The organism is Massilia norwichensis (genome assembly GCF_024753245.1).
GTDB lineage: Bacteria > Pseudomonadota > Gammaproteobacteria > Burkholderiales > Burkholderiaceae_D > Telluria > Telluria norwichensis.
This window is the reverse complement of record NZ_JANUGX010000001.1, coordinates 285,130-341,630: the sequence shown is the minus strand read 5'-3', so window position 1 is coordinate 341,630 and position 56,501 is coordinate 285,130. Positions and strand designations below refer to the sequence as shown.

Below are 56,501 nucleotides of genomic sequence, written 5' to 3'. Positions count from 1 at the left end.
TCCGCGGCGCCGGGCCGCGCGGATTTTGCGCCGGCGCCGACATCAAGGAAAAGCGTGGTCCGGAAACCGCGATCGAAGTGCGCAGCCGGATGCAGCGTGCGCGCTGGATCGAGGCGATCGACGCGGTGCAGAAGCCGGTGATCGCCGCGGTGCATGGTTATTGCATGGGTGGCGGCCTGGAACTGGCGCTGGCCTGCGACATCCGCTACGCCGCGCCGGACGCGGTATTCAGCCTGCCGGAGACGGCGCTCGGCCTGATTCCCGGCGGCGGCGGCACCCAGCGCCTGGCGCGCGTGGTCGGCCCAGGGCGGGCGATGGACCTGCTGCTCACCGGCGAGCGCCTCGACGCGGCAGCAGCCAGGGACATCGGACTGGTCACGCGCGTTGCAAGCGAATCGGATGCGCTGATCGGCGAAGTCCGCAGCTTTGCCCAGCGCATCGCGGCGCGTGCGCCCGCCGCCACGCTGTCGGTCAAGCGCGCAGCACGCAGTGCCCTCGAGCTGGAACTGAAGCAGGGCCTGGACCTCGAACTGGACCTCTTCGCCATGCTCAAGCCGAGCGAAGATGCACGCGAAGCCGCGCTGGCGTTCAGCGAGAAGCGGCCGCCCAATTTTATCGGCCGCTGAACGCGGCCCCTGACGGAGACCGGAAATGGATGACGCAGTGAACAAAGGAAAGCTGGACGGGCGGGTCGCCATCCTGACAGGCGCCGGCGGCGGCCTGGGCGCCGAGGCGGCGCGCGTGCTTGCGGCGCATGGAGCTCGCGTGGCCGTCGTCGACATCGACGGTGAAGCCGCGCGCCGTGTGGCGGCCGGCATCGAGGCGCAGGGCGGGCAAGCCCTGGCGCTGCAATGCGACATCTCGAGCGAGCCCGAGGTCAGCGCGATGGTCGAGGCGGTAGTGGCGCGCTTCGGCCGCGTCGACGTCCTGCACAACAATGCGGCCATCCTGAGCGTGGAGCAGCGCCGGCGCGACCGCGACGTCGTCAACATGGACGTCGAAGCATGGGATCGCGCCATGGCGGTCAACCTGCGCGGCGCCATGCTGTGCAGTAAATACGCGATCCGCGAGATGCTCAAGCACGGGCGCGGCTCGGTGATCTTCGTCACCTCGGGCCTGGGCGTGCAGGGCGACCTGTCACTGACGGCCTATGCCGCTTCGAAAGCGGCGCTGATCATGCTGGCGCGCTCGGTGGCGGCGCAGTATGGCAAGCAGGGCATCCGCTCGAACGCGCTGCAGATCGGGCTGGCCCCGGCCGAGAACGCACACGAGAGCATGCCGGCGCCGCTGCTCGAGATCCTGCGCGAGAACCACCTGACGCCCGAACTGGGCACGCCGCGCCAGATCGCCGACGTGGTGGCCTTCCTGGCGTCCGACGAATCGGCTTTCGTCACCGGCACCACGCTGGTCGCCGACGGCGGCTTCGGCAGCCATACGCCTTCCCTGGTGGCGATGAAGGCCTTGTTTGCGCAAACCGGCGCGAAGGGAATGTGATGAAGGCTGCCATCATTCATGAACGCGGCGCGGCGCCGGTCATCGGCGATTTTCCCGAGCCGGCGGCGCGCGACGGCGCGGTGCTGATCGAGGTCGATACCGCCGGGCTGGGCGGCTGGGACGTGCTGGGCGCCTACCGCCTCGGCGTGGCCTATCCCTGCGTGATCCGCGGCGAAGGCGTGGGACGGACCCGGGACGGACGCCGCGTCTACTTCGGCGAACGCTCGGTGCTGCCCTACGGCGCCTGGGCCGAGCGCACCCTGGTGCCGGCCGAGGAAGTCTGGGACGTGCCGGACGACGTCGACGACCGTACCGCGATTGCGATGGGCATCGCCGCCACCGGCGCGCTGGTGCCGCTGGAACACGCGAAAATCCAGCCGGGCGAACAGGTGCTGGTGCTCGGTGCGACCGGAACGCTGGGCCAGATCGCGCTGCAGCTGGCGCGCTTCCTCGGCGCCGGGCGCGTGGTGGCGGCGGCGCGCTCGCGCGAAGCGCTGGCGCGGCTGAAGGAGCGCGGCATCGCCGACGAGGTCGTCGTGATGGGCGGCGAGGACGATGTCGCGGCCCTCAAGGCCGCCACGGACGGCGGCTTCGACGTGGTGCTCGACCTGGTCTGCGGCCAGCCGATGCTCAGCGCGCTCAAGGCCACGCGCTGGGGCGCACGCATCATGACCATCGGCACCGGCGCCGGACGCCAGGTCAACCTGGACATTGCCGACCTGCTGTTCCGCACACTGTCCTGCATCGGCACCGGCCAGCGTCCGCCGGCCGACCGCCGCGCGATCTGGGAGCGACTGCTGCGCATCGCGCGCGAACAGGACATCCGGATCGATTACACCGATTTTGCCTTCGACGACGCCGGCGCGGCGTGGGCGGCGCAGGTCGGCGGGCCGCATGCGAAGATCACCGCGCGCGTGCGCGCCTGAGGGTATGGCCTTGGAGAGGACCGTATGACATCAGGACAATGGTGGATCGTTGCGCTGTCGGAGCAGCTCGCGCCGGGCAAGACGTTGGCGGTGGTCTGCGACGGCATGCAGGTGGCGCTGTTTCGCAGTGCCGAAGGCGATGCCTTCGCCCTGGAAGACCGTTGCCCGCATCGCCGCGTGCTGCTGTCGCCGGGCCAGGTCAGGCCGGGCGGCCTGCAATGCCCCTACCACGGCTGGACCTTCGATGGGACGAGTGGGCGCTGCACCGACATTCCGAACCTGCGGCGCGAGGAAAAGATTCCGCCGGCGGCGGCGCGCGCCTATCCGGTGGCCGAACTGAACGGCTTCCTCCACGTGTACTCGGGAACCGACGAGGCCCAGGGGACGCCGCCCGGCGCCGGCTACCAGGCGGCCGGGCGCGAGTTCACCGGCAGCGCGGTGGCGGCCATCGCCTTCGAGGACTACCTCGACGTGATGCTCGACGGCCCCGAATGCCTGCTGGATTTCCCCGGCGTGACGATCACCGACTTCTTCCTCGGCGATCCGCGCCGCGACGGCGGCTATCTCGTGCTCGACCGCGGCGCGGTGTGGAAGGGCAGGGGGCCCGGCCCGGCCTTCGTGCGCGACCATCCGCTGCTGGTGCGCACCCGCGTGCCGCTGGCGGGCGGCCACATCTTGGTCGAGCTGCTGGATGCCGCCGAGCAGGCGCTGGCGACCCTGTTCATCGCCGCCACCCGCAACAGGCGCGGCACGACCAGCCTGGCCTGGCGCGGCTTCGCCCATGCGCGTGCGCACACGGGCCCGCTGGGCTGGCGCCTGCGCCGCCTGGCCGGCGTCGCACCGTTCACCGTGCGCGCAAAAGTCGACGGGGCCGCCATCGCGGCGCTGGAATCGGCGCCCTCGCGTGAAAGGAGGGACAGTGGGGCAGTATCAACGCGGCCCGTACAGGAGACTTCGCATGAATATGGATGACAAGGCGGCACGCTTCGCCGCGCCGGACGCGAAACGCGACTGGATACCCGGCAACCTGGACCTGCGCGACACCTGGTTCCCGGTGGCCTACAGCGCCGACGTCGGCAACCGCGCCTTGCGCCGGGTGATACACGCGCAGGACGTTTACCTGTGGCGCGAGCAGGGACGGGTACGCGCCGCCGAGTTCCGGCCCGAACTGCTGGAACGCCTGCGCGCCGGCGCCAGCGCCTTCACTGGTGGCTCCTGCTTATACCGCGCGCATGAGCGCTACGGCTACGTGTGGGTCTGGTACGGCAATCCCGACAACGCGCACGAAGACCTGATCCCCTTGATCCCGTTCCTGCCGGCGGATGGCGTGGGCATCCCGCGCTACACCCAGCGTTCGGTGCGCTTCGACGCCGCCTCGCCGCTGTCGGTCGAGAACCTGATCGACCTCACGCATGCCGACTTCCTGCATGCGAACACGATCGGCGACGGACAGTCGGAGAGCGACGTGGTCGAGTTCAGCTCCACTTCCGAGACGCTGACCCGCACCCGCATCGTCACACGCAAGTCGGTGGCGCCGGTGATGCGCTGGATCGGCGGCGTGCGCGCCCAATACCAGGACCTGCGCGCGGTGCTGCACGTCCACCTGCGCAACAACCTGTGCATTTCCTATCCCAGCTTCACGCCCGGCTATGCGATTCCCAACGTACAGCCCTTCGTGCCGGTCGGGAAGCACCGCTCGCGGGTCGACCAGACCAATTACACGGTGCATGCGCCGGCGCCGTTCCGCTGGCTGATGCCGCGCATCTCCTATGTCATCCAGCCGCAGGACAATTCGGTGCTGCGGCCGCAGAACGCGCGTTACTTCGATCCCGGCCAGCGGCGCGACCTGAGCTCCCGCTTCGACGCGCCGGGCAACCGCTACCGGGTCTTGATGACGCGCCTGGCCGAACGCCAGCGCGAGGGCGACTTCAGCTATGGCCCTGACGCCGATCCGAGCCTCGACATAGCAGGCATCCTCGGTATGCGGCGCTAGTGGAGACGGTCGGCGCCGCCCGCATGCCGGGCCAGCCGGGCATTACGCTGATCCTGGCCGGGCTGGCGATGCTCGGCCCGTTCTCGATCAACGCCTACCTGCCGTCCTTCCCTGAGATGGAACAGGCCTTGCACACTGACCGGGTGGCGCTGCAGCAGACGATATCGGTCTATTTCGCCGCCTTCGCGTTCATGTCGCTGTGGCACGGCGCGATTTCCGACGCCTGCGGGCGGCGCAAGGTGGTGCTGGCCGGGCTGGCCGCCTATGCGCTGGCCTCGCTGGGCTGCGCGTTCGCAACGCGCGTCGGCCATCTCCTGCCTTTGCGGGCCTTGCAAGGCCTGTCCGCCGGCGCCGGCATCGTGATCGGCCGCGCGGTGGTGCGCGATCTGCACGAGGGCCCGCTTGCGCGGCGCATGTTGTCGCAGGTCGTGATGATGTATGGGCTCGCGCCGGCGATCGCGCCGCTGGTTGGCGGCGCGTTGCAACGGAGCTTCGGATGGCGCGCCGTATTCTTGTTCCTGGCGCTGCTGGCGGCCAGCCTCTTCACGGCGGTGGCAATGCGCCTACCGGAGACGCTGCCCGCCGAGGCGCGCCAGCCTTTCCGGTTCGCGCCGCTTGCGCATGGCTATGCGCGCCTGCTCGGCAACCGCGCCTTCATGACATGGTCGCTATCCTACGCACTGATGTTCGGCGCCTTCTTCGTGTACGTACTGTCGGCGCCAGTGTTCCTGATGCGTCACCTCGGGCTGGGCGAAGCCGATTTCCTGTGGCTGTTCGGCCCGGCGACGCTTGGCCTGGTTGCCGGCTCGGCGCTGGCCGGAAAGGTCGCGGCGCGCTGGCCTGTGGCCCGGACCCTGCAGGCCGGGTTTGCGCTGATGGGTGCTGCGATCGTGTACGACCTTGCGGTATGCCTGGCGGCCCCGGAAGGCGCCGGGTGGTATGTCCTGCACCTGTTCGTGTTCAATGTGGGCATGTCGCTGGTGGTGCCGACTATCACTATCCGGGGGCTCGACTGCGTGCCCGAACGGCGCGGCATGGGCTCGTCGGTACAGCTGTTCGTCCAGACCGGCTTCAACGCCTTGATCGCCGCCGTGCTGGCACCTCTGTTGTGGGAATCCTTGATTTCGCTGGCGCTTGGCGCGGCCGTCCTGTTCCTGTGCGCCGGCGCCGGCGTGCTGCTTGCCTTGCGCCTGTCCAATAAAAAGCCGTCCACAGCCTGAAGCTGAGGACGGCTCTCGGGACTCCTGGGATTTACAGGAAAATACCCAGGTTTGGCGTGCCGAGCACCGCCTGGTCGATGATCACCTCGCGCCGCGCCAGCTGGTAGCCCGACTCGGTCTTGCGGATCACGTCGTGACGCTCGCAGGGGATCAGGTCGAAGCTGGCGCTGTCGAAGCGGTTGCGGGTCAGCAGCAGGTAGCTCTGCACTTTGAATTCGTCTTCCTTGTCGGTCCGGTAGACCCGGATGTTCGAGACCAGGTGCTTGGTGCGCGATGGAGGATCCTCGCCCCAGGCGCTGCGTGTGTCCATCACGCGCATCACGCGCAGCATGATCGAGCGGTAATCGTCGTACATGTGCTGGACGGTGCGCACCACCGACTTGTCCTGGTCGCGCGTGGCGCGGGTATGGCGCAGCGGCACGGTGTATTCAATGTCCTTGGCAACCATCGCGATCCAGTCGCGCAGGCGCAGCGTGTCGAACATCTCCGCTTCGTCGTACATGAACTCGACCATATCGTTGTATAGCGGGCTGCCGACCGGCACCCGGTTGGCGCGCAGCGAAGGCGGCAGCGGCGTCGGCTCGAGCGGATTCTTTTCCATAGGTGTCTCCTGAGGGCGTTGTAGGGTTTCCGACGGCTGGTTCATTTTTCGCTCGTCATCAGCTCGTGCCAGTACTTCCACCATGCCCACTGGGTGTCGTCCTTGGTGAAGCCGTCGCCCACATGGCCCGGACCCGGCCAGCCTTCCGGCGCGCCCTGGTCGAACATCGCCTGGTACTTCATGGTGATGGTCTTGCTCATCGCGCCTTTGGCGACTTCGGTCTGGTGCGGCCAGGTGTCGGAGTCTTCCATCTCGACCATGCCTGAGGTGCCCAGCATCTGGACTGACTGGCGCAGCATGCGCGCCTTGAGCTCGGGCGGCGTGTCTTTCTCGGCAAAGATCCAGTTCATGAACTCGAGCTTGTCCGGGCCTTTCGGAATGTAGGCGTGCAGGGCGCAGGCGCCGACGATGGTGCCGTCCGGTTGCGGCAGGTAGATGAATTCGAACAGGCCGTTCGGGAAGAAGCCGCCGACCTGGGGCGGGCGCCAGGACATCAGCTTGAGCTGGCCATCGTCGAAGCGCTCCAGCAGCTCCGGCACCATCTCGGGCGTGATGCCGGGCGGCGGCAGGGCGGTCAGCTTTTCGACCGGGCTGAGTTCGGCCGGATTCTTGCCAGTCAGGCGCAGGATCTTGCGATCGAGTTCGATGCAGCGCAGCGCGTGACCGTGGTCGGTCCAGACTTCGCTGCCATACATTTCAGGAGACAGGTCGGCGCCTTTGCCTTCGGCATCCGGCTTTTTCGCATAAGGGCCGACTTCGGCCAGCCAGCGGTGCAAGGTCAGGGTATGGAATCCGTCCGCGGCCGACTGTTCGCAGGCGGTCTTCCAGTTCGCATTGATGCGGAAACGCTGCGGCGGACCGAGGACTTCCAGGCCGCCCTTGGTGCGCAGGAACAGGGTGTCGAAATAGTATTTGGCGTCGCCGAAGAATTCTTCCAGGCTGGGGCCATCGATGTTCCAGGTGGCGAAGATCAGGCCGCCGTACAGCGCCACGCGCGCCTTCTTCAGGCCGAGCTGGTCCTTCGGCGTCATCTTTCCGTGCATGCACTCCTTCTCGACCGGAGCGCCGATGAAGTCGCCGTTCGGCTTGAAGGCCCAGCCGTGGTAGATGCACATGTGGACGTTGGTATTGCCGGCATCGTGGGTCTGCACCCGCATTGCGCGGTGCGGGCAGACGTTCAATGAGACGTGAATCTCGTTGTCGCGGTCGCGGGCGACGATGACCGCGTCGGAACCCATGTCGCGGGTGACGAAGTCGCCCTTGTTCGGGATTTCGGTTTCGTGACCCAGGAAGATCCAGGTCTTGGCGAAGATCCTTTCCATCTCGAGCTCATACAGCTCGGGATCGGACAGGGCGCGGACCTTGACTTCACGCGTCTCGAGGTTGATCAGGTCCGAGACCGTGGTTCCGTCCCGCAGTGTTGTTCCGGCATTATGGTGCATCGTTGTCTCCTTTGTTTGCCTGCTTCTGAATTGTACACAACTCAGAAATTTGTTCAACAAAGGATGTTCGGATACCCGAATTATTTCTCTGCCGGGTGCGCGCTGCCGCGGCGGACCACGACAGGAATGCCGCCAAGCCGGCGCTTCGCCATCCACTGAGCGAGCGCGGCATCCATATAGTCGGCGTGGCGCGGGAACCAGCGCGCCAGCTCGCGCGCCAAGGCGCGGCAGGTATCCGCATGTCCGCCGCCGGCGAGCATGGCGCGTACCTCATGCACCGACTTCAGCACCGCCTCGTGTTCGTCGATGTGGCATTGCGCTGCAGGGAAGGCAGTGGCGAGCATCCAGTCGCGTTCCTCACCGAAGTGGCTCTCGGCATGCTCGGCAAACGCGTCGAGATGGTGGATGAGTTCGGCTTCGGGCGCCGCCAGCAACGTCCCGACCAGATCGACGAATTCGCGGTGGGTGGCGTCTATCGGACCGTAACCGAGCAGAAATTGGTCGGTCCAGGTAAAGTCTTGTTCGGGGGGGGCTGACATGAAGCAGGCTTTCAAACAAAAGATGTCTAATCCTGAATGTACACAGTTTATTTGAAAGTGTCTCTAAAAAAATTTCGGTTACGCGAAAGGCGCCCTCGATCATCAGGACTGCTTTTTGCCCTAGAGTTTTCCAACTCAATAGGCCCGAAGCGGACTCTGAACTCGCTCTTTTTGAAGTCTGCAAGTATGGCCGAAAGCTGTTGATATCGGCTGGTTTGGCAAGGTGGGTCCAATAGCGACCCACCCATGTTGCCAAGTGCTCGCAGGAAACTTTTCGAGTGCACTGATACCGACCCGGGCAGCGTACGCATCGTTATAGATCTGCAGGTACTCAGGTCCCCACCATACGACCATGGGCTCGGCCGAATCCAACATGAGGTCAACGACGACGCACAGTCTGGCAGGCCGTGCCGTCAATGGCCCGAGAACGGTGGCGCGCCAGTCATATTCGCGAATCGCCCGGCGCATGGTTGACCCGCGATCAGTTAAGACTACCGCCCTTGTACGTTCAATCGCGCAGCTTGCGCTGGGAAAGCCGTTTGCATTGCGGAAATTTTCTCGATCTGCGGTAACGATATTGTACCGGTCGATGAGTTAGCTTACGTGCACGAAGGGATGCAAGAGTCACCCGGAATCCCAACGGAGTACACGAAAGGTCTGCTCTTGGGGCGAACTTGGACGAACAAGGGCAGGGCTAGCCAGAGCCTTAAGTGGTCGCAATCCTGACGTCCGACTTTAAGCGATCTCATGCGGTGCTAACTGCGGTTCTCGCCTAACTCATTGATTCGTAAGACTGAAAACGGCCTGCAAAGCCGCCAAGACAGGTTCGATTCCTGTCCTCGCCTGAACGAATTTCCTGAACAGCCCACCCGTGCGTGGGCTGTTTCTTTTCCGTTTCCGTTTTGGTTTCTACCTCTGCTATAGTGCTCGACACTAATTTGGCAACGTTTCCAATTTACTGGAGGCGTGATAACGAAGGAGACGAGACCGATGTCGAACATCAGCACCAAGGCGCGCCTGCGGGGCGTGCTGCCCATCCTGCTGGCCTGCGCATTCCCGATCGCAGCCGCCGGCGCCGCAGCCCCGAAAGCCGACGGCACCGCAGTCCAGGCCTGGATCACGACCGGCGACCAGAGCAAACTGCTGGCGCGCGAAGCCGACGCCCGCTTCGGCAGGGCGAGCGCGAAGACGTCCGCCGGCACGCCGGTGATCGAGGTCGACCCGGCGCGCGCCTACCAGCAGATCGCCGGCTTCGGCGCGGCCATCACCGATGCCTCGGCTTACCTGATCCAACAGCGCATGACGCCGGCCCAGCGCGAGGCGCTGATGCGCGAGCTGTTCGGCCGCGCCGAAGTCAAGGGCGCGGGGCAGGGCATCGGTTTGTCCTTTACGCGCCTGACCATCGGCGCCTCCGACTTCTCGCGCAGCCACTACAGCTTCGACGACATGCCGCCGGGCCAGACCGATCCGGAACTGCGCCACTTCTCGCTCGAGCCGCAGCGCGACACCGTGCTGCCGGCGGTGCAAGCGGCGCTGGCCGTGAATCCGCAATTGAAAGTGATGGCTTCGCCCTGGAGCGCGCCGGGCTGGATGAAAAGCACGGACAGCCTGGTCAAGGGCACGCTCAAGCCCGAGGCCTTCGATGCCTTTGCCCGCTACCTGAAGCGTTACCTCGATGCGATGCAGGCGGAAGGGGTGACGATTTCGGCGCTGACGCTGCAGAACGAACCGCACTTCGAGCCGGAAGACTATCCCGGCATGCGCGTCGATCCGGCCAGGCGTGCCGCCTTCATTGGCGGGCATCTGGGTCCGCTGCTGGCGCGCACCAACCCCGGCACCGCGATCTTCGACTAGGACCACAACTGGGACGAGCCGGATTCGCCGGCCACGGTGCTGGCCGATCCGCAGGCGAACCGCTACGTGAGCGGCATCGCCTGGCACTGCTACGCCGGCAAGTCGTCGGTGCAGGCAGTCCTGCACGACAAATTCCCGGACAAGGACACCTGGTTCACCGAGTGCTCGGGCGGGCGCTGGTCGCCGGACTGGGCCAAGAATTTGCAGTACTTCACCAGGACCCTGGTGATCGACACCACGCGCGGCTGGGCGCGCGGCGTGCTGTTCTGGAACCTGGCGCTGGACCAGAACGACGGCCCGCACCTGGGCGGCTGCAAGGACTGCCGCGGCGTCGTCACCATCGATTCGAACACCGGCGCCGTCACCCGCAACGTCGAGTACTACGCACTGGCCCACGCCAGCCGCTTCGTGCTGCCGGGCGCGCGCCGCATCGCTTCCAGCGAGGCGGGCGGACTGGCGAATGTCGCCTTCCGCAACCCGGACGGCTCGATGGCGCTGCTGGTCGCGAACGGCGAGCCGGCGGCGCGCAGTTTCGCGGTCAAGGTCGGCAAGCAGGCCTTCACTTACACGCTGCCGGCGTCCAGCGTAGCCAGCTTCACCTGGAAAGCGCCGCAGTAAGATGTAACTGTTGCGCACACGCAGCGTTTTCTATTGACATTGAAATTCGAGCAAGCCGATAATGTGCTGCCTGGTTTGGCAACGTTTCCAATCCGCTTGGTGAGGAAACGTGGCCAGCACCGCAGGCATCGCTGATCGATCGCGCAGGCCTCGACCCTGGAAACGTCCGCCAAGCTACGCTGGTTTGGCAACGTTTCCATTTTTCGGCTGAGGTTTGGCAACGTTTCCAATCTCATCTATTATAAGAATCACAGGAGACAGAACCATGACGAATTCCCATACCGGCAGGCCCGCCCGCCACCCCTTGTCCATCACCCCGATCGCTGCCGCCTGCGCGGCGCTGCTGTGGAGCGGCGCCGCGACGGCGCAGGACGGCGCCCAGGCGACCCCGCAGGGCGGCGAGCCGTCGCAGGTGGTGGTCACCGGCATTCGCGGCAGTATCGAAAGCTCGATCGCGATCAAGAAGGACTCGGACAACATCGTCGAGGCGATCACCGCCGAAGACATCGGCAAGCTGCCGGACACCTCGATCGCGGAATCGATCGCGCGCCTGCCGGGCCTGACCGCCCAGCGCGTGGCCGGGCGCGCCCAGGTGATCTCGCTGCGCGGCCTGGCGCCGGACTTCGGCGTGACCCTGCTGAACGGCCGCGAACAGACCTCGACCAGCAACGACCGCAGCGCCGAATTCGACCAGTACCCGTCCGAGCTGCTGGGCGGCGTGACCGTGTATAAAACCCCGGACGCTTCGATGACCGCGGCCGGCCTGTCCGGCACCATCGATCTGCGCACCGTGCGTCCGCTGGACCGCCGCGGCCGCACCATCGCCGTCAACCTGCGCGGCGAGCATAACAGCAACGGCAAGCTGAACAACGGCTGGTCGGACAATGGCGGCCGGGTCTCGATCTCCTACATCGACCAGTTTCTGAACAACACCCTGGGCGTGGCGATCGGCTATGCCCACCTCGATTCGCCGGGTCAGCAGAAGGAATACAAGTCCTGGTGGTGGGGCGACAACAACAAGCTCCCGGCGGGTAACGAAGACGTGACCGCGCTGAAGGGCGCCGAAGTCACGGCCACCTCGCGCCAGCAGAAGCGCGACGGCCTGATGGCGGTGATCGACTACAAGCCGAACCGCGAACTGCGCTCCATCGTCGACCTGTACTACTCGCAGTTCGACCAGAAGGAAGTCATGCGCGGCATGATGTGGAACTCGGCGGACACGGTCAGCTACCTGAATCCGCAGATCCAGACCATCGGCGGCAGCCGCCTGCTGACCGGCGGCAGCATCGTCAACCTGGAGCCGATCGTCCGCAACGACTACAACACGCGCAAGGACAACCTGTTCGCGGGCGGCTGGAACCTCGACCTCAAGCTGGCCGACCGCTGGTCCGCCAACGGCGACCTGTCGTATTCGTCGGCCAAGCGCAAGGAGATGACTTCCGAGACCTATGCGGGCCTGGGCCGCGCCGGTTCCGGCGCCGCCGACAACAACTTCGGCTTCCAGATCCCGGTCGGCGCCGGCCTGCCGACCTTCACGCCGAGCCGCGACTTCACCGACCCCGGCATCATCAAGCTGGTCGACGTCGGCGGCTGGGGCCACGACGCCACCCAGCACCACCCGATCGTCGAGGACACGCTGGGCAACGTCAAGCTGAACGTGCGCCGCGAGTTGGATGCGAATTCCTTTGGTCCTGTGCGCGACTTCCAGGCCGGCCTGAGCTACTCGAAGCGCGAGAAGTCGCACGAGGAGGTGTCGCAGCGTTTCGCCCTGAAGAACGAGCGCGCGCTGACCACCGTGCCGGCCAACCTGATCCAGCCGACCACCTCGCTGGCCTGGGCCGGCATTCCCGGCGTGCTGACCTTCGATTCGCTGTCGGCGCTGAACCAGTTCTACGACAAGATGCCGCTCGATACCGACGTCGCCCAGCAGGACTGGGCGGTGCGCGAGAAGCAGACCGTGGGCTTCGTGCGCGTCGGCCTCGACACTGAACTCGGCAAGGTGCCGGTACGCGGCAACGCCGGCGTGCAGTACGTGCACGTGAATCAGGAAGCGGACGGCAAGACCAACAACGGCGGCGTCATCACCGACCTGCACGGCGGCGCGTCCTATCACGACATCCTGCCCAGCCTGAACCTGAACTTCGACCTCGGCAACTACGTCGGCGACACCTACCTGCGCTTCGGCGCCGCCAAGACGGTGGCGCGGCCGCGCATGTCGGACATGCGCGCCGGTATCGGCGCCGGCGTCGACGCCACCACCCGCATGTGGAACGGCGGCGGCGGCAATCCGAAGCTGGAACCGTGGCGCGCGAATTCCTACGACCTCTCGCTGGAGCACTACATCGGCAAGGGCAGCTACGTGTCGGCGGCTTACTTCTTCAAGGACCTGAAGAACTACATCTACAACCGCCAGCAGGAATTCGATTACACCGGCTTCCCGAATTCGAGCACGGTGATCCCGATCCAGAACATCGGCACCATCAACCAGCCGGCCAACGGCCAGGGCGGCTTCGTACGCGGCATCGAACTGACCGCGTCGATGCAGCTGAACGTGCTGTGGCAGCGCCTGGACGGCTTCGGCGTCCAGGCCAGCGCCTCGGGCACCGAAAGCTCGATCCACCCGAACGGCCCGGGCACCACGGAAAAGCTGCCCGGCCTGTCCGGCGTGGTGGCCAACCTGACCGCGTTCTACGAGAAGAACGGCTTCTCGGCGCGTATCAGCGAGCGCTATCGCTCGGCCTTCCGCGGCGAAGTCACCGGCCTGTTCGCGCAGCGCTCGTTCAGCGAGATCCGCGCCGAGCGCCAGATCGACGTGCAGATCGGCTACGAGTTCCAGGACGGGCCTTTCAAGAACCTGGGTCTGCTGGTCCAGGCCAACAACCTGCATAATCAGCCTTACCAGACCACCCAGGGCAGCCCCTTCGCCAGCGGCGCGTACGCACCGGAGCGTTACACGACCTATGGCCGCCAGATCCTGTTCGGTCTGAACTACAAGCTTTAATCGGGAATAAGGAGACGAGATGACGACGAGACGAACCGCGATGACGCTGATGTGCGCCGCCCTGATGAGTGCAGCCGGCGGTGCCGCCCTGGCTGCGGACAGCCAGCAATGGCAGCTCTACACCACGGCCCAGGGCGCGAACGAACGCTTCGTGCCGCAGACGCTGGGGGCGCCGCGCGCCGCCACCCAGCCGATGGAGACCGAGATCGCGGTGTTCGTCGACACCCGCCGCCGCTTCCAGGAAGTGTTCGGCTTCGGCGGCGCCATCACCGACGCCGCCGCCGAGACCTACGCCAAACTGAAGCCGGACCAGCAGCAGGCCTTCCTGAACGCCTACTTCGATCCGAAGCAGGGCCTGGGCTACAGCATCCTGCGCACCACCATCCACAGCTCGGACTTCAGCAGCGCCAGCTACACCTATGTGAAGGAGGGCGACCGCTCGCTGAACTCCTTCAACATCGAGCACGACATGCAGTACCGCATCCCGCTGCTGCGCCAGGCACTGGCGGCGGGGACCCGCAAGGGCACGCACATGCGGGTGTTCGCCTCGCCCTGGAGCGCGCCGGCCTGGATGAAGTCGAACAAGGACATGCTGCACGGCGGCACCCTGCTGCCCGAATACCGCGACACCTGGGCCCAGTACATGGTTCGCTTCGTCAAGGCATACGAGAAGGCCGGGATCCCGATCTGGGGCCTGACGATCCAGAACGAGCCGATGGCCAAGCAGACCTGGGAATCGATGCTGTTCACCGCCGAGGACGAAACGCGCTTCCTCGGCGACCACCTCGGTCCGGCGCTGAAGTCGGCCGGCCTGGGTGGCAAGAAGGTCATCGTCTGGGACCACAACCGCGACCTGCTGCCGCAGCGCGCCGCCCACATCCTGGACGACAAGAAGGCCCGCCCTTACATCTGGGGCGTGGGCTACCACTGGTACGAGACCTGGGCCAAGGGTGAGCCGATGCACCGCAACCTGGCCGCCGTGCACGAGGCTTATCCGGACGTGCCGCTGCTGCTGACCGAGTCCTCGATCGAGAAGTTCGACCCTACGCAGCTGCAGTCCTGGGCCAACGGCGAGCGTTACGGCAGCGAGATCCTGGCCGACCTGAATGCCGGTTCGAGCGGCTGGGTCGACTGGAACATGCTGCTCGACAGCCGCGGCGGTCCGAACCACGTCGGCAATTACTGCTTCGCGCTGCTGCATGCGAGCGACGACGGCCAGCTGGTCTACACCCCGAGCTACGCCTACATGGGCCACTTCACCCGTTACATCAAGCCGAAGGCGCGCCGCGTGAGCGCCGCCACCAGCCGCAGCACGCTGGACGCGACCGCCTTCCGCAATGCCGACGGCTCGCTGGCCGTGGTGGTGATGAACAAGACCGCGCAGGCGCAGCGCTACCGGCTGGTGGTCGATGGCCAGGAAGTGACGGTCGACATTCCGGCGCACGCGATCCAGACCGCCGTCCGTTGAACCGGCGGCAGCGCCGGCATAAAAGCGGGTGCGCCCGGCGCGGGCTTGCAGTATGCTTGCGCCGGGGAGGGGAATCGCAGTGTCGACTATCAAGGACGTAGCGCGCCTGGCCGGGGTCGGCCTGGGCACCGCATCGCGCGTGGTGCGCGGCAAAGGCTCGGTGTCGCCGGCGAAGCTGGAGCGGGTGCGCAAGGCCATCGACGCGCTGGGCTACCGGCCCTCGCACGCGGCGCGTTCGCTGCTGTACGGCCGCAGCCGCATGATCGGGGTCTACATCCCGCTCATGTCCGGCACCTTTTATACCGCGATGCTGCAGATCGTCGACACCGAACTGCGCGGCGCTGGCCTGCACATGATGGTCGTGTTCGGCATCGGGCGCGAAGGCGAGCGGCAGCAGGCGATCGACGGCGTCGGCTTCCTGCTCGAGCGCGGCTGCGATGGCGTGATCGTGCTGACCAGCCCCCTGCTGGAAGAAGACCTCGCAGCGCTTGGATCGAAGCGCGACAAGGTGGTGCTGCTCAACCACAGCTTCGACAGCATGCCGGACCAGTGCTTCACGGTCGACCACCACCTCGGCGGCCGGCTGGCGGCGCGCGCGCTGCTCGACCACGCGCACCGCGAGATCGCCGTGATTGCCGGCCCGGCCGGCGTGGCCGACAACATCGCCCGTATCGCCGGCTTCATGCAGGAGCTGGCGGAAGCCGGCATCGATACCGGCAGCCTGTGGATGGTCGAGCGCGACTTTTCCTCGAGCGGCGGCTGGTCGGCGGCCGAGGAACTGCTGGCCTCCGGACGCCCGTTCTCGGCGGTGTTCTGCGCCAACGACGAGATGGCGCTGGGCGCGCTGTCCTGCTTCCACGAAGCCGGCCTGCGCGTACCCCAGGACGTGTCGGTGATCGGCTACGACGACGTCCCCAGCGCCGCCTACTCGGCGCCGCGCCTGACCTCGGTCCACATTCCCTGGCGCGAGATGACCCGCAGCGGCATCGCCGCGCTGCTGAACCTGTGTTATGGCGCCGAGCGGCCGCTGACGCGCACCTTCCCGGTCAGCGTCAGTCTGCGGGCGTCGCTGGCGCCGCCCCGTCGTTCCCGCGCGGGCGGGGTCCCAGGCTGAGGTCCGCAGCGGCGCGCCGGGGCCGGCGCCGCCCGATTTGTGACTGGCGCGCACAAATGAGCCAGCGCAAACGCTTGACGCTCCCGGCCTCTAAGCTGCATGCATGACGGGTGAACGAGGAGGTCGCAAACATGCCGGCAGCGCCCCGCGTCAGCGTGCTGATGCCCAGCTTCGAGCAGTCGCATTTCCTGCCGCGCGCGCTCGCCAGCCTGCAGGCCCAGAGCCTGGACGACTGGCAGGCCCTGATCGTCGACGACGGCTCGCGCGACGCCACCTGGCAGGCGGCCGCGCCCTTCCTGGACGACCGCCGCATCCGCTACCTGCGCCTGCCGCACAACGAGGGGCTGGGGCGGGCGCTCAACGTGGCGCTCGCGCAGGCCGAGGCCGGCCTGGTCGCCTATCTGCCCAGCGACGATGTGTTCTACCCGCAGCACCTGGCGCACCTGGCGGCCGCGCTCGATGAAGCGCCGCAGGCGGTACTGGCGTATGCCGGCCTGCGCCACCACTACAACCGCAGCGCGCCGGGCGCGATTCCCGGCCTGCCGCTGCAGCTGGTCCAGTGCATGCACCGGCGCGTCGACATGCGCTGGATCGAACGCGCCGAGCTCGAATCCGACGATCTCGAACGCCTGTACTGGTCGCGCCTGCGCCTGCTCGGGGCCTTCGTCGGCACCGGAGAACTCAGCTGCGAATGGGTCGACCATCCGGACCAGCGCCACAAGGCGATGCAGGAGCCGGTCGGCGGCATCAACCTGTTCCGCCAGCGCTACCGGGTGCGCACGCCGCTGCGCTACCACGCCAGCACCGGCAATGCGATCGACGAGCCGCGCCTGTACCGGCGTTTTCGCGAGCGCGCGCCCACGCCGCGGGCGGCGGACGGCCTGCGCATCCTGCTGGTGGGCGAACTGGCCTACAACGCCGAGCGCGTGCTGGCGCTGGAAGAGCAGGGCCACGCGCTGTACGGCCTGTGGATGCGCGATCCCTACTGGTTCAACACGGTCGGCCCGCTGCCTTTCGGCCACGTGCAGGACCTGCCGCGCGAGGGCTGGCAGGCGGCCGTGCGCGAACTGCAGCCCGACCTGATCTACGCCCAGCTCAACTGGCAGACCGTGCCCTTCGCGCACGAGGTCATGCAGGCCACGGCCGGTATTCCTTTCGTCTGGCATTTCAAGGAAGGGCCCTTCATCTGCCTGGAAAAGGGCATCTTTCCGCAGCTGCTGGACTTGTACCGCCATGCGGACGGCCAGATCTACAGCAGCCCCGAGATGCGCGACTGGTTCGAGACCGTCTGCCCGGGCCTGAGCGTTTCAAAGCCGAGCATGGTGCTCGATGGCGACCTGCCCAAGCGCGACTGGTTCGAGGGCCAGCGTGCGCCGCTCTTGTCGGCGGTGGACGGCGAGCTGCACACGGTGGTGCCTGGACGGCCGATCGGCCTGCACCCGCACACGGTGGACGCGCTGGCGCGGCAGGGCGTGCACCTGCATTTTTACGGCGACTTCACCCAGGGCCAGTGGCGCGAGTGGATAGAGAAAGCCGGTGCGCTGGCGCCGCGCCACCTGCACCTGCATGCCAACGTGGCGCAGGACCGCTGGGTCGAGGAGTTCTCGCGCTACGACGCCGGCTGGCTGCATTGCTTCGCCAGCCGTAACGCCGGCGAACTGGCGCGCGCCGACTGGGACGATCTGAACTACCCGGCGCGCATCGCCACCCTGGCCATGGCCGGACTGCCGATGATCCAGCGCGACAACGCGGGCGCCATCGTGGCCGCGCAGACGCTGGCGCGGCGGCTCGACATCGGTCTGTTCTACGAGACCATCGAGGATCTGGCCGCGCAACTGCGCGACAGCGGCCGCATGGAAGACCTGCGCGCCAGGGTGTGGCGCCAGCGCGGGCTGTTCGCCTTCGATACCCACGTGCCGGCGCTGGTGGGCTTTTTTCGCGAGGTGATCAACAAGGTCTCGTCATGCCGAGCGAATAGCGCGGGCTAGTGCCCGGACAACAAGTCGGCGCGTGGATAGCCCCATCCCGGCACCGGATGCGGGCAGGGCCGGTCCGCCCCCTGGCCATAGGACAGGGTCGAGAAATTGCGGCTGCCCGGCTCGCCCCAGCGCACGTCGGTCGCCACGCCCTCCGCAAGCGAGGGCGCGCGCGCGAAGCGCATCCAGGCATTGACGCGGCAATCGCGTGCCGCCACGGTGCGCAGGGTGGCCAGCGGCTGGCGGTCTTCGAGCTGCCAGGCGATTTGCGGCGGCGCGTCTTCGAGCGCCGGGCCGGCGATGCGCGGCGGGCAGTGCGAAACCGGTGTCAGGCCGGGCAGGACGCTCAGCATGCCGCGCCGCAGGTGGACGGTGGCGGCCTCACCTTCACCGGCTCTTGCCACGGTCACGAAGGACCAGCACAGCGGATTCGCAGGGTAGGCCGACAGCGCGGTGTCCAGCAGGCGTTCGCCGGCGTCGATGCGTTCGATCTCGTGTGCAACGAGGACGCGCGCCTGGTGCAGGGCCAGCGCCTGCAGGCCGACGAAGGCGAGCGAGGCGGCCAGACCGGCCGTGAGCGCCCGGCGTCCGCGCGCGGCACGCGATTCGCCATGGTGTTCGTCGTTGCTGCGCTGTATCCAGGCCAGCAGCAGGCCAAGCGCCAGCAGGCCGACAAAGGATCCCCATTGCAGGAAGCCCATCAGCGTGGCCGCCAGCGGCACCAGCAGGATCACCGCCAGCCACAGCCGCCGCAGGAAGGGACTGCGCACCAGGGCCGCGAGCGGCACGCCGAAACCGATCCAGAACACCGGTTCGACGATGAAGACCAGGTCGCCGTAATACCAGTTCGGATCGAAGGGCCAGAACGGATGCACGCCATAGACGTTGAGGCTGTCCATGCCGATGTGGAGCACCAGCCCGGCACAGGCCGCCAGCAGGGCGCCGCGCCACGCCATGGGACTGGTCTTCAGCAGGCGCCGCGCTGCCGGCCACAGCAGCCAGGTGAGGGCCAGCAGCAGCGCGACCTCGCCGATCGCGGCAAGCAGCGTGTGCGTGTGGCCGCGGTGGTGCAGCAGATAGCCCAGCGGCGCATCGAGCAGGGGCGTGAGCACCAGGTCGAGGTCGGGGAAATTGCTGGCCAGGCAGCCGATCAGGAGCAGCATGCGCGAGCGCACACGCTGGTTGTCCTGGCTGGGTTCGGCGGGCAGGCTGCGGTCGATCAGGGCGCCGACACCGAGGCCGACGACGGAGTGGGTGAGATTGTCCATCCTGCAATCTTACCTGCATTGCAAGCTGGACGGCATTCAGCTCCGCATGGAGTCCGGATCTGGCGGCAAGGCGAGGACGCCTGCATAGCCTTCCGGCAGGGCCAGCGGCAGGCAGCGGCAGGCGGCCAGCGGGCGGTCACCGTCTTCGCTCCATTCCACCAGTTCACGGCCGAAGTATTTCAGGCGTGCTTCGCGTTCGCTCCAGGCGCGGGCGAAGGCGTCGGCGCGGGCGGCGGCGGGCAGGGCAGCCAGTGCCGCCGTCTGCGCCGGGCCCAGGTAATCGCGCGCGACCGCTTCCCAGTCCGGGATGTCCATCACCAGCGTGACGTCGATGCCGACCGGTCCGCGCCGGGACAGCGCCGCCAGCGACAGCGCGCCGTCGTGGCTGATCGCGAGGTGGACGCGGCGCTGGCCATCCGGCGTATCGAGCAGGGCGTAGGGCACCTGGCCCTCGGGTGTGTGCAGTGCGATGCGCTGGCGCGGCAAGCTCGAGAGCAGCGCAAGTTCGGCCACGATGGCGGCACGGATCGCCCGCCGCGCCGCTTCGCGTTCCTGCTGGCCCTGGATGCCGATCACGCGCACATCCTCGGAATCTGCAACTAACCGACAGATGCCGGTAGGAGAACCGGAACCCCAGCCCGCAGCGGCAGGCGCGGGCAACGCCACGCCCGCATCCCGCCACTGGACCGGCACCGGCGTCGGCACCGGTGTCGGCACGTCTTCATGGTCGCACGGTCCGCTCACCGCAGTCCCCTCAAGCCCGCTCAGTTTCTCTCAGTTTCTCTCAGTTTCGCTGCGGCGCCGCCGGCAAACCATTCCAGGCGGTCGCCGCCGGAATATGCTCGCCCTTCATCACCAGCGTCAGCGGCCCGATGCGCGCATTGTCGCCGACCTTCGCGCTGTACAGCACCGCGCTGCGTGGTCCGACATACACCTTGCTGCCGATGTCGACGCGGTCGATCTTCATCACGCGGTCCTCGAACAAGTGGGTCTGCGGGCAGGATAGCGCATTCAGTTCGCTGTGGTCGCCGATGTGGACGCAGTCGAATTCCGTGATGTCGGTGGTGTCCATATAGACGCCCTTGCCGATGCGGCAGCCGAGCAAATTGAAGGCCAGCGGCAACCAGGGCGTGCCGCGCAGGTAGCGCATGAAGTTGGGCACCGCGATGCCCTCGTACATATTGGTCACGCCTTCGGACAGCCAGACGAAGGGCGTCCACATCGGTTCCGCGCGCTTCTGGTAACGGCCCAGCAGCAGCCATTTGAAGGCCAGCACGAACAGGTAGTTGCCGATGCCGTAGGCCAGGCCGACCAGGGCCAGGTCCCGGATCACCTCGCCCCAGCGGCCCTGGCCGGCCAGCGGCATCAGGTCCAGCACCACCGTATAGCCGACCGCGATCACCACCGCGTGCGGCGCGACGATGCGGAAGGCTTCGACCAGCGTACGGCCCAGGCGCCGCGCCATCGACGGCCGGTAGGTCAGGTGTTCGGGATAGCCGCTGACCTGCTCGCGCGCCGGCAGGTGGATCGGCGGCGAGCCGAGCCAGGTGTCGCCGCCCGTCATCCGTTCGTTGGCTGGCGCATGCGTGTGCACGCCCACCAGCACGCCTTCCGGCAGCACGGTGCCGTCCGGGATGTAGCTGCCGTTGCCGACGAAGGAGCGGTTCGAGACCACGGTCGCTTCCATCGTCATCCAGCCGCCGTCGATCTGCTCGTCGCCTAGCATCACGGCATCGGCGATGAAAGTCTCGTCGCCGAGCGTCAGCATGTCCGGCACCACGCCCAGCGCGGTCGAGATCTCGGCGTCGCGGCCGACCTTGGCGCCCAGCAGGCGGTACCAGAAGGGCGCGAACACGGTCGCGTAGATGCCGTGCAGGACCTGCAGGCTCGATTCCTGGATGTGGCTGACCAGCCACTTCTTGCAATAGGTGTTCGAGTGCACGGCCGAGCGGCCCGGCTGCATGCGCGGCAGGAAGCCCCAGCGGATCGCCGCCGACACCAGCATGGTCAGCGCGATCAGCACCGCGCTGGCGGGCAGGGCCAGCACGAAGTAGCGGACCAACTGGCCCTGGATGGTGCTGGCCTGCAGCCAGGCCAGCGTGCCGCGCTCGTCGAACCAGTCGATCAGCACGAAGCTGGGGAAGACCGGCATGAAGAACAGGGTCGCCACCAGCAGGATGCCGAACACGAAGAACAGGCCTTCGCCGGCCAGCCGCGCGCGGCTCGGAATCGGACGCGGCGGCAGCGTGGACGGATCGAAGGCACCTAGATCGCGTGCCGGCGAACCCGACCACACGCGGCCGTCCGGCACCGCGGCGCCGTCGCCGAGCGCCGACTGGCCCTCGAGGTGGCCGCGGCGGCCGACCCGGGTATTCCCTTCGAGGACCGCATACGAGGACACGCAGGCATCGTCGTCGAGGGCGATGGGCCCGAGCAGCAGGCGGCCGCGTTCGACGCGCGCGTTCTCGAAATTGACGCCGTTGCCGATGCTGACGTTGTCGCCCAGCGCCAGCAGGTCCGGCGAGCGCAGCGTCATCGATCCGATCACCACGTCCTTGCCGACTTTCGCGCCCAGCAGGCGCAGCCACCAGCCGTACAGCGAGGAGCCGGCCAGCAGATAGGTCGGCGCCGCTTCGAGCAGGCGGTCGGACAGCCACCAGCGATAGTAGGTCAGGCCCCACAGCGGATAGCTGCCGGCGCGCAGCCGGCCGGCCACCAGCCATTTGCCGGCGGCGGCCAGCACGAATTCCATCACGGTGGCGAGCAGGAACACGCCGATCGAAGCCGCGATCGCGCGCGGGATCGAGTCGCCCGGCTCGCCGGTCATGAAGTGGTAGGTGAAGAAGGGCGCCAGCCATTGCGCCATGCGCAGCGTGACCAGCACCGGCACCGCGGCCAGCTGGGCCAGGCCGCAAATCCAGCGCCGCGCGCTGGCGACCGGGGTCCAGTCCTGTTCGACGTGGGCGGTGCCGGCGGCCTGGTCGAGGCTGGAGGCGATCGCGCCGATTCTCCGGTGCTGGTAGATGTCGCGCACCGTCATGTGGGCGAAGGCCGGGTTCGCGCGCAGGGCCGTGGCCAGGCGCGCGGCAAAGAAGGAGTGGCCGCCGAGGTCGGAGAAAAAGTCCAGTTCGCGGCGGATCGGCTGGCCCGGGAACAGCTGGGCCAGCGCGGCGAACAGCGCTTCCTCGGCCGGGGTCTCCGGGGTGTCCGATTCGGCGGCGTCGCTGGGCAGCGGGCTGCTCAAGGCCATCGCCTTCAGCGCCTTGCGGTCGATCTTGCCCGAGGTCAGGCGCGGCATCACGCTCAAGACTTCGAAGCGGCTCGGCACCATGTAGGGCGGCAACCGTCCGGCCAGGGCCTTGCGCAGGGTGGGCGGAGCCAGCTGTTCGGCGGTGGCGCCGGCGGCGGGCACCAGGTAGGCGACCAGGCGGTCGATGCCGTCATCCTTGCGCAGCAGCACCGCGGTGGTGCCGATGCCGTCCTGCTGCGCCAGCACGGCTTCGATCTCGCCCAGCTCGACGCGGAAGCCGCGGATCTTGACCTGGTCGTCGGTGCGGCCCAGGCACACCACCTGGCCGTCCGGCTCGATGCGCGCGAGGTCGCCGGTGCGGTACAGGCGCAGGTCGTCCGGGCCCGAGGTCCAGGGATTCGGCTGGAATTTTTCGGCGGTCAGGTCGGGCCGGCCGAGGTAGCCGCTGGACAGGCCCGGTCCGATGATGCACAGCTCGCCGGTATCGCCGCGCGGCAGGATCTGCAAGCCCTTGTCAAGATCGGTCGAGATCACCAGCAGGCCATAGTTGGGCAGCGGATTGCCGATCGTGATCAGCTTGCCCGGTTCCAGACGCGCCAGGCTGGCGGACACCGTGGCCTCGGTCGGGCCGTAGGTGTTGAACATCTGGCGGCCGGGTTTCGAGAAGCGCTCGACTACGGTCTCCGGGCACATCTCGCCACCCAGGTTGATGATGCGCAGGCTGGGCACGTCCTCGGCAAACAGCGCCAGCAGGGTCGGCACCGCGTGCAGCACCGTGACGCCGTTGTCGTTCAGCAGGCGCGGCAGCGCTTCCGGATCGCCGGCGCTTTCCTTGGGCCCGAGCCAGAGCGTGGCGCCGACCAGGTAAGAGATCCAGATCTCCTCGAAGGACATGTCGAAGGCGACCGAGAAACCCTGGTACACGGTGTCGTCGGCACGCACGCCCAGCACCTCGTTTTCGCTGCGCAGGAAGTGGCAGATGCTGCGCTGGTCGATCAGGATGCCTTTCGGCTTGCCGGTCGAGCCCGAGGTGTAGATGACGTAGGCCGGGGCACTGCCGCCCACCTTGCCGCGTCGTTTGATTTCGTAGCCGGCGGGGGCGGGCGCCAGCAGGCTTTCCGCCGTGTGGATGGGGCGGTCCACCGATGCCAGGCGCTCGCCCATGCGCTCGCCCATGCGCTCGCTGCTGACCAGCGCCGGCGACCTGGCATCTTCCATGCACACCAGCAGGCGCTCGACCGGGGTGTCTTCGTCGACCGGCAGCCAGGCCGCACCGGCCTTGGCGATCGCTGCCTGCATCACCAGTAGCTCGATCCCGCGTGGCATCCACAGCCCGACGATGTCGCCGGGCTGGATGCCGGCCTCGATCAGGCGCGAGCCGGCCAGGCTGGCCAGTTGGTCAAGTTCGCGGTAGCTGAGCCGGCGCTCGCCGGCGATCAGCGCGGTCTGGTCCGGGGCGCGGCGCGCGCTGGCCTCCAGCAGGTCGGCGAGGATTTCGTCGCGCAACAGTTCGGGCTGGTGCGGGCCGTACAGGACATCGGGATGCCGTGTCAGAGTGGAGATATCGTTCATCGACGGCAGATGAGGGCAAACAGGTGGGCAAACAAGAGCGGACACATGGGCGCAGCGTACAACATTTTAAGAAAGCTCATCGGAGCGTTGCTAAATTTTATGTGGAACAGGTAAATCTGAAAAATCTTTGATCTAGATCAAAAAATTTGCTTTTCGCACGTCTATACAATCGGCATAATGTGCGTTGCCGTATGGAAATAAAAGGAGCACCCTCGTGCGCACCAACCTGCCGGTTACCGGCATCGAATACATCCTCCAGGATGGCCAGTCCATCGTCTCCAAAACCGATACCAAGGGCCGTATCACTTACGTCAACCCGGCCTTCATCGAGGTCAGCGGTTTCGAAGCGGAAGAGCTGATCGGCAAGGCGCATAACGTCGTGCGCCATCCGGACATGCCGCCTGAAGCCTTTGCCGACCTCTGGCAAACGCTTCAGGCCGGCCTGCCGTGGACAGGCATGGTGAAAAATCGTCGCAAAAACGGCGATTTCTACTGGGTGGTCGCGAATGTCGTGCCGATCAAGGAGCGCGGCAGCATCGTCGGCTACATGTCGGTACGTACCCGGCCCGACCGCGAGCAGGTGAAGGCGGCCGAGGCACTGTACCGCCGCCTGCGCACCGGCGAGGCCAAGGGCATCGCGATCCGGCGCGGACAGCCGGCCAGGACCGGTTGGCGCGGGCACATCGCCGCCATGCGCCACCTGCCGCTGGGCCGGCGCCTGGCGCTGCTGCTGGGCACCCAGTCGGCGCTGCTGGCGGTGCTGGCGGCAGCCGTCGACGGCACCCCGTGGCGCGTGCTGGCCGGCGCCGGCGCGCTGCTCACCCTGCTGGCCTGGCGCGAGCTGCAGTTCGCCGTCGTGCGTCCGCTGCGCCAGGCCGAGGACGCGGTCTACGCGCTGGCCGGCGGCGACCTCAGCTACAACCCGCCAGCGGGCCGCGACGACGAAGTCGGCCGCCTGCTGCTGGCGCTGCGCCAGTTGAAGGTCAACCTGACCGCGATCGTCGGCGACGTGCGCGCCAACGTCGCCTCGATCGAGGCGGCCTCGCAAGGCATCGCGGCCGGCAACCAGGACCTGGCGCGCCGCACCGAATCGCAGGCGGCCAGCCTCGAACAGACCGCCGCCAGCCTGGCCCAGGTCGCGGCGGCGGCCGGCAGCAACACCGACAGCGCGGTGCGCGCCGATGGCCTGGTCGGCGCCGCCTCCAGCGTGGCCGACCGCGGCGGCGCAGCGGTGCAGGAGGTGGGCGCGACGATGAGCCAGATCAGCGGTTCGGCGACGCGCATCGTCGACATCATCGGCCTGATCGACGGCATCGCCTTCCAGACGAATATCCTGGCGCTGAACGCGGCCGTCGAGGCGGCGCGCGCGGGCGAGCAGGGCAGGGGCTTCGCGGTCGTCGCCGGCGAAGTGCGCTCGCTGGCCCAGCGTTCGGCCAGCGCGGCCCGCGAAATCAAGCTGCTGATCGAGGATTCGGTCGACAAGGTCGGGCAGGGCAACGCGCTGGTCGGCACCGCCGGCCAGACCATGCGCGAAGTGGTCGCTTCGGTGCAGGACGCCTCGCGCATCATGCACGGCATCACGCTCGCATCGCGCGAGCAGCACGAGGGCATCGCCCAGGTCGACGCCGCGATGCGCGCGCTGGACGGCATCACGCGCGAGAATGCGGCGCTGGTGGAAGAAGCGGCGGCCGCGTCGAGCAACGTGGCCGAGCAGGCGCGTCATCTGTCGCAGGCGCTGGCGGTGTTCAAGACGGCCGGCCGGACCGTCTGAGCCTGGTCCCGGTCAGGGCTGGTCCGGGGCCGGCGTCGCCGGCTGCTTCCGATGGCGACGACGCGCACGCAGGCGCCGCCAGGCGGCGTAGCCGATAGCGCCAGCCACGGCAAACGGAATCGTCGAGGCGACGAAGGTGATCAGCATGGCCACGCCATGCAGCAGGTCGTCGCCGAAGTCTTCGAGCGCCTGCTTCACCTTGCCGGCCTGGCCTGCGCTCGCGCGTTCGTGCATGGCGACCGTCAGCAACTCGGTGTCCACCCGCCGGCGCAGCTGCGCCTGGGAAGTCGCGGCCTTTTCGATCTCGCTCTGCACTTCGGCGAGCTCGCGATGCAGCTTGATCATGGCCTCCGGCGCCAGCGCGCGCTGCCCGGCCAGCGTTTGCAGCTGCTCGCGGTAAGCGTTCAGCATGGCCATCTTGCGTTCGCCGTCCTGGATCGGTTCGAACAGATCCTCTCCCTTGCTGGACTGCGACACGAGCTTGCCGCGGCCGTCGAGCGCATGCAACACCTGGTTGACGCCGTCGGGCGTGATGCGCATTCGGACGCTGGCGCTGGCCGTGAGCCCGCCGCGGATGCTCGACTCCAGCAGCGTGCAGCCATGCGCCGGCAGCGCCGCGCAGGCCTGCTGGACCGCCGTCGCGGTCTGCCGCATCCGAGCACCCGGCACTTCCAGTTCGACCGCATGTTCGTAGGCGATTCCTGCTGCGCGCTGGTGGCCGACACGCGTCTGTCCCGTTTCTGCCAGGGCGCTTTGCGGCGCTTGCTGTCTGGCGGAGCAGGCAGCAAGCAGGCTTGCCAGGGCTAACATCGATATAGGACGACGCATGTGTTTCCTTCAACGGCAGGGAGAATTGCCGTTCAGTCTACATGTCACGCTGCAATATCAGCAAGGGCCTCAAATCGCTCGGCAAATTTTGATGCAAGTCAAAGATTTTCCTGATTCAAATCAATAGACTCCTCGCATACAGTACGCTTCCCCTCGGCGGCGTCCGCAAGGAGTTTCTTCATGACGCAGCTACAAGACCTGCCGGGCGAAGTCCTGGCCTTCCAGCCCAAGGTCGACTTCGACGCCGGCCTGATCGCCCGCCTCAGCAAATCCGGCCCACGCTACACCTCTTACCCGACCGCAGACCGCTTCTCCGACAGCTTCGGCTACCGCGACTACCTGCACGCCGTGGCCGACCGCCGCGTGCGCGGCAATGCGCGCCCGCTCTCGCTCTACCTGCACATCCCGTTCTGCGACACGGTCTGCTACTACTGCGCCTGCAACAAGATCGTCACCAGGAACCGCGAGAAGGCGGCGACCTACCTGTCCTACCTGAAGCGGGAGGCGGCGATGCAGGGCGCCTTGTTCGCCGGCACGGGCGGGAAAGATGCGGAGGTCGAACAGCTGCACTTCGGCGGCGGCACCCCGACCTATCTCAGCGACGCCCAGATGGGCGAACTGATGGACCATCTGCGCCGCTGCTTCCGCTTCGCGCCGGACGAGATCGGCGAGTATTCGATCGAAGTCGATCCGCGCACCGTCTCCGTCGAGCGCGTGCACAGCCTGCGCGCCCAGGGCTTCAACCGCATCAGCCTCGGCGTGCAGGATTTCGATGCCGAGGTGCAGAAGGCCGTCAACCGCATCCAGCCGGAAGCGGAGACGCGCGCCATCATCGAGGCCAGCCGCGCCGCCGGCTTCCGCTCGGTCAGCATCGACCTGATCTATGGCCTGCCCAAGCAGACTCCAGACACCATGGCGGCGACGCTGGAGAAGGTGGTGGCGGCCGACCCGGACCGCATCGCCGTCTACCATTACGCCCACCTGCCGCACCTGTTCAAGCCGCAGCGGCGCATCCTCGACGCCGATATGCCGGACAGCGATACCAAGCTGCAGATGCTCCAGCTGTGCATCGAGCGGCTGACGGCGGCCGGCTATGTCTATATCGGCATGGACCATTTCGCCAAGCCGAACGACGACCTTGCCATCGCCCAGCGCCAGGGCCGCCTGCACCGCAACTTCCAGGGCTATTCGACCCATGCCGACAGCGACCTGGTGTCCTGCGGCGTGTCCGCCATCGGCGCGGTGGGCGCGACCTATAGCCAGAACGTCAAGACCCTGGACGCCTATTACGATGCGCTCGACCGCAACGAGCTGCCGGTGGTGCGCGGCATCCGCCTGAACATGGACGACGTCCTGCGCCGCACCGTCATCCAGCGCCTGATGTGCCAGTTCGAGCTGTCGATTTCCGCCATCGAGCAGGCCTTCCCGGTCGTGTTCCGCCAGTACTTTGCCGCCGAACTGGCGCAGCTGGCGGCGATGGCCGAGGATGGCCTGGTCAGCGTGAACGGCGACTGGATCTGCGTCTCCGACCGCGGACGCCTCCTGATCCGCAACGTGTGCATGGTGTTCGACCGCTACCTGGCCGCGCGCACGACCGAAGCGCGCTATTCGAAGACCGTCTGAAATGCCCCTTGCCCTGGTTCCCGTATTTGTGGTCGGCCTGCTCGGCAGCGTGCATTGCGCCGGCATGTGCGGCGGGATCGTGGGCGCGCTGTCGGTGGTGCCTGGCGCCGCCCGACCGATACCGCTGCGCGTCGTGCCTCAGGCAGCGCCCGCACTGGCCAACGTGCTGGCGTATAATGCCGGCCGCATCGCCAGCTACATGGCGGCAGGCGCGCTGGCGGGCGGCATCGGTGAGGGCGCCGGTGCGCTGGCGCGGCTGCCGGCGCTGCAAGCCGGCGGCTACTGGATGGCCAACCTGATGCTGGCCATGCTCGGTCTGTATCTGATGGACGCCTGGCGCGGCCTGGCACGCCTCGAGCAGGCCGGCCAGCTGGTATGGCGCCGCGTCCAGCCTTTGCTGCGCCACGTGCGGCCGCTGCCGGGCGCCAGCCTCGGTCCCGCGAAAATGCTGGCCGCCGGTGCCTTGTGGGGCTGGCTGCCCTGCGGGATGGTCTACAGCGTGCTGGTGACGGCGATGTTGTCCGGTTCCGCGGCCGGCGGTGCGCTGGTGATGCTGGCCTTCGGCCTGGGCACGCTGCCGATGCTGCTCGGCCTCGGACTGCTGGGCGCGCGCCTGCGCGCCGGCCTGCGCCTGCGCGGCGTGCGTCTGGCCTGCGGCGCGCTGGTGCTGGGTTTCGGCCTGCTCGGCCTGGTGCGCGCAGCCGGTGGCCTGCCGCACAGCTGGGTCGAAAGCCTGTGCGTCACGGCAGGGGTGGCGGCATGAATGCGATGACGGAACTGGTAGCCTGTTACCACTGCGGTCAGGCGGCCGCCGAGGGTGGACGCTGGCAGGCGCAGGTCAAGGGAGAGATGCGCAGCATGTGCTGTCCCGGCTGCGCCGCGGCGGCGCAAGCGATCGCCGACGCCGGCCTGGACGACTATTACGACAGCCGCAGCGGCTACGCGGCACCGGCCGATGCCGCCGATGCGCCGGCCCTGCAGATGTACGACGAACTGGGTCTGGACGGTGATGCCGTGTTCACGGTCGAGGGCCTGCGCTGCGCTGCCTGCGTGTGGCTGATCGAACGCCGGGTGGCGGCGCTGCCGGGCGTCGCCTCGGCGGTGCTGAACGTCGCCACCGAACGCCTGCACGTGCGCTGGGACAGCGCCGTCTGCCGCCCGAGCCGGATCATCGCCGCCCTGCGCGGCATCGGCTACACCGCCTATCCCTACGATGCCACCCGCCACGGCGCCCAGCTCGAGCGCGCCCGCAAGGCGCTGATGCGGCGCCTGTTCGTGGCCGGCCTGTCGATGATGCAGGTGATGATGTACGCGGTCCCGGTCTACCTGGCGAACGACGGCACCATGGATGCCGACATGACCGCCCTGATGGGCTGGGCCTCCTTCCTGCTCACGCTGCCGGCCGTCAGCTACTGCGCCTGGCCGTTCCTGCGCGGCGCCTGGATGGATCTGCGGCGCGGCCTGCCCGGCATGGACGTGCCGGTGGCGCTGGGCATCCTGGCCGCCTTCATCGGCAGCGCCGTCTCCCTTGTGCGCGGGGAAGGCGAGGTCTGGTTCGACTCGATCACCATGTTCGTGTTCCTGCTGCTGGGCAGCCGCTGGCTCGAACTCGACGCCCGCCGCAAGGCCGCGCGCGCGCTGGAAGGCTTGCAGCACGCGGTGCCGGCCACCGCGCAGCGCCTGTCCGGCTGGCCCGCGCCCTGCGAACCGGAGACGATCGCCGCCGCGCGCCTGCAGCCCGGCGACGTGATCCTGGTCGCGCCGGGCCAGACGGTGGCGGCGGATGGCGTGATCCTCGCCGGCCAAACCGAGGTCGACCTGGCCCTGCTCACCGGCGAGAGCCGCACCCGCGCGGTCGGTCCGGGCGAGCAGCTGCCGGGCGGCGCGGTCAACGTCGCGCAGGCGGTGACGGTCCGCGTCGAGAGCTGCGCCGCCGACAGCACGCTGGCGATGCTGGTGCGCCTGAGCGAACGCGCGGGCCAGGACAAGCCGCGGCTGGCCCAGTGGGCGGATCGCGTCGGCGCCTGGTTCGTCGTGGTGCTGCTGGTTCTGACCGGCGCCGTGTTCGCGTTCTGGCATGCGGTCTATCCAGCGCGGGCCTGGCCGGCGGCGATCGCGGTGCTGGTGGTGTCCTGCCCCTGCGCGCTGTCGCTGGCGACGCCGACCGCGCTGGCGGCGGCGCTGGAGCGCCTGCTGCGCCATGGCGTGCTGGCGGTGAAGCCGCACGTGCTGGAGACGCTCGAGCGTTCGACCCATGTGGTGTTCGACAAGACCGGTACCCTCACGCGCGGCCGGCCCGCGCTGCAGGATACGGTGGCGCTCGAGCTGCTGGACGACGTCGCCTGCCTGCGCATCGCGGTGGCGCTCGAAGCCGGGAACGCGCATCCGCTGGCGCAGGCCTTGCGCGAAGCCCTCGACGGGTCCGCTGCGGCGCCGCTGGCGGCGCAGGAGGTCGAGAACGTGGTCGGGCAGGGTATCGCCGGCGAGGTGGCGGGCCTGCGCTACCGGCTCGGCAGCGCGGCCTTCGTGGCGGCGCTGGCCGGGTCGCCGCCGCCGCTGGGCAGCGTGCCCGGCGCGACCACGATCTGGCTCGGCAGTGCCGGGCGCTGGCTGGCGCGCTTCGACCTGGTCGACGCCCTGCGTCCCGAGGCGGCGGACCTGGTGCGCGAACTGCAGGCGCGCGGCAAGACGGTGCTGCTGCTGTCCGGCGACGACGAGGAGGCGGTACGCGCGGTGGCGGACGAACTCGGCATCCGCGATGCGCGCGGACGCCAGCTGCCGCAGGACAAGCTCGACGCGGTGCGGACGCTGCAGGCGCAGGGCGCGGTGGTGGCGATGGTCGGCGACGGCATCAACGATGCCGCGGTGCTGAGCGGCGCCGACGTCTCGTTCGCGATGGGACAGGGCGCCCAGCTGGCGCAACTGCATGCCGACTGCGTGCTGCTGGGGGCCGGCGCAGCGTTGGGCGATCGCGGCCTGGCGCCGCTGGCCGAAGCGCTGCGCACGGCCGGCGCCTGCGTGCGCGTGATCCGCCAGAACCTGGGCTGGGCGATGCTCTACAACCTGGTGGCGATTCCGGCGGCGGCCAGCGGCCTGCTGAATCCCTGGTTGTCCGGCCTGGGCATGGCGGGCAGCTCGGCGCTGGTGGTGTTGAATGCCTTGCGGCTGAGGAGGGAAGGCTGATGGAAGCTTTGTATCTATTGATTCCGCTGAGCCTGATCCTGGTGGCGTACGCGGTGTGGATTTTCTTTGGGGCGGCGGACAGCGGGCAGTTCGAGGATCTGGATGGGCCGGCTTTGCGGATTTTGCATGATGACGACTAGCCAGGGGTCAGAGCCCGGTGTTGGTTTCAAAGGGCTCTGACCCCTAAGCCGGGTTACATCGTCGGGCCGCGCCCGGTCCCCTGTTCCTTCTCGATCTGCTCCTGGCACTGGATGCAGGTCTGCACCGTCGGCGTGGCCAGCAGGCGGGCTTCGGGGATGTCGCGGCCGCAGGAGGTGCAGACGCCGTAGCCGCCCGATTCCAGGCGCCCGATCGCGGCGTCGATGTCGTGCAGCAGATTGGTCTCGTGCTCGGCCAGGTGTTCTTCGTTATGGCTGAGCATTTCGCCAGTCGGGGCGTCGTCGTTCGAGCCCATGTGGGCCATCGGCGAGATCGCCGGACGGTCGTCGGTGTCGCCGGCGGTGCGGGCGCGGACGGTGGCCAGCATGGCTTCGCGGTCCTGGCGCAGGCGCTGGCCGATCTGGTCGTGCAGTTCAGGTGAAATGGGCGGCATACAAAGTCCTATCGGTCGTTGAATATTCGGTCGTCCTCTTTCAGCAACACGTCATTCCCTACCTTAGCCCGTTCTGAACATTTTGATTCACATCAAGGATTTTCAACGTTCAAAAACCTACTCTCCTGATGCAAGTCTTTCTTCTTATCTAGGGAGTGCATCTTGAGCACAAGTCTAAACTACAACTATAAGATCGTGCGCCAGTTTGCGATCGCCACCGTGGTCTGGGGCGTGATCGGCATGCTGGCCGGCGTGTGGATCGCGGCCCAGCTGGCGTGGCCGGCGCTGAACTTCGATATCCCCTGGCTGAGCTACGGCCGTCTGCGCCCGCTGCACACCAACGCGGTCATCTTCGCCTTCGGCATCTGCGGCCTGTTCGCCACCTCCTACTATGTGGTGCAGCGCACCTGCCAGGTCCGCCTGTTCTCCGACAAACTGGCCGCCTTCACCTTCTGGGGCTGGCAGGCGGTGCTGGTGTCGGCCGCGATCACGCTGCCGATGGGCTTCACGCGCGGCAAGGAATACGCCGAGCTGGAATGGCCGATCGCGATCCTGATCACCATCGTCTGGGTGGCCTACGCCGTGGTGTTCTTCGGCACCATCGTCAAGCGCCGCGTCCAGCACATCTATGTCGCCAACTGGTTCTTCGGCGCCTACATCATCGCGGTGGCGGTGCTGCATGTGGTGAACGGCATGTCGATGCCGGCCTCCTTCATGAAGTCCTACTCGATGTATTCGGGCGTGCAGGACGCGATGATCCAGTGGTGGTACGGCCATAACGCGGTCGGCTTCATCCTGACCGCCGGCTACCTCGGCATGGTCTACTACTTCATCCCCAAGCAGGCCGAGCGCCCGGTGTACTCGTATCGCCTGTCGATCGTGCACTTCTGGGCCCTGATCTTCACCTACATGTGGGCCGGCCCGCACCACCTGCACTACACCGCGCTGCCCGACTGGACCCAGTCGATCGGCATGGTGTTCTCGCTGATCCTGCTGGCGCCGTCCTGGGGCGGCATGATCAACGGCATGATGACCCTGTCGGGCGCCTGGCACAAGCTGCGCTCGGACCCGATCCTGAAATTCATGATCGTCTCGCTGTCCTTCTACGGCATGGCCACCTTCGAGGGCCCGATGATGTCGATTAAGACCATCAACTCGCTGTCGCACTACACCGACTGGAGCATCGCCCACGTCCATGGCGGCGCGCTGGGTTGGGTCGGCTTCATCACCATGGGTTCGCTGTACTACCTGATCCCGCGCCTGGCCGGTAAAAAACAGATGGCCAGCGTGGCGCTGATCGAATCGCACTTCTGGCTCGGCACCATCGGCATCGTGCTGTACATCGCCGCGATGTGGATCGCCGGCGTGATGCAGGGCCTGATGTGGCGCGCCGTGAACCCGGACGGCACCCTGACCTATACCTTCGTCGAAGGCGTCAAGGCGACCTATCCCTACTACGTGATCCGCTTCGGCGGCGGCCTGATGTACCTGACCGGCATGTGCCTGATGGCTTACAACACCTGGCTGACCATGCGCGGCACCACGTCCGTCGATGCGCGCATCCCGGCGCTGGCGCCGCACAAGCCGGCACCGGTTGCCAAGCCCGCGATCCCCGAACACGCATAAAGAAAGCAGGATACCCATCATGAAATTCACCCACGAGTGGATCGAGAAGAACCCCTGGCTGCTGATCGGCCTGGTGCTGACCGTGATCTCCTTCGGCGGCCTGGTCGAGATCGTGCCGCTGTTCTTCCAGAAGTCGACCACCGAACCGGTCGCCGGCCTCAAACCCTATTCGGCGCTGCGCCTGGCCGGCCGCGACATCTACATCCGCGAGGGCTGCTACAACTGCCACTCGCAGATGATCCGTCCTTTCCGCGCCGAGACCGAACGCTATGGCCACTACTCGGTGGCCGGCGAATTCGTCTACGACCACCCGTTCCAGTGGGGCTCCAAGCGCACCGGCCCGGACCTGGCGCGCGTCGGCGGACGCTATTCGGACGACTGGCACCGCACCCACCTCGACAACCCGCGCGACGTGGTCCCGGAATCGAACATGCCGGGCTATCCGTGGCTGGCGAAGACCAAACTCGATCCGCAATCGATCGTGCCGAAGATGCGCGCGATGCAGCGCCTGGCGGTGCCTTACTCCGAGCAGGACGTGAAGGACGCACCGGCCGAGCTGGATGGCAAGACCGAGCAGGATGCCTTGATCGCCTATCTGCAGGGCCTGGGCACGCAAATCAAATCCAGAAACTGAGGACGACATGGCACTCCAATATCTTTTCGACGACGCGAGCCGCATCATGACCGTGATCAGCTTCGCCACCTTCAGCGGCATCCTGGCCTGGACCTTCCTGCGCAAGGAGAAGGACTTCGCCCAGGCCGCGGCCCTGCCGTTCGCGGATGCGGACGCGGACATCAAGCTGGAGGAACATCATGTCTGACTTCACCAGCGGTTTCTGGAACTGGTACGTGGCGCTGATCACGGTCCTGTCCATCCTCGGCTGCGGCCTGCTGCTGTGGTCCCAATCCAAGCACAAGGTCAGGATCGGCCAGGACGGCCAGCCGGAGAAAACCACCGGCCACGTCTGGGACGAGGACCTGACCGAACTGAATACGCCGATGCCGCGCTGGTGGATGGGCCTGTTCTGGCTGACCATCGTGTTCGCGATCGGCTACCTGATCCTGTACCCGGGTCTGGGCAGCTATGCCGGCAAGCTCGGATGGCAGTCGAGCGGCGCCTACAAGGCCGAGGTCAGGCAGGCCAGCCTGGATTACGGCCCGCTGTTCGACAAATACCTGAGCCAGGACATCCCGACGGTGGCGCGCGACCCGCAGGCCCACGAGATCGGCCAGCGCCTGTTCCTGAACTACTGCGCGCAGTGCCACGGCTCGGATGCGCGCGGCAACAAGGGCTATCCGAACCTGACCGACAATGACTGGCTGTACGGCGGCGACCCGTCGGTGATCAAGGAAACCATCATGAAGGGCCGCCACGGCCAGATGCCGCCGATGGGTGCGGCGCTCGGCTCCGACAAGGACATCGAAAGCGTCGCCCATTACGTGCGCAGCCTGTCGGGCCTGACCGCCGATCCGGTGAAGGTCGCCTTCGGCAAGCCGAAATTCGGCGCCTGCGCCGCCTGCCATGGCGCCGATGGGCGCGGCAACCCGGCGCTGGGCGCGCCCAACCTGAGCGACAAGGTCTGGCTCTACGGCGGCAGCGCCGAGACCATCATGGAAACCATCCGCAAGGGCCGCGACAACACCATGCCGGCCTGGGGCGAGTTCCTCGGCGAGGGCAAGACCCACGTGCTGGCCGCCTATGTGTGGAGCCTGTCGAACGGCGCCGGCGCACCGGTGGTGACCGCGGCCGCGGCAACGGAGGAGGCGGCAAAATGAACGCCCCGGAGCCAGTGGTGAAAGAGGCCGTCATCAAGATGTACGCCAAGCGCGAGGACATCCACCCGCGCGAGGTATCGGGCCGCTACGCCACCTGGCGCTGGGTGTGCGTGTGGCTGACCCAGGCCCTGTTCTACGGCCTGCCGTGGTTGAACATGAATGGCCGCCAGGCGGTGCTGTTCGACCTCGGTGCGCGCAAGTTCCACCTGTTCGGCCTGGTGCTGTGGCCGCAGGACTTCATCTACCTGGCGGGCCTGCTGATCATCTGCGCCTACGGCCTGTTCCTGGTCACCACGGTGGCCGGGCGGGTCTGGTGCGGCTATGCCTGCCCGCAGACCGTCTACACCGAGATCTTCCTGTGGATCGAGCGCCGCATCGAAGGCAACCGCAGCGCGCGCATCCGCCTCGACCGCCAGCCCTGGACCGCGGAGAAGATCGGCAAACGCGGCGCCAAGCATCTGGCCTGGGGCCTGGTCGCGCTGTGGACCGGTTTTACTTTCGTCGGCTACTTCTCGCCGGTGCGCCAGCTGGGGCACGAGGTGCTCGGTTTCTCGCTCGGCGCCTGGGAAGCCTTCTGGGTGCTGTTCTATGCCTTCGCCACCTACGGCAACGCCGGCTGGATGCGCGAGCAGGTGTGCAAGTACATGTGCCCCTACGCGCGCTTCCAGAGCGCGATGTTCGACCGCGACACGCTGATCGTCAGCTACGACACGGCGCGCGGCGAACCGCGCGGGGCCGCAAAATCCCAGGGGAAGGGCGACTGCATCGACTGCAGCATGTGCGTGCAGGTCTGCCCGACCGGCATCGACATCCGCAAGGGCCTGCAGTACGAATGCATCGGCTGCGCCGCCTGCATCGACGCCTGCGACAGCGTGATGGACAAGGTCGGCAAGCCGCAGGGCCTGATCCGCTACGCCACCGAGAACGCCCTGGCCGGCGGCTGGAGCGCGGCGCAGATCAAGCGCCGTCTGCTGCGTCCGCGCGTGATCGGCTACGGCCTGGCCTTCTTCGCTATCGCCGCCGCGTTTTCCGGCGCGCTGGCGCTGCGCGCCCCGCTCAAGCTCGACGTGATCCGCGACCGCGGCGCCATGGGACGGGAAGTCGAAGACGGCATGATCGAGAACGTCTACCGTCTGCAGATCATGAATACCGCGGAGCGCGAGCACCTGTACCGCATCGAAGTGGACGGCATCGCCTCGGCCGGCATCGCCGATGAAGACCTGGTCGAACTGGCCGGCGCCACGACGCGCGCGGTGCCGGTGCGCGTGCGCATCGCCCCCGGCAAGGCCGGCAGCGGCTCGCATCCGATCCGCTTCACGGTCAGCGCGCTGGACGAGCCCGCGCTGCGGGTGACCGAGAAAGCTGTCTTCATCGTTCCCAAATAAGCGTTATCAGACAAGGAAGCATCATGCCCCTCAATCCTGCCCTAAGCCAGGCTGCGCCCTGGTACACCCACCGCTGGCCCTGGCTGCTGATGCTGGGCCCCGCCAGTGTTCTGATAGGCGGCGCCATCGCCACCTGGCTGGCGCTCGACCACCCGGATGCGATGGTGGTCGACGACTACTACAAGCAGGGCAAGGCGATCAACCAGGACCTGCGCCGCGACCGCATGGCCACGGCCATGCAACTGGCCCTGTACCTGCGATACGAGGGCGGCCGCCTGCAGGGCCGCATCGAGAGCTTCGGCCGGCCGCTGGCGGTCCCGTTCACCGTCAAACTGGCGCATCCGACCCTGCCGCAGCGCGACCTGAGCCTGCTGATCAAGCCCGATGCGCAAGGCGCCTTTTCGATCGCGCTGCCGGTGCTCGAACAGACCCACTGGCAGCTGGTCGCGGAAGGGAACATGCGCGACTGGCGCCTGGCCCGCAGCTGGGACTGGCCGCGCCAATCCACGCTCGAGATCCTGGCGGACAAGTCTTAGGTCCTTCCTCAGTTGCCGCGATAGGTCGAAAAACCGTAGGGGCTGAGCAGCAGCGGAATGTGGTAGTGCGGCAGCTTGCCGTCGGCCTTGAAGATCACCGGGATCTCCGGGAAGAAGCTGTCGGCCTTGTGCGCGGCGAACCAGGCGCCGGTCTTGAAGGTGACCTTGTAGGTGCCGGCGCTCCAGGCGCGGCCGTCCGGGTAGAGCGCGGGGATGCGTCCCTGCGCGTCGGTCACGCCCTTGCTCAGGACGGTCCAGTTGCCTTGCTCCTGCTTTTCGAGCACCACCTCCACGCCGGGCGAGGGCAGGCCGTCCTGCAGGTTCAGCACGTGCACGCTGAGCGGATTGGCCGGCGCGGCGTGGGCACAGGCGCCGGCCAGGGCGGTGGCGGCCAGCAGGTAGCGCAGTTGGTTCATTGTGTCGGTCCTCATGATTGTCGATGGCGTCCATGCTAGCGGCTCTTCTGAAGCGCGCGGATGACGCTTCGATTACAGATTTGTAATCGTCACGGCCGCGCGACGCGGTAAGCTATGCGCCATGACGATCCTGATAGTGGAAGACGAAGAGAAGACCGCCGACTACCTGCGCAAGGGACTGCAGGAAGCCGGCTATCCGGTGCAGGTGGCAAGGACCGGGCATGCGGGGCGCCAGCTGATCGAGAAGGAACACTACGAACTGGTGGTGCTCGACGTGATGCTGCCCGGCGTCGACGGCTGGGAGCTGCTGCGCCTGTTGCGCGGGCGTTCCGGTACGCCGGTGATGTTCCTGACGGCGCGCGACGCCATCGAAGACCGGGTCAAGGGCCTGGAACTCGGCGCCGACGACTACCTGGTCAAGCCCTTCTCGTATGCGGAGTTCCTGGCGCGCGTGCGCACCCTGCTGCGGCGCGGCGGCGTGCGCGAGAGCGAGCGCCTGCACGCCGCCGACCTCGAACTCGACCTGCTGCGCCGCCGCGTCACCCGGGCCGGCGAACGCATCGAACTCACCAACAAGGAATTCGCGCTGCTGCATCTGCTGCTCGGGCGCGAAGGGGATGTGCTGTCGCGCACGACCATCGCGTCCCAGGTCTGGCAGATGAACTTCGACAGCGACACCAACGTCGTCGACGTTGCTATCCGCCGCCTGCGCGCCAAGATCGACGACCCGCATCCGGTCAAGCTGATCCACACCGTGCGCGGCGTCGGCTACGTGCTCGAGGCGCGCGCGTGAGCCGCTGGCCGCGCGCGCTCAGCCAGCGCCTGGCCCTGATGTTCGCCCTCGCCAGCGCGGTGCTGCTGGGCGCCATCTGCATCTATTTGTACGGATCGCTGGCGCGCGAAATCGCTTGGCGCGACGACCAGGCCCTGGCGGGACGAATCGAACGCATGCGCGCCCTGATCGACGAGAGCGCCGATCTCGAGACCCTGCGCCGGCGCCCGCGCCTGTACGACAACATGCTCGGCAACCGCGACAGCCTGCTGTGGATCCTCGACGATGCCGGCCGGGTGCGCATCGCGGTCGGCCCGTCCGGCATCGCGGTCCCGCAGCTGCCGCCCGCCGACGGCCGGATCGCGCTGCGCACGATCGAGGGCGCGCCGCCGCTGCGGCTGGCCTGGACCCGCGTCGCCGGCGGCGACGGCCGCCTGACCCTGATCGCCGGCAGGCTGCTGGCCGAGCGCGAACAGATGCTGGCCGCGTATCGCCTGCGTCTTGGCCTGGCGTTGGCGGCCGGCGCCATCCTGGCCTACCTGCTCGGGCTGGCGATCGCGGTGCGCGGCCTGCGCCCGGTGCGCGAGCTGGCGGCGCGGGCGGCGGCGATCGACGTGCGCCATTTGTCGCAGCGGCTCGACGATGCCGGCGGCGTGCGCGAGCTGGAGGCCCTGCGGGCCGCCCTGAACGGCATGCTGGCGCGCCTGGAGGCGGGATTCGCCAGGCTGGCGCGCTTTTCCGAAGACCTGGCCCATGAGATGCGCACGCCGCTGGGCAACCTGATGGGCCAGACCCAGCAGGCGCTGAGCCGGGCACGCACGGCCGAGGACTACCAGAACCTGCTGGTGTCGAACCAGGAAGAGTACGAACGCCTGGCGCGCATGATAGACAGCATGCTGTTCCTGGCGCGCACCGAGCAGGCCGCGGCGGCGCTGGCGCACGTGCCGGTGCCGCTGCGGGAACTCGGCGACCAGCTGTGCGAGTACTTCGAAGGCCTGGCCGAAGAGCGCGGCATGCGCCTGCTGAATACGGCGCGCGGCACGATCGTGGCCGACCGCGAACTGCTGAGAAGGGCGCTGGCCAACCTGCTGGCCAATGCGCTGCGCTACGGCGCGCCGGGCACGCCGATCACCGTGTCGAGCAGCGTGTCCGCGGATGGCATCGAGATCGCCGTCCACAACCTCGGCCCGGCCATCGGTCCCGAGCACCTGCCGCACCTGTTCGAGCGTTTCTATCGCTGCGATCCGGCGCGGCAGGGCGCCGGCGAATCGAGTGGACTGGGCCTGGCCATCGTCCGTTCCATCATGCAGCTGCATGGCGGCAAAGTGCGGGCCGAGAGCGGGGCCGAGGGCACGCGCTTCGTCTTGATGTTTCCGTCAGACACGAAGTTCATGGTAGATTCCTGCTGAGTAAAACACCGATAAGAGAGACCCATGCCCCAGACCCGTTCGCGCGCCCTGCACACCCTGCGGCGCACCGCCATCGCTTCGCTGTTCCTGCCGCTGACCCTGATCGCCGTCATGCCGCAGGCCGTCGCTGCCGACGCCAAACCTGCCGTCAAGGCCGCCGAGCCCGAGGCGAAAGCTGCCGCCGACAAGCCCAACAAAGCCTTCGACACCTGGGCCGATCGCTTTGCCGAAGACTGGGTACGCGCCAACCCGCAGCTGGCCACCTCGACCCAGTATTTCGCGGGCGCGCAGCAGGACGCGCTGGACCGGCAGTTGACGCCGATGACGCGCGAGCAGCGCCGCAAGATGATCGAGCTGGCGAAGAGCGGGGTCGCGCGCCTGGACGCCTTCCTGGCCGGTCCGCTCGGCGAAGAGCAGCGCACCTCGGCCTCGGTGATGCGCTGGAGCCTGGCCAACACGGTCGCCAGCGAACCGTTCGAGGATTACAGCTTCGTGTTCAACCAGTTCAGCGGCGTGCAGGTCGGCCTGGTGAACTTCATGACCAACACCCACCCGCTGCGCCGCGCGTCCGACCTCACCGGCTACATGGCGCGGCTGGAGCAGGTCGGCCCGCGCATCGACGAAGCGCTGGTGCGGGCCAGGGAAGCCGCCGCCAAGGGCTTGATCCCGCCGCGCTTCATCCTCGAGCGCGCCCAGTACCAGGTCGACCTGTTCCTGAAGCCCGAAGCCGGCCAGAACGTGCTGGTGACCACGCTCGACCAGCGCCTGGCCAAGCTGGCCGACGTGCCGGAACCGGTGCGCGCCAAGGCGGTGTCGGGCGCTGCCCGCATCGTCGAGGAGAAGATCCGCCCGGCCTACCAGCGCGTGCAAGCCTTCATGGCCGAGATCCACCCGCGCACCACCGACCGCGCCGGCATCGACCGCCTGCCGGGCGGCCTGGCGGCCTACCAGCAGGCCCTCAAGACCTACACCAGCACCAGCCTGACGGCGGAGCAGATCCACGAGATCGGCCTGCGCGAAGTCGCACGCATCGAGGGCGAGATGGACCGCCACCTGCGTTCCCTCGGCTACACCGAAGGCTCGATCGAGGAGCGCATGAAGAAGCTCGACGCCAGCTTCCAGCCGAAGGTCGCCGCCGGCGAAGACCCGCGTCCGGCGATCCTCGAGAAGTACGTGGCGATGGTGGCCGACGCCGAACGGCGCAGCAAGGCGATCTTCAACCTGACGCCGCGTGCGCCGGTCGAGGTGCGCCGCGAACCGCCGCTGACCGAGCCGTCGGCCGCCGCCCACTACAGCCTGCCGGCGCCGGACGGCAGCCGTCCCGGCATCTTCTGGGTGCCGATGCGCGGCCCGAGCTTCGACATGGTCCGCATGCGCAGCCTGTCCTACCACGAAGCGGTGCCGGGCCACCACTTCCAACTGGCGATCCAGCAGGAGCGCAGCGATCTGCCGAAGTTCCGCGCCCAGCGCATCTTCGGCGGCGGCAGCGCCCACAGCGAAGGCTGGGCCTTGTACGCCGAGCGCCTGGCGGTGGAGCAGGGCTGGTACGAGGGCGATGTGCCGGGCCTGCTGGGGGCACTGGGTTCGGAACTGTTCCGCGCGCGCCGCCTGGTGGTCGATACCGGCCTGCACACCAAGGGCTGGACCCGCCAGCAGGCGATCGACTACGGCATCGGCGCCCAGGAGGTGGAGCGCTACGTGGCCTGGCCGGGCCAGGCCTGCGCCTACATGGTCGGCATGCTGCGCATCCTCGAACTGCGCGACCAGGCCAGGAAGGAACTCGGCGACAAGTTCTCGCTGCCGGCCTTCCACGACGTGGTGCTGAAGAACGGTTCGGTGCCGCTGGACGTGCTGGGCGAGATCGTGCAGCGCTGGGTGGCGCAGCAGAAGAAGGCTTGAAGACAGCGTAACGGATAGGTGATAGCGGTTGCTTTCGCCAGCTTGTTATTTTTAGAGAGACTTGCGGACGAATTGCTGGGGCAGAATGCGCTCGTGCGCTTGTAGAGACGCACGAGATACCGCCAACAACTTTACCTGAAAGAACTAGCCGCCATGAGCAACCCAACAACCCATACTTTGTACGTCTCGCGCGCTACCGATGCCGAGGTTCAACAATTTCTTACCGCGTCCCAGCACGTTCTCTCTGATTGCGACTGGGTTCGCCAAGCGCCATCCACGGCGCCGCAGACCCATAACGTTTATTGCAACTTGCGTGACATGAGTCTCAAGGATGCGCGCGCGGCACTCGAAAAAGTCGCCGCGCAAATGTCACCTACTTCTGAATGGCAACTGATGCCTGATAGGATCTGAACGACAGGAACAGCAGCCGGGCCGCTTCGAAAGAACCGGCCCGGCTGCGTTTACCCAACCACCACTTCGCTCATCTGAATCACCGGCTTCTGGTTAGTGTAATTCGGAATATCCCCCATGATCTCCGCCGTATGCGGCCCGAACCCGGCCTGGAAAGCCTCGACCGAGTCGCAGAACAGATGCCCCATGGCGATATACGGCGCGTTCGCATCGGCGCTGCCTTTGGCGAGCGCCTTGTCGACCGTATAGAACTTGCAGTAATCCCCCATCAAGCGCTTCACCATGGGCATGTGCCGGTCGCGGTAATAGGCGTCGTCGAACTGGGCGTCGGGGCTGTTGGGATACATCACGCTTACCTTGATCATCGTCGTCTCCTTCGGGTGGTGGTTGGCTGAGGAATACGGCGCCATCCTGCGCCGTTTTTTTCACACGGTCAAACCACGTTTCATAATGTGGATTTTTCGGTCGTTGCGGTGCACAAAAAAATCTCGCTGCGCAAAACAGCTTTCCATATTGCGAAATAATAAACGTAAGGCGTTGAAATGAAAGGATAAAAAAATCGTTCTAAGTCTTATATAAGACAGAAGAGAAACACCTGTGCTGGCCCTATGATGAATGCATCCGATTTCGATTCATCTTTAATGGAGTGTCACCATGTCCCAGTACCAGAACGATATCCAGGCCATCACCAGTCTCAAGCAACAGCAGGGCGAGGGCTGGCATGCGATCAACCCCGAGTCCGCGGCCCGCATGCGTGCCCAGAACCGCTTCCAGACCGGCCTCGACATCGCCCGCTATACGGCCGGCATCATGCGCCGCGACATGGCCGCCTACGATGCCGATCCTTCGCAATACACCCAATCGCTGGGTTGCTGGCACGGCTTCATCGGCCAGCAGAAGATGATCTCCATCAAGAAGCACTTCAATAGCACCGAGCGCCGCTACCTCTACCTGTCGGGCTGGATGATCGCCGCGCTGCGCTCGGAGTTCGGCCCGCTGCCGGACCAGTCGATGCACGAGAAAACCGCGGTGCCGGCACTGATCAAGGAGCTGTACACCTTCCTGCGCCAGGCCGATGCGCGCGAACTCGGCGGCCTGTTCCGCCAGCTCGACGCCGCCGACGCAGTTGATACCTCGGCGCGCGCCGCCATCCAGGACAAGATCGACAACTTCGTCACCCACGTGGTGCCGATCATCGCCGACATCGATGCCGGTTTCGGCAATGCCGAGGCGACCTACCTGCTGGCCAAGCAGATGATCGAAGCCGGCGCCTGCTGCATCCAGATCGAAAACCAGGTCTCGGACGAGAAGCAGTGCGGCCACCAGGACGGCAAGGTCACCGTGCCGCACGAAGACTTCCTGGCCAAGATCCGCGCCGTGCGTTACGCCTTCCTCGAGCTGGGCGTGGACGAGGGCCTGATCGTGGCGCGTACCGACTCGCTGGGCGCCGGCCTGACCAAGCAGATCGCCTACACCGCCGAGCCGGGCGACCTGGGCGACCAGTACAACAGCTTCCTCGACGTCGAAGAAGTCTCGCTGGACGCGATGGGCAACGGCGACGTGGTCATCAAGCGCGACGGCAAGCTGCTGCGTCCGAAGCGCCTGCCGAGCAACCTGTTCCAGTTCCGCGAAGGCACCGGCGAGGCGCGCTGCGTCCTCGACTGCATCACCTCGCTGCAGAACGGCGCCGACCTGCTGTGGATCGAGACCGAAAAACCGCACATCGCCCAGATCGGCGGCATGGTGAAGGAAATCCGCAAGGTGATCCCGAACGCGAAGCTGGTCTACAACAACAGCCCTTCGTTCAACTGGACCCTGAACTTCCGCCAGCAGGTGTTCGACAGCATGAAGGCCGAGGGTGCCGACATGTCGCGCTACGAGCGTTCGCAGCTGATGAGCGCCGAATACGACGATTCGGAACTGGCGCGCATCGCCGACGAGCGCATCCGCACCTTCCAGGCCGACGCCTCGCGCGAAGCCGGCATCTTCCATCACCTGATCACGCTGCCGACCTACCACACCGCCGCGCTGTCGACCGACAACCTGGCCAAGGAATACTTCGGCGAGCAGGGCATGCTGGGCTATGTGGCCGGCGTGCAGCGCAAGGAAATCCGCCAGGGCATCGCCTGCGTCAAGCACCAGAACATGTCCGGCTCGGACCTGGGCGACGACCACAAGGAATACTTCAGCGGCGAAGCGGCGCTGAAGGCATCCGGCAAGCTCAATACCATGAACCAGTTCTGAGAAAGCGCAGTGCGGCAGGCTCGCCAAGGCGGGCCTGTCCACGCTGCATGAATCACGGAGGCCACATGAATCACATGCAAATCGGACGGGTGGGCATCGTCGGCGCCAATGCCACGAGCAGCGCCATCGCCCTGGGTCTGGCCGAGGCCGGGATCCCGGTCACGCTGTTCGACGCCGAGCGCGCATCACTCGACAAGGTACTGGCGGAGGTACGCTCGGGTGGACGCGAGCGCTGCATGGCGCTGCTGGCGGCGACGGTCAACTTCCACCATCTGAAGGACTGCGACCTGCTCATCGATACCGGGGAAGGCGACCGGGCCGGCAAGGAGGCGGTGTTCCGGCGGCTCGACCAGGTGGCGCGCCTGGGCGCGATACTGGCGACCTGCAGGCCGGAGCTCGGTCTCGATGCCATCGCCGGGTGCACCAGGCGTTCCGGCGAGGTGATCGGCCTGCTTGTCGGCCAGTCGGCGCCGACGGTGTGGGGCGTGGTGCCAACCAGGCACACGTCCGCCGACACGCTGGGCGCGCTGAATGCGCTCTTGCAGCACCTGCAGGACGCCGTGCGTCCGGCGCTCGCTGCCTAGGAAGTCCAGCGGCGCATGACCTGCGTCGCTGGATGACGACGTTCAATCAGGGCAATCACGCCCTTGGCGGCCGTCAGCACGATCAGGATGCCGACGGTGTCGCCGACGATCATCACCGCGAGCGCGGTCCAGTCCACGGTCCCGCTCAGTACCCACACGAGCGCGTGGTGAAACACCGGGCTCATGACCCCGCACAGCGCCCCGGTGAACAGCAGGCGGCGCGGGGTCAATCCCTTGAGGCGCGGCCGCAGGTCGAACCAGTGCCTGGCGAACAGCGAGGCCAGATAGGGCGCCAGCGCACCGGCGACGGCGCCGCTCCAGGCGCGGAAGTCGCTGCCGAACGAGAAATGGTGGAAATTCAGGTAGAGGCCGGCCAGCAGCAGGCCTTCGAAGCCGGCCAGTCCGAACAGCAGCGTCGACAGCAGGCGGATGCCGGCCGGGATGAAGACCCAGTTGACGCCTGCGCTTTGCTCCAGGCGGATGAAGGCCAGTTCGTTCAGCCAGTTGAGAAACAAAAAACTGACCAGCGTGATCCCGACATGGGCGAGATGCCTTGCTGCCGCCTTCATTGCCGGGTCAGGCCATCGGGCTGCACTGCTCGGTCCCGGCCGCCAGCGCTTTCAGGCGGGCCGGATCGAGCAGGGTGACCTCGCGTTTATCGATGCTCAGCAGACCCATCTTCTTGAAGCGCGACAGCAGGCGGCTGATGCTTTCGATCGTCAGACCCAGGTAATTGCCGATGTCTTCGCGCGACATGCGCAGGGCGAACTGGGTCGGCGAATAGCCGCGCGCGGCATAGCGCGCCGACTTGTTCACCAAAAAGACCGCGAAGCGCTGCTCGGCCCGCATATTGCCCAGCAAGAGCATGGCGTTCTGCTCGCGCGTGATCTCGGTGCTCATCATGCGGTGGAAGTGGCGCAGCAGGGTGGGCACCTGACCGAACAATTCTTCCAGGTTGGCGAAGGGGATCTCGCAGACTTCGCTGTCTTCCAGCGCCACCGCGTCGCACTGGTGGCGTTCGGTGCTGATCGCGTCCATGCCCAGCAACTCGCCGGCCATCTGGAAACCGGTGATCTGCGTTTCGCCGGCGGCGTTCACCTGGTAAGTCTTGAAGTGGCCGAAGCGCACCGCGTACAGGTTGCGGAAGGGATCGCCCTTGCGGTACAGCGGCTCGTCGCGCGCGACGCGGCGGCGCCGGCCGATGATCTTGTCGAGGCGGTCGATGTCGGCGTCTTCCAGGCCCATCGGCAGGCAGAGCTGGTGCATGCTGCAAGCCGAGCAGCTCGCCTTGAGCGCCTGGACGTTCAGCGGCTTGCCCTCGTTCGGGAAGGAGATAGTCTGGCTCATCGATTCTTGCGTCGGATTGCTGTCAATACTCGCGATTATACGGCCCGTGTTCAAGACTGGGCATACCCTGCGGCATTTTAACGCAGGCCAGACTTGCCTCCCAGGCAATCGTGCGCAGGCTGGCGCGTGCTAGATTCTGCACACGACAATTTGAGGAGCTCACAATGTTCGGTTTGGCGGCATTGGACCTGGCGCGCCTGCAATTCGCCTTCACGATGTCGTTCCACATCCTGTTCCCGGCGATCACCATTGGCCTGGCCAGCTACCTGGCCGTGCTGGAACTGTGCTGGCTGAAGACCAAGCGCCAGGTCTTCGTCGACCTGTACCACTTCTGGCTGAAGATCTTCGCCGTCTGCTTCGGCATGGGCGTGGTGTCCGGCATCGTCATGGCCTACCAGTTCGGCACCAACTGGAGCTATTTTTCCGAGTACGCCGGGGCCATCACCGGGCCGCTGCTGGCCTACGAGGTGCTGACCGCCTTCTTCCTGGAGGCCGGTTTTCTCGGCGTGATGCTGTTCGGCTGGACGCGGGTCGGGCCCGGGCTGCACTTCCTGGCCACCTGCATGGTGGCGCTGGGCACGCTGATCTCGACTTCCTGGATCCTCGGCGCCAACAGCTGGATGCAGACCCCGCAGGGCTATGCCATCGTCGAGGGGCGCATGGTGCCGGTCGACTGGCTCAAGATCGTCTTCAATCCCTCCTTTCCGTACCGGTTGACGCACATGGCGATCGCCGCCTTCCTGTCGACCGCGCTGTTCGTCGGCGGTTCGGCTGCCTGGCACCTGCTCAAGGGACGCGGCAATGAAGCCGTGCGCACCATGCTGTCGATGGCGATGTGGCTGGTGCTGATCGTCGCGCCGATCCAGGCGCTGGTGGGCGACATGCACGGTCTGAACACCTTGAAACACCAGCCGGCCAAGATCGCGGCGCTGGAGGGCCACTGGGAGAACGAAGGCGACAAACCGCTGCCGCTGCTCTTGTTCGGCATCCCGTCGATGCAGGACGAGGAAACCAGGCTGGCGGTCGGCATCCCGCGCGTCGGCAGCTGGATCCTGACCCACACCTGGGGCGGGCAGATCAAGGGTTTGAAGGAATTCCCGAAGAACGAGCGGCCGAATTCCCTGATCCTGTTCTGGAGCTTCCGCACGATGGTCGGCCTGGGCCTGTTAATGATCGCGCTGGGCGCCTGGAGCCTGTGGCTGCGCCACAAAAAACGCTTGTTCGAGGACCGCCGCTTCCTGACCATGGCCAAGTGGATGGGGCCGGCCGGCTTGCTGGCGGTGCTGGCCGGCTGGATCACCACCGAGGTCGGGCGCCAGCCCTGGATCGTCTATGGCGTGCTGCGCACCGCGGACGGCGCCTCGAAGATTTCGGCGGCGCCGCTGGCCCTGAGCCTGGCCCTGTTCGTGGTCGCCTACCTGTTCGTGTTCGGGGTCGGCATCGCCTACGTGCTGCGGCTGGTGCGCAAGGGGCCGCAGGCCTTCGACACCACGCGCATCCCGCAGGGCGGGCCGGGCAGGGGACGCACGCCGGCGCGGCCGCTGTCGGTGCCGGAAGCCGATGCCTCGGTCAACGAAGACAACATCACCTGAGCGACCACAGCGATCATGGATTTCGACATCACCGCGGTCTGGGCTGCGATCATTTTCTTCTCCGTCTTCATGTACGTGGTACTGGACGGCTTCGACCTCGGCATCGGCATGCTGTATCCCTTCGTGAAGGGCAAGCGCGAGCGCGATACGATGATGAATTCGGTGGCGCCGATCTGGGACGGCAACGAAACCTGGCTGGTGCTGGGCGGGGAAGGGCTGCTGGCCGCCTTCCCGGTGGCCTATGCGGTGATCCTGCCGGGACTCTACCTGCCGCTGATCTTCATGCTGGTGGGGCTGGTCTTCCGTGGTGTGGCCTTCGAATTCCGCTTCAAGGCCAACGACCGCGAGCGGCCGATCTGGGACCTGGCCTTCATTCTCGGCTCGACGGTGGGGGCCTTTTTCCAGGGCGTGTCGCTGGGCGCCTTCCTGTCCGGGATTCCGGTATCGGGCCGCAGCTATGCCGGCGGACCGCTCGACTGGTTTGCGCCTTTCCCGCTGGCGGCCGGCTGCGGCGTGATGATCGCCTACGCGCTGCTGGGCGCGACCTGGCTGGTCATGAAGTCCGAGGGCGAACTCCACCAGCGCATGGTGAAGCTGGCGCGGCCCTTCACCTGGCTGCTGCTGGGCGCCATCGCCGTGGTCAGCGTGTGGACCCCGCTGTCCCAGCACCGGGTGGCCGAACGCTGGTTCAGCTTCCCGAACCTGCTGCTGCTCTCGCCGGTGCCGCTGCTGGTGGCCGGCGCCAGCTTCTGGCTGCTGCGGGCGCTCAAGAAGGATCCCTTCCGCCAGCCTTTCGCCGCCGCGCTGGCGCTGGTGCTGCTGGGCTTTACGGGCATGGCGATCAGCATCTGGCCGCACATCGTCCCTCCCTACATCACGATCTGGGAAGCGGCCGCGCCGCCCGCCACCCAGCGTTTCGCACTGGTCGGCACGCTGATCGTGCTGCCGCTGATCCTGGCCTATACCGGCTGGTCGTATTACGTGTTCCGCGGCAAGGTCGGCGATACCGGGGGCTACCACTGATGGCCCCGCTCTGGCTGCGCCGCCTCGGCTGGATGCTGGCCCTGTGGGTGGGCGGCGTGGCGGCGCTGGGCGCGGTCGCCTGGCTGCTGCGGGTACTCATGCATGCGGCCGGCATGCGCTAGGGACGTCAACCGTGCGCGTCTATTCGCTCCCCCGGGACTATACTTTCGGTGAAGATTTGCTAACGGGAGAAGCGCTCAGTGCAACAGGATTCCGCGTCGTTTCAAACCATCGCCTTGCCCCTGTCCGATGAGGACCAGGCCCGGGCCGATTTTTACGCACTGATTGCACGCCTGATGCTGGCCGCGCCGAACGCCGGCCTGCTCGCGGCCCTGGGCAGCGCCGAGCCGATCCGCGCCGACGGTCTCGCCGAAGCCGGACGCGCGCTCGAAGAAGCCTGGCTGAAGCTGACCCAGGCCGCCAGCGTGATGGACGCCGGCGCCGTCGCCGACGAATTCGCGGACCTCTTCATCAGCACCGGCAACCCGCTCATCAATCCCAACGGCTCCTTCTACCTGACGGGCCACCTGAACGACGTGCCGCTGGCCGAACTGCGCCAGGACCTGTCGCGGCTGCGCATTGCGCGCGCCCGCGGCGTCGGCGAGTTCGAAGACCACCTCGGCGCGCTGTGCGAGACCATGCGCGTGCTGATCGCCGGCGCGCCCGGCATCGCGCGCCAGCCGCTGGACGAGCAGAAGCGCATCTTCAGCACCCACATCCAGCCCTGGTACGCGACCTGCCTGGCTGACATCGCCGGCGCCGAACCGGCCAATTTCTACCGGGTCGTCGCTGCCTTCGCCGGCGCCTTCCTGGGGGTCGAAGCCCTCGCGTTCGCGATGTGGCAGCCGGCCGATACCGATACACCCATCGCCGCATGAGGAACACCATGGCCAACGACGTGAAACTTCCCGAACCCGCGCCCGATCCCGCCCGCCGCAGCCTGTTGAAGGCCGCGCCGCTGGGCGCCCTGGCGGTGGTGGCGGCGCGCGCCAGCGCAGCCGAGACGGCCCCAGCGCCCGCGCCGGCGCCCGAACCAGCGCCCAAGCCCAAGGGCTACCACGAGACCGAACACATCCGCCGTTACTACCAGACGGCCGCATACTGGTAATTCAAAGGAAGAGCAGCCATGACCCTGGTGAAGACTTCGCGCGACAGCGGGCTGAAACGACGCAAATTCCTGGTCGGTGCCGGCGTCACGGCCGGTGCGGCCGCCGTTGCGCGCCACCTGCCGCTGAACGTCATCGAGCCGGCCGCGGCCGCCGATCCGGCCGCCACGGAAGCGCCGAAAACCGAGATCAAGCACACCGTCTGCAGCCACTGCTCGGTCGGCTGCTCGGTGGAGGCGGTGGTGAGCAACGGCGTCTGGGTACGCCAGGAAGCGGCCTTCGATTCGCCGATCAACATGGGCGCGCACTGCGCGAAGGGCGCCTCGGTGCGCGAGCACGGCTTCGGCGAGCACCGCCTGCGCTATCCGATGAAGCTGGTCAACGGCAAGTACGAGCGCATCTCCTGGGACCAGGCCATCAACGAGATCGGCGACAAGCTGATCGAGCTCAGGCAGAAGTCCGGTCCGGATGCGCTGATGGTCATCGGCTCTTCGAAACACAACAACGAGCAGGCCTACCTGCTGCGCAAGTTCGTCTCGTTCTGGGGCAGCAATAACTGCGACCACCAGGCGCGCATCTGCCACTCGACCACGGTCGCCGGCGTGGCCCAGACTTTCGGCTACGGCGCGATGACGAACTCCTTCAACGACCTGCACTACAGCAAGGCCGTGATGTTCATCGGCTCGAACCCGGCCGAGGCGCACCCGATCTCGATGCTGCACTTCCTGCACGCGAAGGAGCTGGGCGCCAAGATGATCGTGGTGGACCCGCGCTTCACGCGCACGGCGCGCTTCGCCCACCACTACGTGCGCGTGCGTCCCGGCACCGATATCCCGCTGGTGTGGGGCATCCTCTGGCACATCTTCGAGAACGGCTGGGAAGACAAGGAATACATCGCCGCCCGTACCTACGGCATGGACGACGTGCGCAAGGAAGTCGCGAAGTGGACGCCCGATAAGGTGACCGACGTGACCGGCGTGCCGGAAGCCAGCGTGCGCATGGCGGCCGAGATGCTGGCCAAGAACCGGCCGTCGTCGGTGGTCTGGTGCATGGGCATCACCCAGCACCACGTCGGCACCGCCAACGTGCGCGCGCTGTCGATCCTGCAGCTGGCGCTGGGGAACATCGGCAAGACCGGCGGCGGCGCCAACATCTACCGCGGCCACGACAACGTGCAGGGCGCCACCGACGTCGGTCCGAACGGCGATTCGCTGCCGGGCTATTACGGCATCGCCGAAGGCGCCTGGAAGCACTTCGCCAACGTCTGGGGTGTCGATTACGACTGGATCAAGTCGCGCTTCGGATCCAAGGAGCTGATGGAAAAGCCGGGTATCACGGTCTCGCGCTGGTACGACGCGGTGCTGGAGGATAACCAGTACGTCGACCAGCCGAGCAACCTGCGCGCGGTGTTCTACTGGGGCCACGCGCCGAACAGCCAGACCCGCCTGCCGGACATGAAGAAGGCGATGCAGAAGCTCGACATGCTGGTCGTGATCGACCCGTACCCGAGCATGACGGCATCGATGCACGGCCGCGAGAACGGCGTCTACCTGCTGCCGGCGGCCTCGCAGTTCGAGTGCCAGGGTTCGGTCACGGCGTCGAACCGCTCGATCCAGTGGCGCGAGCGCGTGATCCAGCCGCTGTTCGAGTGCAAGACCGACCACGAGATCATGTACCTGTTCGCCAAGAAGCTGGGCTTCGCCGAGCAATTGGTCAAGAACATCAAGGTGGTCAACAACGAGCCGGTGATCGAGGACATCCTGCGCGAGATTAACCGCTCCTGCTGGACCATCGGCTACACCGGCTGCTCGCCGGAGCGCCTCAAGCTGCACATGCAGAACAAGCACACCTTCAACCCGACCACGATGCGCGCCGACGATGGGCCGTGCAAGGGCGACTACTACGGTCTGCCGTGGCCGTGCTGGGGCACGCCGGAAATGAAGCATCCGGGCACGCCCATCCTGTACGACCTCAGCAAATCGGTGGCCGAGGGCGGCCTGCCGTTCCGCGCCAACTGGGGCGTCGAGCACAACGGCGAGAGCCTGCTGGCCGCCGACGGCTCGACGAACAAGGACAGCGAACTGGACGTCGGCTATCCCGAGTTCGACCATGTGTTCCTGAAAAAGCTGGGCTGGTGGGGCGACCTGACGCCGGAAGAGCAGATTGCCGCCGAAGGCAAGAACTGGAAGACCGACCTCTCGGGCGGCATCATCCGCGTGGTGATCGCCCACGGCTGCGCACCCTGGGGCAATGCGCGGGCGCGCGCCAACGTCTGGAACTTCCCGGACCCGATCCCGACCCACCGCGAACCGCTGGTCTCGCCGCGCCGCGACCTGGTCGCGAAATACCCGACCTACGACGACAAGGCCGCCTTCTGGCGCCTGCCGACGCTGTACAAGTCGGTGCAGCAGGTCGACTTCTCGAAGGACTACCCGCTGATCATGACCTCCGGCCGCCTGGTCGAGTACGAGGGCGGCGGCGAGGAAACCCGTTCCAACCCCTGGCTGGCCGAGCTGCAGCAGAACATGTTCTGCGAGGTCAATCCGAACGATGCCGCCCAGATCGGCGTCAAGCTGGGCGACTTCATGTGGGTCGAAACCCCGACCGGCGCGCGCCTGAAGCTGATGGCGATGGTCACCCAGCGCGTGCCGCAGGGCCTGGTGTGGATGCCGTTCCACTTCGGCGGCTGGTGGATGGGCGAGGACCTCGAAAAACATTACCCGGAAGGCGGCGCCCCGACCGTGCGCGGCGAGGCCGTCAACACCGGCTGGACCTACGGTTACGACGCCGTGACCATGATGCAGGAAACCAAAGTATCGATGTGCCGCCTGGTGCGCGCTTGAAAAAAATAGGTCGCCCCCGCGCAGGCGGGGGCCCAAGGTTTGGGGGAACTATGTCAGCACGAATGAAATTTATCTGCGACACCGAGCGCTGCATCGACTGCAACGGTTGCGTGACGGCCTGCAAGAACGAGCACGAAACGCCCTGGGGCGTGAACCGGCGCCGCGTGGTGACCATCAACGACGGCATTCCCGGCGAACGCTCGATCTCGATGGCCTGCATGCACTGCACCGACGCGCCCTGCCTGGCGGTGTGCCCGGTCAATTGCATCTACCACACCGAGGACGGCATCGTGCTGCACTCGAAGGACCAGTGCATCGGCTGCGGCTACTGCTATTACGCCTGTCCCTTCGGCGCGCCGCAGTTCCCGGAAACCGGCCTGTTCAACCACCGCGGCAAGATGGACAAGTGCACCTTCTGCGCCGGCGGCCCGGAACCGGACACCTCGGAAGCCGAGTTCAAGAAGTACGGCCGCAACCGCATCGCCGAAGGCAAGCTGCCGGCCTGCGCCGAGATGTGCGGCACCAAGGCCCTGATCGGCGGCGATGCCGGGGTGATCGCCGACATCTACCGCCAGCGCGTCGAAACCCGCGGCTACGGCCCGGAACTGTGGGGCTGGAAGATCGCCTACGGCAAGCCCAAGCGCGGCGGCAATATCCAGGCCACCGGCCAGGGCCCGCGCGAGAACCAGAACCTCAAGGATTCGCAGAATGACGAGGGGAGGCTGCTGCCATGAAGCGACTCTTCCTGATCCTGGCACCGCTGGCCTTCCTGGCCGGCTGCCTGGAGGTCGACCAGCATCCGCACTGGGTCAAGGGCCAGTACGCGGGCAAGAAGGACAACCGCCAGTACGACGTGCACTTCCACCACGACAAGCTGTCCTGGTGGGGCACGATCAGCAACCGCAACCAGCACCAGAACGAATACAACCGGGCCAATCCCTGAGGAGCCGACCATGCGATCATCCAACTGGTTATTGTCCTGCCTGATTGCCCTGGTGATGGCCTTCAGCCTGTCCTCGGCCTGGGCGGGCGTGCCCAACAACCGCGCCGAACCGGCGTATGCCGAAGAGCAGACCATCCTGCAGGCGGAGCGGGATTCGAAGTCGCCCGAACCGGGCCTGGCCAACAAGGATTCCGGCCGCGTGCACGTCGACCGCCATTACCTCGGCCAGTACGGCAGCAAGGAAGGCACGGTCATCGTCCAGCGCGGCGGCAACCAGTGGCGCGTGTGGCGTAACGGCCCGCTGGCCACGCTGTCCGGCACCATCCTGGTGCTGGCGCTGGTCGCCATCCTGCTGGTCGCCAAGCTGATCGGTAAACTGACTTCCGACCCCGACACCGGACGCCGCATCCAGCGCTTCACGTCCTGGGAGCGCAACATCCACTGGGCCACCGCGATCACCTTCATCATCCTGGCCGTGACCGGGATCGTGATCCTGTTCGGCAAGAAGCTGCTGATCCCGCTGCTCGGGCACGACATCTTCGCCTTCATCGCCTACATTTTCAAATACCTGCACAACTTCGTCGGCCCGCTGTTCATCGTGTGCTCGGTGCTGATGTTCTTCACCTTCCTGCGCCGCAACTTCTTCCGGAAAATCGACTGGCTGTGGATCAGGAAGGGCGGCGGCATGCTGACCCACGAGCACGTGCCGGCCGGCTTCTTCAATGCCGGCGAGAAGAGCTGGTTCTGGCTGGGCGTGACCCTGCTGGGCCTGGTGATGTCGATCAGCGGCCTGCTGCTGGACTTCATCGGCTTCGGCCAGACCCGCTATGTGCTGCAGGTCGCCAACTACCTGCACCTGATCGGCGCCACCTTCTACATCGCCGCTGCCATGGGCCATATCTACATCGGCACCTGGGGTACGCCGGGCGCCTACCACGCGATGCGCCACGGCGACGTCGACGAAGCCTGGGCCCGTTCCCACCACGGCATCTGGTACGACGAGGTGAAAGCCGGCGTACCGGTCGGCACTTTTGACAAGCGCGAGCCGCCGGCCGACCATCCGCCTGCCGGCGGGGCGCCGCGTGACCTGCCTCCAGGAGTGCGGCCATGAAAGCATTAGTTTTTCTTATGCATGCGGGTGCGGCGGCGTTGCTGCTGAGCGCGGCCGGCTGCAAGCAGCACGGCGACGAAGCCATGCGCGAAACCAAGTTCCCGGGCATGGTCTCGGCCGGCGGCGGCACCAGCGGCCAGGTGATGGCGCGTAACGGCGGACCGAAGACCGATGCCACCTATGCGGGCGGCACGCCGGGCATCGCCGGCGGCTCCGGCGGCAATACCTCCGGCGCCGGCACCGGCGGCAGCACCCGCGAAACCGGCCAGGGCCCGAGCAGCGGCGTGAGCACGCCGTCCAGCGGCACCGCGGCCCAGAGCGGCGCCACCCAGACGAATTCCGGCGACAGCGGCAACAACCCGGTGAAGCCCGAGGCCACGCCGGCGCCGCAGCCGGCCGCCGCCCACCGCGATCCGGGCGCGAACAGCGCCGCGCCGGGGCGCTGACAGCCGAGTATGGAGGACCAGGCCATGAGGACTACCCATTTATCGAAAAAGCACACCGGCCGGCACCCCGCGCTCAAGGCGGCGGTGCTGATTGCCGGCCTGCTGCTGGCCAGCGTCGCCTGGGCCGCGCTGCCGCAGCCGACCCCGGCCCAGCAGCAGGCGGCTGCCGCCAAGAAAGCCGCCGCCGACGCCCAGGCGGCCAAGGACAAGGCCAGCCTGGCGGCGTCGATGGATGCCGTCACCGCGCGCTGGCGCACGCGCGCGGCGCAGGAAGGCTGGAAGACCCATCCGGCGGTGGCGATCGCGGCTGCGGCGCCGGCCGCTGCGCCCGCCGCGGGTGGCGCGCCGGTCACGACCGCCGGTCCGGCGACCGCACCGCCCGGCACGCTGGGCGCTGGCGCCACCACGGTCGCGGGCCAGACGGCCGCCAACCCTGGGGTCAAGAGCGAAAAACTGGGCACCGCACCGCCGAGCGAGGACGTCAAGAAGGCGCCGACCCGCGCCCAGCCGAGCAATGCCAAACCGACCGTCGACAAAGGCACGCCTGACGTGAAGAACAAATGAAGATGGGCAGCATGCCGATCGCGGTGCTGATGCAGCGCCGCAGCGTCAAGCACATCTGGGCTGATGAAGCCTGGGAAGCGGTGGGCGTCGTGCCCGACCGTGGCAACCTGCCGCAGGTGCAGATGCTGAGCCAGT

At 66.9% G+C, this 56,501-nt stretch carries 52 protein-coding genes and 1 pseudogene (2 of these 53 only partly in view); 41 read left to right on the top strand and 12 right to left on the bottom strand.

The window, feature by feature from the left end; all coding sequences use genetic code 11:
* The 6 genes in view from NX782_RS01470 to NX782_RS01445 are tightly spaced (at most 37 nt apart) and all read left to right on the top strand, a layout consistent with a single transcriptional unit that may run on beyond the window.
* Positions 1-626: the 3' portion of an enoyl-CoA hydratase/isomerase family protein gene (locus NX782_RS01470; RefSeq protein ID WP_258843708.1), read on the top strand. Its footprint begins 181 nt before the window's first position; 626 of the gene's 807 nt are visible here — the last part of the coding sequence; its start codon lies beyond the left edge, outside the window; its stop codon occupies positions 624-626.
* Positions 627-663: 37 nt separating this feature from the next.
* Positions 664-1,494 carry an SDR family NAD(P)-dependent oxidoreductase gene (locus NX782_RS01465; protein WP_258843707.1) on the top strand — a complete coding sequence of 277 codons (831 nt, stop codon included), beginning with the start codon at positions 664-666 and terminating at the stop codon, positions 1,492-1,494.
* Positions 1,494-2,420: a quinone oxidoreductase family protein gene (locus NX782_RS01460; protein ID WP_258843706.1), complete on the top strand. Its 927-nt coding sequence runs from the start codon at positions 1,494-1,496 to the stop codon at positions 2,418-2,420. The genes NX782_RS01465 and NX782_RS01460 overlap by 1 nt, the downstream gene beginning before the upstream one ends.
* A 24-nt stretch (positions 2,421-2,444) precedes the next feature.
* Positions 2,445-3,392 carry a Rieske 2Fe-2S domain-containing protein gene (locus NX782_RS01455; protein WP_258843705.1) on the top strand — a complete coding sequence of 316 codons (948 nt, stop codon included), beginning with the start codon at positions 2,445-2,447 and terminating at the stop codon, positions 3,390-3,392.
* On the top strand, positions 3,379-4,413 hold the full coding sequence (locus NX782_RS01450) for an aromatic ring-hydroxylating oxygenase subunit alpha (RefSeq protein ID WP_258843703.1): 1,035 nt from the start codon (positions 3,379-3,381) through the stop codon (positions 4,411-4,413). Before NX782_RS01455 ends, NX782_RS01450 begins: the two co-directional genes overlap by 14 nt.
* Complete coding sequence (locus NX782_RS01445) at positions 4,413-5,633, top strand: multidrug effflux MFS transporter (RefSeq protein ID WP_258843702.1); 1,221 nt, start codon at positions 4,413-4,415, stop codon at positions 5,631-5,633. The genes NX782_RS01450 and NX782_RS01445 overlap by 1 nt, the downstream gene beginning before the upstream one ends.
* A 31-nt stretch (positions 5,634-5,664) precedes the next feature.
* Here NX782_RS01445 and NX782_RS01440 read toward each other — a convergent pair whose 3' ends face one another.
* The 3 genes from NX782_RS01440 to NX782_RS01430 all read right to left on the bottom strand — a co-directional run bounded on the left by NX782_RS01440 (position 5,665) and on the right by NX782_RS01430 (position 8,215).
* A complete protein-coding gene (locus NX782_RS01440; protein ID WP_258843701.1) occupies positions 5,665-6,234 on the bottom strand; it encodes a 3-phenylpropionate/cinnamic acid dioxygenase subunit beta in 570 nt (189 codons plus the stop codon).
* A 41-nt stretch (positions 6,235-6,275) separates the two neighbouring features.
* Entirely contained in the window at positions 6,276-7,676 is a 1,401-nt protein-coding gene (locus NX782_RS01435; RefSeq protein ID WP_258843700.1) for an aromatic ring-hydroxylating dioxygenase subunit alpha, read from the bottom strand.
* Between the two features lie 80 nt (positions 7,677-7,756).
* Positions 7,757-8,215: a bacteriohemerythrin gene (locus NX782_RS01430; RefSeq protein ID WP_258843699.1), complete on the bottom strand. Its 459-nt coding sequence runs from the start codon at positions 8,213-8,215 to the stop codon at positions 7,757-7,759.
* 990 nt (positions 8,216-9,205) lie between these two features.
* Here NX782_RS01430 and NX782_RS01425 point away from each other — a divergent pair.
* The 6 genes and pseudogenes from NX782_RS01425 to NX782_RS01400 all read left to right on the top strand — a co-directional run.
* Positions 9,206-10,468, top strand: a pseudogene (locus NX782_RS01425) (glycoside hydrolase family 30 protein); the annotation flags it as partial.
* A gap of 9 nt (positions 10,469-10,477) precedes the next feature.
* Positions 10,478-10,687 carry a glycoside hydrolase family 30 beta sandwich domain-containing protein gene (locus NX782_RS01420; RefSeq protein ID WP_258843775.1) on the top strand — a complete coding sequence of 70 codons (210 nt, stop codon included), beginning with the start codon at positions 10,478-10,480 and terminating at the stop codon, positions 10,685-10,687.
* 265 nt (positions 10,688-10,952) lie between these two features.
* Positions 10,953-13,688, top strand: a complete 2,736-nt coding sequence (locus tag NX782_RS01415; RefSeq protein WP_258843698.1) for a TonB-dependent receptor — start codon at positions 10,953-10,955, stop codon at positions 13,686-13,688.
* 19 nt (positions 13,689-13,707) lie between these two features.
* Complete coding sequence (locus NX782_RS01410; RefSeq protein ID WP_258843697.1) at positions 13,708-15,156, top strand: glycoside hydrolase family 30 protein; 1,449 nt, start codon at positions 13,708-13,710, stop codon at positions 15,154-15,156.
* Between the two features lie 79 nt (positions 15,157-15,235).
* A complete protein-coding gene (locus NX782_RS01405; protein ID WP_258843696.1) occupies positions 15,236-16,270 on the top strand; it encodes a LacI family DNA-binding transcriptional regulator in 1,035 nt (344 codons plus the stop codon).
* Positions 16,271-16,401: 131 nt separating this feature from the next.
* The gene (locus NX782_RS01400) at positions 16,402-18,258 is read left to right on the top strand and encodes a glycosyltransferase family 2 protein (RefSeq protein WP_258843695.1); all 1,857 of its coding nucleotides are present in this window, start codon (positions 16,402-16,404) and stop codon (positions 18,256-18,258) included.
* Here the strand turns inward: NX782_RS01400 and NX782_RS01395 are convergent.
* From NX782_RS01395 to NX782_RS01385, 3 genes are read right to left on the bottom strand one after another with little or no spacing between them, the layout of a single operon-like run.
* Positions 18,255-19,514, bottom strand: coding sequence for a metal-dependent hydrolase (locus tag NX782_RS01395; RefSeq protein ID WP_258843693.1), 1,260 nt, complete (start codon positions 19,512-19,514; stop codon positions 18,255-18,257). The two genes, NX782_RS01400 and NX782_RS01395, sit on opposite strands and share 4 nt — an antisense overlap.
* 36 nt (positions 19,515-19,550) lie before the next feature.
* Entirely contained in the window at positions 19,551-20,258 is a 708-nt protein-coding gene (locus tag NX782_RS26475; protein WP_258843692.1) for a 4'-phosphopantetheinyl transferase superfamily protein, read from the bottom strand.
* A 40-nt stretch (positions 20,259-20,298) separates the two neighbouring features.
* Entirely contained in the window at positions 20,299-24,336 is a 4,038-nt protein-coding gene (locus NX782_RS01385; RefSeq protein ID WP_258843691.1) for a Pls/PosA family non-ribosomal peptide synthetase, read from the bottom strand.
* Between the two features lie 214 nt (positions 24,337-24,550).
* Between NX782_RS01385 and NX782_RS01380 the strand changes: the two genes are divergently transcribed.
* Complete coding sequence (locus tag NX782_RS01380; protein ID WP_258843690.1) at positions 24,551-26,107, top strand: methyl-accepting chemotaxis protein; 1,557 nt, start codon at positions 24,551-24,553, stop codon at positions 26,105-26,107.
* A gap of 12 nt (positions 26,108-26,119) precedes the next feature.
* Here NX782_RS01380 and NX782_RS01375 read toward each other — a convergent pair whose 3' ends face one another.
* Complete coding sequence (locus NX782_RS01375) at positions 26,120-26,935, bottom strand: DUF4349 domain-containing protein (RefSeq protein WP_258843689.1); 816 nt, start codon at positions 26,933-26,935, stop codon at positions 26,120-26,122.
* A 180-nt stretch (positions 26,936-27,115) separates the two neighbouring features.
* On the opposite strand from NX782_RS01375, the gene hemN reads away from it, so the two are divergent.
* From hemN to ccoS, 4 genes are read left to right on the top strand one after another with little or no spacing between them, the layout of a single operon-like run.
* On the top strand, positions 27,116-28,558 hold the full coding sequence (hemN, locus tag NX782_RS01370) for an oxygen-independent coproporphyrinogen III oxidase (protein ID WP_258843688.1): 1,443 nt from the start codon (positions 27,116-27,118) through the stop codon (positions 28,556-28,558).
* A 1-nt stretch (position 28,559) separates the two neighbouring features.
* Positions 28,560-29,321 (top strand): sulfite exporter TauE/SafE family protein, encoded by a 762-nt coding sequence (locus tag NX782_RS01365; RefSeq protein ID WP_258843687.1) that lies wholly within the window; start codon positions 28,560-28,562, stop codon positions 29,319-29,321.
* Positions 29,318-31,741, top strand: coding sequence for a heavy metal translocating P-type ATPase (locus NX782_RS01360; protein WP_308632751.1), 2,424 nt, complete (start codon positions 29,318-29,320; stop codon positions 31,739-31,741). The genes NX782_RS01365 and NX782_RS01360 overlap by 4 nt, the downstream gene beginning before the upstream one ends.
* On the top strand, positions 31,741-31,881 hold the full coding sequence (ccoS, locus tag NX782_RS01355; protein WP_258843686.1) for a cbb3-type cytochrome oxidase assembly protein CcoS: 141 nt from the start codon (positions 31,741-31,743) through the stop codon (positions 31,879-31,881). Before NX782_RS01360 ends, ccoS begins: the two co-directional genes overlap by 1 nt.
* A gap of 53 nt (positions 31,882-31,934) precedes the next feature.
* Here ccoS and NX782_RS01350 read toward each other — a convergent pair whose 3' ends face one another.
* Positions 31,935-32,333, bottom strand: coding sequence for a TraR/DksA family transcriptional regulator (locus NX782_RS01350; protein WP_258843685.1), 399 nt, complete (start codon positions 32,331-32,333; stop codon positions 31,935-31,937).
* Between the two features lie 162 nt (positions 32,334-32,495).
* Here NX782_RS01350 and ccoN point away from each other — a divergent pair, with 162 nt between their 5' ends.
* Genes ccoN through NX782_RS01320 form a run of 6 tightly spaced genes read left to right on the top strand, consistent with a single transcriptional unit; the run spans position 32,496 to position 37,656 of the window.
* Complete coding sequence (ccoN, locus tag NX782_RS01345) at positions 32,496-33,959, top strand: cytochrome-c oxidase, cbb3-type subunit I (RefSeq protein ID WP_258843684.1); 1,464 nt, start codon at positions 32,496-32,498, stop codon at positions 33,957-33,959.
* A gap of 19 nt (positions 33,960-33,978) precedes the next feature.
* Positions 33,979-34,593, top strand: a complete 615-nt coding sequence (ccoO, locus tag NX782_RS01340; protein WP_258843683.1) for a cytochrome-c oxidase, cbb3-type subunit II — start codon at positions 33,979-33,981, stop codon at positions 34,591-34,593.
* A gap of 7 nt (positions 34,594-34,600) precedes the next feature.
* Positions 34,601-34,780, top strand: coding sequence for a CcoQ/FixQ family Cbb3-type cytochrome c oxidase assembly chaperone (locus NX782_RS01335; RefSeq protein ID WP_258843682.1), 180 nt, complete (start codon positions 34,601-34,603; stop codon positions 34,778-34,780).
* On the top strand, positions 34,773-35,735 hold the full coding sequence (gene ccoP, locus NX782_RS01330) for a cytochrome-c oxidase, cbb3-type subunit III (protein WP_258843681.1): 963 nt from the start codon (positions 34,773-34,775) through the stop codon (positions 35,733-35,735). The genes NX782_RS01335 and ccoP overlap by 8 nt, the downstream gene beginning before the upstream one ends.
* Positions 35,732-37,120 (top strand): cytochrome c oxidase accessory protein CcoG, encoded by a 1,389-nt coding sequence (ccoG, locus tag NX782_RS01325; protein WP_258843679.1) that lies wholly within the window; start codon positions 35,732-35,734, stop codon positions 37,118-37,120. The genes ccoP and ccoG overlap by 4 nt, the downstream gene beginning before the upstream one ends.
* Positions 37,121-37,143: 23 nt before the next feature.
* Complete coding sequence (locus NX782_RS01320; RefSeq protein ID WP_258843677.1) at positions 37,144-37,656, top strand: FixH family protein; 513 nt, start codon at positions 37,144-37,146, stop codon at positions 37,654-37,656.
* An 8-nt stretch (positions 37,657-37,664) separates the two neighbouring features.
* Here NX782_RS01320 and uraH read toward each other — a convergent pair whose 3' ends face one another.
* Complete coding sequence (gene uraH, locus NX782_RS01315; protein ID WP_258843676.1) at positions 37,665-38,072, bottom strand: hydroxyisourate hydrolase; 408 nt, start codon at positions 38,070-38,072, stop codon at positions 37,665-37,667.
* A gap of 121 nt (positions 38,073-38,193) precedes the next feature.
* On the opposite strand from uraH, the gene NX782_RS01310 reads away from it, so the two are divergent.
* The 4 genes from NX782_RS01310 to NX782_RS01295 all read left to right on the top strand — a co-directional run bounded on the left by NX782_RS01310 (position 38,194) and on the right by NX782_RS01295 (position 42,563).
* A complete protein-coding gene (locus tag NX782_RS01310; RefSeq protein ID WP_258843675.1) occupies positions 38,194-38,865 on the top strand; it encodes a heavy metal response regulator transcription factor in 672 nt (223 codons plus the stop codon).
* Positions 38,862-40,253 carry a heavy metal sensor histidine kinase gene (locus NX782_RS01305; RefSeq protein ID WP_258843674.1) on the top strand — a complete coding sequence of 464 codons (1,392 nt, stop codon included), beginning with the start codon at positions 38,862-38,864 and terminating at the stop codon, positions 40,251-40,253. Before NX782_RS01310 ends, NX782_RS01305 begins: the two co-directional genes overlap by 4 nt.
* Positions 40,254-40,277: 24 nt before the next feature.
* Positions 40,278-42,152 carry a DUF885 domain-containing protein gene (locus NX782_RS01300; protein WP_258843673.1) on the top strand — a complete coding sequence of 625 codons (1,875 nt, stop codon included), beginning with the start codon at positions 40,278-40,280 and terminating at the stop codon, positions 42,150-42,152.
* A gap of 153 nt (positions 42,153-42,305) precedes the next feature.
* Positions 42,306-42,563, top strand: coding sequence for a hypothetical protein (locus tag NX782_RS01295; protein ID WP_258843672.1), 258 nt, complete (start codon positions 42,306-42,308; stop codon positions 42,561-42,563).
* A 50-nt stretch (positions 42,564-42,613) separates the two neighbouring features.
* On the opposite strand, the gene NX782_RS01290 is transcribed toward NX782_RS01295, so the two are convergent.
* Positions 42,614-42,928: an EthD family reductase gene (locus NX782_RS01290; protein WP_258843671.1), complete on the bottom strand. Its 315-nt coding sequence runs from the start codon at positions 42,926-42,928 to the stop codon at positions 42,614-42,616.
* Positions 42,929-43,217: 289 nt separating this feature from the next.
* Between NX782_RS01290 and NX782_RS01285 the strand changes: the two genes are divergently transcribed.
* Together NX782_RS01285 and NX782_RS01280 are read left to right on the top strand one after the other, a co-directional pair.
* On the top strand, positions 43,218-44,807 hold the full coding sequence (locus NX782_RS01285; protein WP_258843670.1) for an isocitrate lyase: 1,590 nt from the start codon (positions 43,218-43,220) through the stop codon (positions 44,805-44,807).
* Between the two features lie 65 nt (positions 44,808-44,872).
* Positions 44,873-45,391 (top strand): 3-hydroxyacyl-CoA dehydrogenase NAD-binding domain-containing protein, encoded by a 519-nt coding sequence (locus NX782_RS01280; protein ID WP_258843669.1) that lies wholly within the window; start codon positions 44,873-44,875, stop codon positions 45,389-45,391.
* On the opposite strand, the gene NX782_RS01275 is transcribed toward NX782_RS01280, so the two are convergent.
* Together NX782_RS01275 and fnr are read right to left on the bottom strand one after the other, a co-directional pair.
* The gene (locus NX782_RS01275) at positions 45,388-45,960 is read right to left on the bottom strand and encodes a hypothetical protein (protein WP_258843668.1); all 573 of its coding nucleotides are present in this window, start codon (positions 45,958-45,960) and stop codon (positions 45,388-45,390) included. The genes NX782_RS01280 and NX782_RS01275 overlap by 4 nt on opposite strands.
* Before the next feature lie 7 nt (positions 45,961-45,967).
* Positions 45,968-46,738 carry a fumarate/nitrate reduction transcriptional regulator Fnr gene (gene fnr, locus NX782_RS01270; RefSeq protein WP_258843667.1) on the bottom strand — a complete coding sequence of 257 codons (771 nt, stop codon included), beginning with the start codon at positions 46,736-46,738 and terminating at the stop codon, positions 45,968-45,970.
* A 164-nt stretch (positions 46,739-46,902) separates the two neighbouring features.
* Here fnr and NX782_RS01265 point away from each other — a divergent pair, with 164 nt between their 5' ends.
* The 12 genes from NX782_RS01265 to NX782_RS01210 form a co-directional block, all read left to right on the top strand.
* Positions 46,903-48,330, top strand: coding sequence for a cytochrome ubiquinol oxidase subunit I (locus tag NX782_RS01265; RefSeq protein ID WP_258843666.1), 1,428 nt, complete (start codon positions 46,903-46,905; stop codon positions 48,328-48,330).
* A 15-nt stretch (positions 48,331-48,345) separates the two neighbouring features.
* On the top strand, positions 48,346-49,353 hold the full coding sequence (gene cydB, locus NX782_RS01260) for a cytochrome d ubiquinol oxidase subunit II (RefSeq protein WP_258843665.1): 1,008 nt from the start codon (positions 48,346-48,348) through the stop codon (positions 49,351-49,353).
* A complete protein-coding gene (locus tag NX782_RS01255) occupies positions 49,353-49,475 on the top strand; it encodes a DUF2474 domain-containing protein (RefSeq protein WP_258843663.1) in 123 nt (40 codons plus the stop codon). The genes cydB and NX782_RS01255 overlap by 1 nt, the downstream gene beginning before the upstream one ends.
* A 78-nt stretch (positions 49,476-49,553) precedes the next feature.
* Positions 49,554-50,231, top strand: a complete 678-nt coding sequence (locus NX782_RS01250; RefSeq protein WP_258843662.1) for a TorD/DmsD family molecular chaperone — start codon at positions 49,554-49,556, stop codon at positions 50,229-50,231.
* Between the two features lie 8 nt (positions 50,232-50,239).
* Entirely contained in the window at positions 50,240-50,461 is a 222-nt protein-coding gene (locus tag NX782_RS01245) for a formate dehydrogenase (protein ID WP_258843661.1), read from the top strand.
* Positions 50,462-50,479: 18 nt separating this feature from the next.
* A complete protein-coding gene (locus NX782_RS01240; protein WP_258843660.1) occupies positions 50,480-53,302 on the top strand; it encodes a formate dehydrogenase subunit alpha in 2,823 nt (940 codons plus the stop codon).
* Between the two features lie 62 nt (positions 53,303-53,364).
* Positions 53,365-54,036 (top strand): formate dehydrogenase FDH3 subunit beta, encoded by a 672-nt coding sequence (gene fdh3B / locus NX782_RS01235; RefSeq protein WP_258843659.1) that lies wholly within the window; start codon positions 53,365-53,367, stop codon positions 54,034-54,036.
* Complete coding sequence (locus NX782_RS01230) at positions 54,033-54,245, top strand: hypothetical protein (protein ID WP_258843658.1); 213 nt, start codon at positions 54,033-54,035, stop codon at positions 54,243-54,245. The genes fdh3B and NX782_RS01230 overlap by 4 nt, the downstream gene beginning before the upstream one ends.
* Before the next feature lie 10 nt (positions 54,246-54,255).
* Positions 54,256-55,356: a formate dehydrogenase subunit gamma gene (locus NX782_RS01225; protein ID WP_258843657.1), complete on the top strand. Its 1,101-nt coding sequence runs from the start codon at positions 54,256-54,258 to the stop codon at positions 55,354-55,356.
* On the top strand, positions 55,353-55,802 hold the full coding sequence (locus tag NX782_RS01220) for a hypothetical protein (protein WP_258843656.1): 450 nt from the start codon (positions 55,353-55,355) through the stop codon (positions 55,800-55,802). Before NX782_RS01225 ends, NX782_RS01220 begins: the two co-directional genes overlap by 4 nt.
* 24 nt (positions 55,803-55,826) lie before the next feature.
* A complete protein-coding gene (locus tag NX782_RS01215) occupies positions 55,827-56,366 on the top strand; it encodes a hypothetical protein (RefSeq protein WP_258843655.1) in 540 nt (179 codons plus the stop codon).
* On the top strand, positions 56,363-56,501 hold the beginning of the coding sequence (locus tag NX782_RS01210) for a DUF3305 domain-containing protein (RefSeq protein ID WP_258843654.1). Its footprint extends 302 nt past the window's final position; 139 of the gene's 441 nt are visible here — the first part of the coding sequence; its start codon is at positions 56,363-56,365; its stop codon lies off the right edge, out of view. The genes NX782_RS01215 and NX782_RS01210 overlap by 4 nt, the downstream gene beginning before the upstream one ends.

Excerpts from the sequence above, each read along its gene's own strand:
- NX782_RS01460 (WP_258843706.1), top strand. The coding sequence starts at position 1,494 with ATGAAGGCTGCCATCATTCATGAACGCGGCGCGGCGCCGGTCATCGGC.
- NX782_RS01455 (WP_258843705.1), top strand. The coding sequence starts at position 2,445 with ATGACATCAGGACAATGGTGGATCGTTGCGCTGTCGGAGCAGCTCGCG.
- NX782_RS01450 (WP_258843703.1), top strand. The coding sequence starts at position 3,379 with ATGAATATGGATGACAAGGCGGCACGCTTCGCCGCGCCGGACGCGAAA.
- NX782_RS01440 (WP_258843701.1), bottom strand. The coding sequence starts at position 6,234 with ATGGAAAAGAATCCGCTCGAGCCGACGCCGCTGCCGCCTTCGCTGCGC.
- NX782_RS01435 (WP_258843700.1), bottom strand. The coding sequence starts at position 7,676 with ATGCACCATAATGCCGGAACAACACTGCGGGACGGAACCACGGTCTCG.
- NX782_RS01430 (WP_258843699.1), bottom strand. The coding sequence starts at position 8,215 with ATGTCAGCCCCCCCCGAACAAGACTTTACCTGGACCGACCAATTTCTG.
- NX782_RS01415 (WP_258843698.1), top strand. The coding sequence starts at position 10,953 with ATGACGAATTCCCATACCGGCAGGCCCGCCCGCCACCCCTTGTCCATC.
- NX782_RS01410 (WP_258843697.1), top strand. The coding sequence starts at position 13,708 with ATGACGACGAGACGAACCGCGATGACGCTGATGTGCGCCGCCCTGATG.
- NX782_RS01400 (WP_258843695.1), top strand. The coding sequence starts at position 16,402 with ATGCCGGCAGCGCCCCGCGTCAGCGTGCTGATGCCCAGCTTCGAGCAG.
- NX782_RS01395 (WP_258843693.1), bottom strand. The coding sequence starts at position 19,514 with ATGGACAATCTCACCCACTCCGTCGTCGGCCTCGGTGTCGGCGCCCTG.
- NX782_RS01385 (WP_258843691.1), bottom strand. The coding sequence starts at position 24,336 with ATGAACGATATCTCCACTCTGACACGGCATCCCGATGTCCTGTACGGC.
- NX782_RS01375 (WP_258843689.1), bottom strand. The coding sequence starts at position 26,935 with ATGCGTCGTCCTATATCGATGTTAGCCCTGGCAAGCCTGCTTGCTGCC.
- hemN (WP_258843688.1), top strand. The coding sequence starts at position 27,116 with ATGACGCAGCTACAAGACCTGCCGGGCGAAGTCCTGGCCTTCCAGCCC.
- NX782_RS01365 (WP_258843687.1), top strand. The coding sequence starts at position 28,560 with ATGCCCCTTGCCCTGGTTCCCGTATTTGTGGTCGGCCTGCTCGGCAGC.
- NX782_RS01360 (WP_308632751.1), top strand. The coding sequence starts at position 29,318 with ATGAATGCGATGACGGAACTGGTAGCCTGTTACCACTGCGGTCAGGCG.
- ccoS (WP_258843686.1), top strand. The coding sequence starts at position 31,741 with ATGGAAGCTTTGTATCTATTGATTCCGCTGAGCCTGATCCTGGTGGCG.
- NX782_RS01350 (WP_258843685.1), bottom strand. The coding sequence starts at position 32,333 with ATGCCGCCCATTTCACCTGAACTGCACGACCAGATCGGCCAGCGCCTG.
- ccoO (WP_258843683.1), top strand. The coding sequence starts at position 33,979 with ATGAAATTCACCCACGAGTGGATCGAGAAGAACCCCTGGCTGCTGATC.
- NX782_RS01335 (WP_258843682.1), top strand. The coding sequence starts at position 34,601 with ATGGCACTCCAATATCTTTTCGACGACGCGAGCCGCATCATGACCGTG.
- ccoP (WP_258843681.1), top strand. The coding sequence starts at position 34,773 with ATGTCTGACTTCACCAGCGGTTTCTGGAACTGGTACGTGGCGCTGATC.
- ccoG (WP_258843679.1), top strand. The coding sequence starts at position 35,732 with ATGAACGCCCCGGAGCCAGTGGTGAAAGAGGCCGTCATCAAGATGTAC.
- NX782_RS01320 (WP_258843677.1), top strand. The coding sequence starts at position 37,144 with ATGCCCCTCAATCCTGCCCTAAGCCAGGCTGCGCCCTGGTACACCCAC.
- uraH (WP_258843676.1), bottom strand. The coding sequence starts at position 38,072 with ATGAACCAACTGCGCTACCTGCTGGCCGCCACCGCCCTGGCCGGCGCC.
- NX782_RS01310 (WP_258843675.1), top strand. The coding sequence starts at position 38,194 with ATGACGATCCTGATAGTGGAAGACGAAGAGAAGACCGCCGACTACCTG.
- NX782_RS01300 (WP_258843673.1), top strand. The coding sequence starts at position 40,278 with ATGCCCCAGACCCGTTCGCGCGCCCTGCACACCCTGCGGCGCACCGCC.
- NX782_RS01295 (WP_258843672.1), top strand. The coding sequence starts at position 42,306 with ATGAGCAACCCAACAACCCATACTTTGTACGTCTCGCGCGCTACCGAT.
- NX782_RS01290 (WP_258843671.1), bottom strand. The coding sequence starts at position 42,928 with ATGATCAAGGTAAGCGTGATGTATCCCAACAGCCCCGACGCCCAGTTC.
- NX782_RS01285 (WP_258843670.1), top strand. The coding sequence starts at position 43,218 with ATGTCCCAGTACCAGAACGATATCCAGGCCATCACCAGTCTCAAGCAA.
- NX782_RS01280 (WP_258843669.1), top strand. The coding sequence starts at position 44,873 with ATGAATCACATGCAAATCGGACGGGTGGGCATCGTCGGCGCCAATGCC.
- NX782_RS01275 (WP_258843668.1), bottom strand. The coding sequence starts at position 45,960 with ATGAAGGCGGCAGCAAGGCATCTCGCCCATGTCGGGATCACGCTGGTC.
- fnr (WP_258843667.1), bottom strand. The coding sequence starts at position 46,738 with ATGAGCCAGACTATCTCCTTCCCGAACGAGGGCAAGCCGCTGAACGTC.
- NX782_RS01265 (WP_258843666.1), top strand. The coding sequence starts at position 46,903 with ATGTTCGGTTTGGCGGCATTGGACCTGGCGCGCCTGCAATTCGCCTTC.
- cydB (WP_258843665.1), top strand. The coding sequence starts at position 48,346 with ATGGATTTCGACATCACCGCGGTCTGGGCTGCGATCATTTTCTTCTCC.
- NX782_RS01255 (WP_258843663.1), top strand. The coding sequence starts at position 49,353 with ATGGCCCCGCTCTGGCTGCGCCGCCTCGGCTGGATGCTGGCCCTGTGG.
- NX782_RS01245 (WP_258843661.1), top strand. The coding sequence starts at position 50,240 with ATGGCCAACGACGTGAAACTTCCCGAACCCGCGCCCGATCCCGCCCGC.
- NX782_RS01240 (WP_258843660.1), top strand. The coding sequence starts at position 50,480 with ATGACCCTGGTGAAGACTTCGCGCGACAGCGGGCTGAAACGACGCAAA.
- fdh3B (WP_258843659.1), top strand. The coding sequence starts at position 53,365 with ATGAAATTTATCTGCGACACCGAGCGCTGCATCGACTGCAACGGTTGC.
- NX782_RS01230 (WP_258843658.1), top strand. The coding sequence starts at position 54,033 with ATGAAGCGACTCTTCCTGATCCTGGCACCGCTGGCCTTCCTGGCCGGC.
- NX782_RS01225 (WP_258843657.1), top strand. The coding sequence starts at position 54,256 with ATGCGATCATCCAACTGGTTATTGTCCTGCCTGATTGCCCTGGTGATG.
- NX782_RS01220 (WP_258843656.1), top strand. The coding sequence starts at position 55,353 with ATGAAAGCATTAGTTTTTCTTATGCATGCGGGTGCGGCGGCGTTGCTG.
- NX782_RS01215 (WP_258843655.1), top strand. The coding sequence starts at position 55,827 with ATGAGGACTACCCATTTATCGAAAAAGCACACCGGCCGGCACCCCGCG.